Here is a 57,671-nt window from a genome sequence, read left to right as displayed (position 1 = left end):
TTTGTTATTCACTTTATCGAGAACGTGATAGTTCATCAGCAGGGCGATGATATGTTTGCGGTATCTATCCGTAACAAGCCATTGCTTTTGCAACCGTGGCAACATTTCGTTGTAGTTAATCTGTTTGGTTTTTACTACAAGGGTACGAATGAGCGCAGGTTCAAAGAAGCGCTTATCATGCTTGCTCGGAAGAATGGGAAGACCTCGTTTACTGCTGCAATCGCACTTGCTTATCAGATATTAGATACAGATAGCGGTTCCAAATGCTATATCGTTGCTAACTCAGTCAAGCAAGCGATGGAAGCTTTTGGTTTTTTAAGATTCAACGTTGAACGCTGGAACGATAAGAACATTCGTATCAAGGATAATAACCAAGAACACTCTATCACCGCCAATTTTGGTGATGAAGGTTCTTTCTTTATCCAGGCTTTAGCGAATGATGAGAGCCGTCTGGACTCTTTGAACGGAAATGTTATCATCTTGGACGAAGCTCACACAATGAGGAACAGTAAGAAACATGGTCTTATGAAAAAAACAATGTCAGCATACAGAAACAGTATGCTTTTTGTTATCTCAACGGCTGGGGATATTCCTACCGGGTTCCTTGCTAACCGTCTGAAATACTGTCAAAAGGTGCTCAAGCAATTAGTCACTGATGATTCATTTTTCATCTTCATCTGCAAGGCTAATCAATCTGCTGATGGGGACGTGGTGAACTATCTGGACGAGAATATCCTCAAGATGGCTAATCCGTCATGGGGTGTCACGGTTTCGCTCAAGGCTCTCAAGGAAGAAGCAGAGCAGGCTATGAATGATCCTCAGACAAGAAATGAGTTTTTCAATAAGACCTTGAATATCTTCACTAACTCTATGAACGCTTATTTTAATCCTGATGAGTTTATTGCGTCGGATAGTTGCTACGATTGGAGTTTAGAAGAGCTGGCACGTTTGCCTATTCGTTGGTATGGTGGTGCGGACTTGTCAAGATTGCACGACTTAACAGCTGCTGCTCTCTATGGTGTCTATCATGACGGTGAGAAAGACGTTGATATCTGTATCACACATGCTTTCTTCCCTCGGATTAATGCTCAGAAAAAAGCTAATGATGACGGGATTCCACTCTTTGGGTGGCAGTCTGACGGTTGGTTGACGATGAGCAACACTCCGACCGTCCTCTATGATGATATCGTCAAATGGTTCATCAAGATGAGGGAGAAAGGGTTCAAGATTGCTGCTGTCGGAATGGATAGGAAGTTTGGCCGTGAGTTCTTGACGAAGATGAAACAAGCTCGGTTCAAGATGATTGACCAACCTCAGCTTTTTTATCTGAAATCAGAGGGATTCAGACGGATTGAGTTTAAAGTTAAGAATAAAGAATTTTACTATCTTCATTCTGATGCTTACGAATACTGTGTGAGCAATGTTAGAGCAATTGAAAAGGTGGACGATGCTGTGCAATATGAGAAATTAGATGGAGACGGTGGGACTGCAAGGATTGACTTGTTTGATGCCAGCGTCTTTGCTTGTATACAGGCTCTTGCTAATCTTGGCAAGGGTGGTGATGTGATGAGATTCTTTGATTAGGTGAATTATGAATGAAATAGTATTATCAGAACATGAAATTAACTTGCTGATCAACAAAGGGCGAGTTAAAGTAATTTTAAACGGGGAAGTAGTAACTATTCGTCAAAGACATATGAAAAATTTGATGGCTGAAACAGTAAAATGGGAAAAACAGGTAATTGATGTCAGTCAGAATATCGTAAGAAATAAACACTTTGATTCACTTTTTCAAAATACTTTTCGTTAGAAAGGAGGTGAGGAAACATGGGTATTTTTGAAAAGTTTTGGAAACGAAACAAGCCAAGTAAGTCAATCAACATGCTGAGTCATTCAGATTTAGGGTTGTCAAACCTGATGGACTCGTATGTACCTTTGGCCAGAAATCCAGATGTGGTGACAGCGGTTAATAAGATTGCTGATTTGGTCTCTAATATGACCATCCACTTGATGGAGAATACAGATAAAGGTGATATCAGAATCCGTGATGGGCTTGCTAGAAAGATTGATATCAATCCGTGTAAACACATGACAAGGAAGTCATGGATTTTCAAGATTGTGCGCGATTTGCTTTTATATGGCGATGGGAACTCTGTCCTACATGTGGAATATGAACCTGTTACGGATTATATTTCTAATCTAAGACCATTTCCGATGAGAGAGGTTTCATTCCAAACAGATAAGGATTCCTATGTAATCTCATTTAGGGGTGAAGAATATTCCCCTGATGAAGTAGTCCACTTCGTCATCAATCCAGATCCAGATATTCCATACATTGGTACTGGTTTTAGGGTGACGTTGACAGATGTGGTTCAAAGTTTGAACATGGCTACCAAGACTAAAAAAAGCTTTATGAACGGGAAGAATATTCCTAGTCTTATCGTTAAAGTAGACTCGTCTAGTGCTGAACTAGATTCGGAGCAAGGGCGTGAGCGTATCGCTGAGAAGTATTTGAGTACTAGCAGGGTTGGCGCTCCATGGATTGTTCCAGAGGCATTGCTGGACATTCAGCAGGTAAAACCGCTTAGTCTAACGGACATCGCTTTAAACGAGTCTGTGGAATTGGATAAAAGAACAGTTGCAGGTCTATTAGGAGTACCTGCTTTTATTTTGGGTGTAGGAGAGTTCAACAAGACAGAGTATAACAACTTTGTAAATACGACTGTCATGAGTATTGCTACCACTATTACTCAAACACTAACCAGGGACTTACTTTTGTCTAGCAATCGTTACTTCAAGCTAAATCCTCGTTCACTCTTCTCTTACAACATTACGGAGTTGTCTGCTGTTGCTCAACAAATGGCAAACAGTGCTGCAATGCGTCGTAATGAGTGGAGGGATTGGCTAGGGATGGCTCCTGATCCTGAGATGGAAGAGTTGATTGTTCTTGAAAACTTTCTCCCTCAGGAGAAACTAGGAGATCAAAATAAACTGAAGGGAGGTGAGGAAGAGAATGCAAAAGCGAAATAGCTATCGTGCCACTCAATTTCAAACGAGAGAAGAAGAATCTGGTGATTTGATTTTGAGTGGCTACTTTATCAAGTTTGACGAGGAGACGGAATTGTGGCCAGGCTACTGTGAAGTTATCAAGCGTGCTGGTGTTGAGAAAGCTGTCACAGACGCTGATATCAGAGCTTTATTTAACCATGATGATAGCCTTGTTCTCGGTCGAACAGGTAACGGAACTCTGACACTGGGTGTTGATGATGTTGGTCTTTTTGGAGATATCATCATTAACAAGGATGATCCTCAAGCTGTTGGGGCCTATGCCCGTGTCAAGCGTGGAGATGTTATAGGGTGTAGCTTTGGCTTTATCCCGGTAAAAATCGAAACGGAAGAACGTGAAGATGGTTCATATTTGGACACTGTCTTAGAGCTAGAAATCTTTGAAGTGAGTCCATGTACTTTCCCAGCCTATCCACAAACGGAAATTGCTGCACGACAAAAAGACTTCGAAAGTCAGAAGCGTGCTAATCGTGAAGCGCTAGACAAGCGCAAGAAAGAAATTAAGGAGAAATTTAATCTATGAACAAATTATTGATTTTGGGCGCTCGTATGCGCAACAAAGCAGACAAAGTTGTAGAGCTTGAAGAATCAATCAAAGAATTGAACAAGCGTTCTGAACTTGAAGCTAAGAAATTGGAACAAGCTGGAACTGACGAAGAAGTTTCAGCAGTTGAAAAGAACCTTGAAGACATCCAAAAAGAATCGGATGAAAAGGAAGCAGAAAAAGAACAACTTGAAAAAGAAATCGAAGATTTGAAAAATCAAGTTGAAGAACTAAATCGTAAAGCACCGACTTACCCAAGTCAAGAAAAACGTGGAGGACAGAAATTGGAACAACGTGACGCAATCGCTAAATACATTCGTACTGGTCAAACTCGTGACATTGTAGGCTTGAAAACTACTGATTCAGGAAGCGCAGCTTTAATCCCTACTGAAGTTTTGAAACCTCATTTTGTTAATAAAACACGTAATCCACTTTTGGATCTTGTGGAACGTGTGAAAGTTAATAGTGGATCTGGTAAATATCCAGTTATCAAGAAAACGGATGGTGTAATGGTTTCAATAGATGAATTGAAATCAAATCCAGAACTCGGAAAACCAGCAATCAGCGAGATTGATTATTCAATCAAGACTTACCGTGGATATGTCCCTGTGTCACAAGAAATGATTGACGACGCAGACTATGACATCATGTCCATTGTTGAAGACGAAGTGTTCAATCAAGGTGACAACACTGAATTGTCATTAGTTACAGCTGTCCTCAAAACAGCTACCCAAGCAGATGCGGCTGGATTTGATGGTATTAAAGATATCTACAACAAGAAGCTTAAATCAATTTATAAAGCAAGCATCGTTGTAACTAAGTCAATGTTTGCTGCGCTTGACAAAGTGAAGGACAAAGATGGGCGCTACATGCTTCAAACTGATGTGGCTTCACCTACTGGCTATTCATTTGGTGGGAAAACAATCTACAAAGTAGATGACACAGTGTTTGGAAACGAAGGAGATATGAAATTCTTCATCGGAGATGTTACTGAGTTCGTCAAAGAGTTTGACCGTTCTCAAGTATCCGTTAAATGGGTGAACAATGACATTTACGGACAATTGCTTGGGCTTTTTATCCGTTTGGATATTAAGAAAGCAGATGAAGAAGCTGGATTCTTCGGAACATATACTGATGTTGTAGCTTAAGGAGGTAGCGTATGAGCTATAAAGTAATCCGTCCTTTCAAGGACTTGGCTGATCCTGAAAATCATGACTACGCTGTTGGCGATATCTTTCCTCGTGAGGGATATGAGCCAACAGATAGCTTTACCAATGGCCTTTTGACTGGCGCTAACACTGCTGGCTCTATCTTCCTTGAGGTTTTGGGAGATGATGAACCTAAGAAACCAGCGCCTGAAACAAAAGAAGTGAAGGAAGAGCCCGCAGTTGAGCAGGAAGAAACAGTTGAGGAAACTGCTGAAGAGTCTGCTGAGGAAGTTGAGGAATAGACATGGACCAAGGTCAGCTTTTAGAGTTGCTGAAGCTTAAGTTGGGTATTTCAACCGACTTGAGAGACAAGCCGTTAAAAAAAATCATTTCAAGTGTCATCACTGAATTGACCGATAATCTCGGTATCGAGCTTGTTGGTGAGCGTGCTGACCATGAAATGTTTATCGTTGACTATGCCGCTTATCGTTATGAGGGTGGGGTGGATATGCCACGTCACCTTCAGTGGCGACTGCATAATTTACAGATAGCATCAAAGAAAGAGGTCAAGAATGTGGAATCATGAAATCACACTGATCTCCAAGAAAGTAACAGGTAAGGATAAGTTACTACAACCAATCTCTGAAGATGTTGAAGTTACTCTCTTATGTCGCAAAAAGAGGGTCACTCGCTCTGAATTTTATCAGGCGAATCAGGTAGGGCTTAAACCGAGCTTGGTCGTTGAGATTCGAAATTTTGAGTATGAGAATCAAGAGCTTGCGAAGTTCGAAGGCAAGCAATATCATATCTTGAAAACCTATCCTATTGATTCTGAAATTTTAGAGTTGACTTTGTCAGAGGTGTTGAAATGAGTAATGACCTTGCTGATTTGATAGCGAAAGAGCTTGCAGCTTACTCTGATGAGGTTACTGAAGAAGTGGATAAGATTGCAGAGCAAGTGACTGATGAGACTGTGGATGAGTTGAAAGAGACAAGTCCGAAACGGTACGGAAAGTATCGTAGAAGTTGGAAAAAGAAGAAGTTGGCCAATGGCTCTTTTGTTGTGTTCAACGCAGTTGCAAGTCTTACTCACATACTTGAAAACGGGCACCTTTCAAGAAATGGTGGTCGTGTCGCTGGTATCGTCCACATCAAGCCAGCTGAAGAAAAAGCAATTCAGAACTTTGAGAAGCGAATCAAGGAGATTGGGAAATGAAGCTATCAGACTTTGCTGCTATTTTGGAACAGGCAAACTTGCCTGTCACTTATCGAGCGTTTAAAATTGGAAACGCTCCTGACCTACCTTACCTGGTCTATTATGAATCAAGTCCAGTCATCAATTCAGCTGACAACACGGTTAATCATCAGATTAAGAGCGTGACAGTTGAGCTGGCTTTTGAGAGTAAGGATGAAGATTTGGAAGAACGTCTGGAAGAGCTGTGGGCAAACCACAAGCTCTTTTTTGAAGTTCAAGAAGAAACATTTATCGAGACTGAAAGACTCTATGTCAAGTCTTACACAGTCTATCTATACTAAGGAGGAATGACATGACTCAAGAAAATAAAGTAACCTTTGGCCTAGAAAATGTACATATCGCACCTATCAAGACACTTGCAGCAGATGGAGTTATCACTTACGGCGATGTTTTTCGTTTTCCTGGAGCAATAGAGCTGATACTTGATACTAAAGGGGAAACAACCCCTATCAAAGCAGACAACAAGGATTACCATTTCATGAATTCAAACGAAGGATATGAGGGTAAACTTAAAATCCCACACATCATTGATGAATTTGCGACAAAAATTCTTGGTGAAATCAAGGACCCTCAAACTGGTGTTATGACTGAAAAAGCAGATGCGAGCTTGACAGAGTTCGCAATGATGTTCCAGTTTGAAGGCGACAAAAACAAGACTCGCTATGTGATGTACTACTGTTTTGCCAGTCGCCCATCTCTTGGCTCAAAAACTAAGAACGGGACATCAACCAACGAACGTGAACTTAGTTTCAAAGCTAGCCCGCGTCCATTGGATACAGTTGTCAAGCGTTCTATCACATCAGCTGATGACAAGGATGCGTATGACAACTGGTTCAAGAAAGTGTATGAACCTACTGCAGTTGCAGCTTAAGGAGAAGATCTATGCGTAAAATCGTTTTGGTTGGTGATCAGGAGTATGAGTTGGGGACCAACGGCTATACTCCTATTGCTTACAAGCAACAATTTGGAAAAGATTATTTTCAAGATTTGTTCTCGATGTTGAAAAATCAATCATTCATGAATGAATTGAACAAGTTGGAAACCGACAAGGAATTGACAGCGACTAATATTGATATTTCGATGTTGTCAGATTTTGACATGACCTTTTTCAACCGTCTTTTTTGGACCTTTGCTAAATCTGCAAATCCTCACATCAAGCCTTATGAACAATTCTTCATGGAAATGGAAATCTTCCCGATTCAGGAAGTTGGACCTGTGCTGATGGAAATGCTAAATGCGAGCATGACGACAAAAAAGCACCAGATGAGTCAGAATCAGCTAGCGAAGAAATCTTCACAGTAGAATCCTATCTATCTTGCTGTAAAGAAACTGGTCTTTCTATTGATGATCTAAAGCACATTTCAATCGGAATGGCTCTGGATTATCAGACGGATTATGTGAATCTACGGAGCGAGGATAAGGGTGGCGAACGGAAAGCCACGCAAGCTGATTTTGACAGTTTTTAAAGAAAAATGAGTGCTGAGAGAGCGATTCTGAGACCAAGTTCCTTGGTCTGGCTGCATTATCAGTGGTAGAAGTTCTCTCAGCGCTTTTCTATTTTTTTGAGAAAGGAGGAAATATGGCAGGAAATATCAAAGGTATCAAAATTGAAATCGATGGCGACACGCAACCCTTGCAGAAGGCGCTGAAAAATGTCAATAAGGCCGCTACTGATGCAAGTCAGGAGTTGAGACAGATTGACAAGGCCTTGAAATTTGATACAGGGAACGTAACGCTCCTGACTCAGAAACAAGAGGTCTTACAAAAGCAAGTTTCGACGACCAAGGAGAAACTGGAAACCTTGAGACAAGCTCAGTCTCAGGTGGAACAGCAGTTCAAAAATGGTGATATCGGTGCTGATCAGTACCGTGCCTTTCAACGCGAAGTCGAAGTTACTCAAAACGTCCTAAAAGGATATGAGGGTAAGCTTGCAAATGTGAATCAGGCGCTTAATGAGAATGGGAGTGCTACTCAGAACAACAAGAACCAATTAAAAGAGTTGCAAAATGAGCAGAGTCAACTTGCTTCAGAGATGAGTAAGGTGACAAGTTCATTCAAACTGCAAGAAAGCGCTTTGGGTTCAAATGCTAGTGAAGCCGAGAGAAATGCTCTTGCCCAGAAAAAGATTGGTGCCCAGTCTGAGATTGTAAGTAAACAGATTTCAAATCTAGAACAGCAATTGGAAATCACTAAAAAAGAATTTGGTGAGAACTCCACACAAGCCAACAAGATGGAATCTGAGCTAAATCAGGCTAAGACTGCTTTTAATCATCTCAATGATGAGATGAAGGGAACAAAGTCTGCTGCTGATAGCACTCAAGAAAGTTTAAGTGAAATCTCAAGAAATTTAAGAGCAGAACTACTTCAACAGTTTAGTGAGAAGTTGAGTGCTATTTCAGAAAAGCTTGTGGAAGTAGGAAAAGAAGCGTTAGAAGCAGCTGCTCAAATGCAAGCTAGTAATGCTCAATTTACTACCGTTTTCGGAGATATGGAAACCCAAGCAAGAGAAGCGTTGAATGCTATTGGTCAGGAAATGGATATTGTCCCAGAGCGTTTACAAGGGTCATTTACTCAGATGGCTTCATTTGCTAAAACTTCAGGACTAGACACTGCGCAAGCATTGGACCTGACTTCCCGTGCAACTAGGGCAGCGGCGGATGGCGCAGCTTTTTACGACAAGTCCATCGAGAGCGTATCAGAAAGCCTACAATCTTTCCTGAAAGGAAACTTTGCTAACGATGCCGCTCTTGGAATCTCTGCGACAGAAACGACCAGGAATGCAGCTGCAAATAAATTGTACGGAAAGTCATTCAAGGACTTGAGCGAAGCGCAGAAGCAATTGACCTTGCTTCAGATGGTCGAAGACGGAAATAAACTCTCAGGAGCTCTTGGACAGGCTGCAAGAGAATCAGACGGCCTAGAAAACGTGATGGGGAATCTGAAACAAGCTGGGACCAATGCATTATCTGCTATTGGTCAACCTCTTCTAGAAATGATGATTCCTGTTTTTCAAACCTTGGCAACGATTGTGAAAGGTGTGGCCGAGCTGTTCAATTCCTTGCCTGATCCAGTAAAAGATTTTGTTGTTATTTTAGGAACAGTTGTGACTGCTGTAGGGGTCATAGCCCCCATATTCTTAACCTTGCAAGCCCTTGCTGAGTTTTTAAAAATATCTATTGGAGAAATGATAATTGCCGCATTGCCAATTATTGGAACAGCTATTGCAATTGCTGCTGCAGTTGCTGCAATTATTGTTATTGTAAAATATCTCTGGGAAACTAACGAAGGTTTTCGAGATGCGGTCACGACCGTTTGGAATGCTATACTAGCCGTTATCAATACAGTTGTTTCAGAAATCTCTGATTTCATCATGAGTATATTCGGGACGGTTGTTACTTGGTGGACGGAGAACCAGGAACTTATCAGGACAAGTGCTGAGACTGTCTGGAATGCCATTTATACGGTCATCAGTACAATACTGGATATACTTGGCCCCTTGCTCCAAGCTGGCTGGGATAACATTCAACTGATCATTACAACAACTTGGGAAATCATCAAGATCGTTGTTGAGACTGCAATCAATGTTGTCCTTGGTGTTATCCAAGCAGTTATGCAGATCATTACTGGTGATTGGTCAGGAGCTTGGGAAACTATCAAGGGAGTGTTTTCTACTGTATGGCAAGCTATTCAAAGCATTGTTCAGACTATTTTCTCAGCTATCCAGAGTTATATTTCAAATATTCTCAACGGCATTTCAGGAACTGTATCAAATATCTGGAACAGCATCAAGGACACTGTCTCAAATGTGTTAAATGCTATATCTAGTACTGTATCAAGTGTTTGGGAAGGTATCAAGAGTACCATTTCAAGTGCTATCAATGGTGCAAGGGATGCTGTTTCTTCAGCTATTGAAGCCATCAAAGGATTGTTTAACTTCAACATCAGCTGGCCACATATCCCACTACCTCACTTTTACGTGAGTGGTTCGGCCAATCCATTAGATTGGTTGAGTCAAGGTGTTCCAAGTATTGGAATCGAATGGTATGCCAAAGGCGGTATCATGACGAAACCAACTATCTTTGGAATGAATGGTAATAACATAATGGTTGGTGGTGAAGCTGGGAATGAAGCAGTATTGCCACTTAACGACAAAACGCTTGGAGCCATCGGTCGAGGTATCGCTCAAACTATGGGTGGAACTTCACCAACCATCAACATTACTATTACTGGTAACACCGTCAGAGAAGAAGCTGACATCAGTCGGATTGCTGATGAGGTGGCTCAGCGTATTGCTGACGAATTACAACGTAGGAGACAATTGAGAGGAGGGTTTGCATGATAAAGCATAATGAGCTTGTGATTGACGGTGTGAGGACATCGTCTTTTCCATTTAAGATCATTGTCCATGACTCTCCTTCAATCGCTCTAGGAGAGAGCAAGACAGCTCTCTTGGAGCATGGTGGTGTCAGTGGGGCAATCGTTCAGACAAACAAGCATAGGGAACTGGTCAAGAAAACTTATACGATTTACTTGGTCAAACCTACTGAAGAACAGATGAACCAATTTATGAGTCTGTTTATCCGTGAAAAGTTCTGGCTAGAGAGTGAGCGAGTCAAAACAACTCGTCTTTGGTGCTATAAGGTCAATGTGAGCGACCTTGAAGAAGTGCAACCTGGTCTTTACATGACCAAAGCAACCTTCACTTGCCATCCTACAAAATACTTTAAAGACTCCGATACACAGAGATTGACAAGAAGTGGGACTTTGACCGTTCAAGGTTCTGCTCTTGCCTTTCCTAAAATCACAATCGTTGGTCAGAGCGCTTCTGAAACTTCATTTACAATTGCTGGTCAGGTCATTCGTCTTGAACGACTCACTGAGTCGCTTGTGATGGTTAATAATCCTGACAATCCAAGTTTTAAAACAACAACAGGGAAGCCAGTCAAATGGTCAGGGGATTTTATCACAGTTGATCCAGCGAAAGTGAAGAATATTGGGGTTGTTTTAGGCCCAGGTATTCAATCGATTGAAATCGAAACGGTTTGGGGGTGGGCATAATTGCTTTATCTACTTAATAAAGATGTAAGAACCGTTCGATGGAACGGGGAGCCACTTCATGAAGCGACTTCGGCGATTGTGAAAGAAACTATGAATGGCGATTTTACCTTGACTGTGAAATATCCTATTTCTGATTCTGGTATTTACCAGCTCATCCAAGAAGATATGCTGATAAAGGCTCCGACTCCTGTCTTAGGAGCGCAGCTATTTCGTATCAAGAAACCTGTTGAGCACAATGACCATCTGGAAATCACAGCCTATCACATTTCAGATGATGTGATGCAACGATCTATCACACAAATGAGTGTGACTAGTCAGAGTTGTGGCATGGCTCTTGCTCGCATGGTACAAAACACCAAAACGGCTCTTGGAGACTTCTCATTCAACAGTGATATCCAGGACCGTAGGACATTCAACACGACTGAGACAGAAACCCTGTACTCTGTATTGCTGGACGGCAAGCATAGTATCGCCGGAACGTGGGAAGGCGAGCTGGTGCGTGATAACTTTGCGATGACTGTAAAGAAGAGTCGTGGTGAGAATCGTGGTGTTGTTATTACAACACATAAGAATCTGAAGGACTACCAACGAACCAAAAACAGTCAAAATGTTGTTACAAGGATTCATGCTCGATCCACATTTAAGCCTGAAGGTGCTGAAAAGGAAACAACTATCAGAGTGACTGTTGATAGTCCTCTTATTAATTCTTATCCTTATATAAACGAAAAAGAGTATGAGAACAACAACGCAAAATCCGTTGAAGAGTTGCAGAAGTGGGCACAGTCTAAGTTCTCAAATGAGGGAATTGACAAGGTCTCTGATGCTATCAAAATTGAAGCTTATGAACTTGATGGGCAAGTGGTCCATATGGGCGACACGGTCAATCTCAAGAGCTGGAAACATAATGTCGATGCATTCAAGAAAGCTATTGCTTATGAGTTCGATGCCTTAAAAGAAGAATACATCTCTCTGACTTTCGATGATAAGGCAGGTATTGGTGGTTCTAGAGCTTCTGGTGGCCTATCTAGCGCAGCCGATGCAATTCTTGGAGTGACAGAATCTGCACAAGAAATCGCCCTTGAAAAGGCTCTTCAAAATGCTGACTTAGACTTTGATCATAAGGCTGGATTGCTTAGACAGGAAATTTCTGACGATATTGAACTGGCCAAAGCCAGAGCTGAAGAAGTCAAGAGAGAACTGTCTGACACTATCAATCAGCGATTTAATAGCTTTGACAACGGGCCATTGAAAGAAACTAAGCGCAAGGCTGAGGAAGCTTTGCGAAATGCTGGCGCAAGTACCCTGCTTGCACAGGAAGCTAAGCGGATTGGGCTGGATTCTGTCGCTAGACTTGAAGCGTTTAAGTCGCAGACTACGAGCGCACAAACGGCTCTGTCGGGTGACTTGGACGCTCTGAAACGGACTATCGCGAATGATATTCGACCGAAGCAAGCACAGGCTGAAGCTGAGATTGCCAAGCAAGCTGAAGCACTTAGCCGGACTAAAAATGAACTGGCTGGCGCAAGTACCCTACTTGCACAGGAAGCTAAGCGGATTGAGCTGGATTCTGTTGCTAGACTTGAAGCGTTTAAGTCGCAGACTACGAGCGCTCAGACGGCTTTGTCAGGTGACTTGGATGTTCTAAAACAAACTATCGCAAACGATATTCGACCGAAGCAAGCACAGGCTGAAGCTGAGATTGCCAAGCAAGTTGAAGCACTTAGCCGGACTAAGAATGAACTGGCTGGCGTGAAGTCAGCGCAAGCGACGTATAAGGAGACGACGACTCGTAGACTGTCAGAACTGACCAACTTGGCCAATGGTAAAGCCAGCAAGTCAGAACTTACGCAAACAGCTGAGGAGCTGGCTAGTCGGATTGCGAGTGTGCAGGCAGGTAGTTCACGGAATTACTTCAGGAATTCACGTTCAAGAACGTTCACAACAGGAGGTCAAGCGGTATACGACTATCGAACATTCATAGTTCCTGATTTCTGGAAGAACAGTGACAGGTTCAAGCGTGATTATGTTCGCATATCTTTTGATGTGACTTTCCCTGTCGCCCTAGTAAATGACATGCCTGCTATGGTGCATTTTAGTGCTCATCCATGGTATGCCTACAGAAACTTAATTTTTAAAGGTGGAACTGTCGAACGCCAACATTTTGAGTTTACGATTGACTTGTCTAGTTCTTCTGAGGACTATCAGACTAATAATGTGTTCATTCGTTTTGGTACTAATTATGGATTTCCTGCTGGTCTGCAGGTCGTCATTGAGAACGCTATGTTATCGGTTGGTAATTATTTTCCAGCCTATCAACCAGCGTATGAAGACCAAGAAGACCGTGTCTCAGTAGTCGAATCCAACTTTAAACAGCGTGCTGATTCACTCGACGCTGGTGTAAGAAGCTTGACTGAAGGCCTTAGAACCAAAGCGGATATCAGCTCACTCAATGTGACTGCTGAAAATATCCGGCAATCTGTGAAGAGCCTTGAGACAGATACGCAGAACAAGCTAAATCAGAAGTTGAGTCAGGCTGAATTTGAGGTGCGAGCCGGCTCTATCCGTCAGGAAATCCTGAACGCAACCAAGGATAAAGCCAGCAAGTCAGAACTCACGCAGACAGCTGAGGAGCTGGCTAGTCGGATTGCGAGTGTGCAGGCATCCGGTCGAAATCTATTCTTGAACTCACTATTCAAGCAGGATATTCCAAAAACAGGAATTTGGACAACGAGTACATATACGGCTACTATCGATAGCGAAAGTAAGTATCTTGGACACAAGGCTCTTAAAATTATAGGTTTGAATCCATCTGGCCGTGATGGAGGTAATCCCAAGGTTACTTATCCAGCTCTGGGTCAATTCGGGAAAGTAATTCCCGGAAGTACGACTAATCAAGATGTAACCATTAGTTTTTATGCTAAGGCAAATAAAAATGGAATAATGCTAAGATCTCGATTAGGGAATATCGGATATAAAACTGGAAATGTGACATTGTCGACAGAAATTAAGCGATATGTTGTCCATATTCCAAAAGGTTGGACAAACGAATCCAAGCAGACCACAAATGAATGGTTGTTCAATTTCAACCAGGAAGGAACCATTTGGATTTGGATGCCGAAGTTTGAAATAAGCGATGTAGATACTTCTTATTCAGAAGCTCCTGAAGATATAGAAGGTCAGATTTCAACAGTTGAATCGACCTTCAAACAACGAGCCAACTAACTCGACGCTGGTGTAAGCCGTCTGACTGAAGGCCTTAGAACCAAAGTGGATATCAGCTCACTCAACGTGACTGCTGAAAATATTAGGCAGTCGGTGAAGAGTCTTGAGACAGACACGCAGAACAAGCTAAATCAGAAGTTGAGTCAGGCTGAATTTGAGGTGCGAGCAAGCGGAATCCGTCAGGAAATCCTGAATGCAACCAAGGACAAGGCTGACAAGACCTTGGTAACAGCGGAGGCTGGGAAGTTGAGAGAGGAGCTGACAAGTCTGTCGGTTGGCGAGAATCTGTTTGTAAACTCAGATTTTAAAAATCTGAGGGATAACGGACAGCGTTATACAGCTAACGGCAAGACCTATCAAAACATGATTGCGCCTTACTGGTACAATCCGTACAATGCTGGTATTCCAAATGCTCAAAATATCCAGCATGGGTATTTTGACACGGAAACGTTTAGTGATACTGTCTTTGCCTTTAACGAGAGCGACGGCTCCCGACACTGGAAAGCATTGTCAACTGATTTTAAAATCGGAGTCATCTCAGCTGGAGAGTATTACTTTTCAGCTGATTTGTATGCGACAGATTTAGGCACTCATATCAAATTTGGATTTTACTATCACAACTCGACTGGCAAACTCAATTTTTACGCAGGTCGAACAAAAATTGAAGTTACTGAAAAAGGCCGTTGGACTAGGCTAGGAATTGACTTAAAGGTCAATGATGACATTGACCTGACAAAAAAAGTCCAATTTTACATTTACGGCTATAATTTTGCTAGCAACTCAATTTTGTACCTTAAAAAGCCTAAAGTCTCGAAAGGTCGCTTAAAAAGCGATTGGAGCCCAGCTCTGGAAGACACCGAAGGCCTCATCACTGAGGCTAAGGCAACCTTTGAGCGGACAGCTCAGGGCTTGCGAACCGACTTATCAGCTATTCAGGAATATGTAAATAAAGACGGTCAGCGACAGGAAGCCCTACAGCGCTATACTCGTGAGGAGAGCACGAGACAAGCGACAGCAGTCCGTGAGCTGGTCAATCGTGATTTCGTTGGTAAGGCTACTTATCAAGAAGATGTTAAGGGTATCAATCAGAGGATTGAAGCTGTTAAAACTAGTGCGAATAAAGACATCGCTAGTCAAATCGCTAGCTATCGTCAATCTGTAGATGGTAAGTTCACGGATATTTCAAGTCAGATAACTACTTATAAGCAAGATGTGGGCGGTCAAATCAGTGGTCTATCAAATAGACTTACAAGCAGTGAGCAAGGAACCACTACTCAGATTTCAAATATTTCAAATCGGATAAACAGTAATAAACAAGGCACAGATAATCAGATTTCAAATTTAAAGACTCAGGTCGCTACAAACAAGGATAATGCTGAACGACAAATGGGTAGAATATCTGATCAGGTTTCTGCAAACAAAGCGAATGCTGATAGTCAATTTGCGAATGTGACCAATCAACTAGCGCGAAAAGTAGAGACTACTGACTTCCAGCGTGTTAAGGAAACCAGTAAACTTTACGAGCGGATTTTGGGCAATACTGAAAATGGAATTGCGGATAAGGTTGCTCGCATGGCTCTGACCAATCAACTGTTTCAGGTTGAGGTTGGGAAATATAGTGTAAGCGGCCCTAACCTCATTAAGAATAGTGATTTTAAAAATGGTACGAATGAATGGGGCTCAACTCAAAATTTAGGAAGATTGGTTAAGCATAGCTTTTATCACAACGGGCAGAAAGACCTTATGCGTTTAAGTAATGCAACTAAAAACGAAAACTTTTTGTATAGTCACCGTTTTAATCTTGAACGAAATACTGACTATGTACTGAATTTTAGAGGATTTAACAACAGTGCTCTCGCAAGCTATGATGTTTATATTTTGGGACGAAGAGCAGGCGAGAGCGATGGATTCACAATCGTTAAGAAAGTTGTTAGCAGCAAGAAACTATCTACCTCTAGATGCGAAGATGTCTCAGTAACTTTTAATTCCGGAGAAATGGATAATGCTTACATTCGTTTTGATAACAATGGCTCATCATCAGGAACAGCTGATTTGTATATTACAGAAGTTGACTTGTACAAAGGTTATAAACCTAGAACATGGCAACCACATCCAGAAGATGCAGTCGCAGATGCGAATAAGAAGCTTGAAGCCACGCAAACAAAAATGACTCAACTAGCTGGCTCATGGGTAGTTGAAAACATCAACTCGGCTGGAGATATCATCTCTGGAATCAATCTTGGCGCCAATGGACATAACCGCTTTGTTGGGAAATTGACCCACATCACTGGAGAGACCCTGATTGACAGAGCAGTCATCAAGTCTGCCATGGTTGATAAGCTCAAAACGGCCAATTTTGAAGCTGGTTCGGTCACGACTACGATATTAGACGCTGAAGCGGTCACGGCTGATAAAGTGAGATTTGATGCTGCGTTTATTAGAAAAATGATTGCAAATGACGCTTTTATTGACCAACTGACATCTAAACGTATCTTCTCTACTAAGGTTGAGTCCGTCATTTCTAGTTCAACCTTCCTAGAAGCCTATCAAGGCCGAATCGGTGGATTTACACTTGGTCAATTTGATCAGGGTGGCGGTCGCTGGATTTCAGGTGTCAATCAGTTCTCTGTTGGTATGGGGAATGGTGCCGGGCATGGGGTCCGGACAGCCTTCTGGGCGAACTGGGGAAATAATTGGAACTATGCCGGACCTAAAGCATGGAACGTCAATACTGATGGGAAAATGTACTGTAGGAATGAAGTCGGTTTTTATGATCAAGTGGATTTTTCGAATTCATCGAGAGCAAACTTCTATGGGAATACTACTTTTTCTCGTTCTCCTGTGTTTTCAAATGGTATCGAACTTGGAAGTAAAGATGTGCTTGGTGATGGTTGGAATCCCAAAGGCGGAAGGAATGCGGTTGTTTGGTGGAATCAGGTCGGTAGCGGTAGCGTGAAGTATTGGATGGAACAAAAATCAGACAGACGCTTAAAAGAGAACATCACAGATACAGCTGTGAAAGCCTTGGACAAAATCAACAGATTAAGAATGGTTGCATTTGATTTCATCGAAAATAAGAAACACGAGGAGATTGGTCTAATAGCTCAAGAGGCTGAAACCATCGTTCCAAGAATTGTCTCACGAGATCCTGAGAATCCAGATGGCTATCTACATATCGACTATACCGCTTTAGTTCCTTACTTAATCAAGGCTATTCAAGAATTAAATCAAAAAATAGAAAAAATGGAGAAAACAATAGCATGAATAACAACATGTTGACCAATATCGCACTTAAAGCAATTCAGGAGTTTGCTCTTGAAAATAGAAAACGAACACACAGATTGGAGAACTTAGAAAATGAACACAGAACAGCTTAACCAAGCCTTACAAATGACAATTCGTGAAATGTCAACAACTTCAACAGATTCGATGATTGCAAGTAATTTCTTGAGTATTCAGTTGAATGAGCAAAGGGAAGAGAATCAAAGACTTCAAGCACGAGTGGATGAGCTGGAAGCTCTGCTTGATGAACAAACTAAACCAGCAGACAAAGGAGAATAGACATGGCAGAAACAATTCAAAACACAGATAACTTACTAGACCTTACAAAAATCACAGAACCATTTGATCTTGCGAGCGCTTTGCGCTACATGAAAGAAAATGGAGAGTTCATTCGTTGCAAGAATGTAAGCGATGACTTCTATATGTATCGTGATGTTCAAAAACGTCCTGTGATCGTAAATGGCCGTCGCCAATTCAAGGATGTTGAAACTGTTTGGGCGTTCAACCAGTGGGGGGGTACAATCACAACAATCAACGTAGCCGTTCTGTTGAATCATGAATTCTATATCATGAAATTTGATGCAGAGGGCAATCCTGACTGGACGGATCCAACGGTAAAACCTAAAGAATAGGAGGTGTGTATGCAAATTGAATTTTTCAATTTTCTAAGAAGTGTCGTACAGACTGAAGATGGTTTGGTCTTGTACGCTCTAGCACTGATTGTCTCAATGGAAATCATTGATTTTGTGACAGGGACGATTGCGGCGATTATCAATCCTGACATCGAGTACAAGAGCAAAATCGGCATTAACGGGCTCCTTCGTAAGATTTCAGGGGTTCTCTTACTGATGATCCTCATTCCGGCGTCCGTTTTGTTGCCTGAAAAGACAGGTTTTGTATTCTTGCACTCAATCTATCTCGGGTACATCGCATTTACTTTTCAATCTCTCATTGAAAATTACCGCAAATTAAAAGGAAATGTTACTCTTTTTCAGCCGATTGTAAAAGTATTTCAGCGATTACTTGAAAAAGATGATGATACGAAAAAAGGAGAATAACAAATGCAACAAATTACTGAAATCATTACTAATGGAGCAATCAGCATCCTAGTCATTTTGGCAGGGGTGGTAGTTAGGGTAGTCAAGGAATACCTCGTCAAAAAAGGTGGAGAAAAGACTATCAAGATTGTTGAAATCTTGGCCAAGAACGCAGTTAATGCCGTGGAGCAGGTAGCTGCTGAAACTGGCTACAAGGGAGATGAAAAACTGGCACAGGCTCGCGCTAAAATTCGTGCAGAGCTGACCAAATATAATATCAGTATGACGGACAAGGACTTGGACACCTTTGTGGAGTCAGCCGTGAAGCAGATGAACGACGCTTGGAAAGGACAAGAGTAATGGATATCGATAGAAACAGACTACGTACAGGCTTGCCCCAGGTTGGGGTGCAGCCTTATCGACAAGTACATGCTCACTCAACAGGCAACCGTAACTCAACCGCTCAAAATGAAGCTGATTACCACTATAGAAAGGACCCTGAACTAGGGTTCTTTTCACATGTTGTCGGAAACGGCCGCATCATGCAGGTAGGACCTGTGAACAACGGAAGTTGGGATGTTGGGGGCGGTTGGAATGCTGAGAGTTATGCAGCGGTTGAACTGATTGAAAGCCATTCAACTAAGGAAGAGTTTATGGCTGACTATCGCCTCTATATCGAATTGCTACGCAATCTAGCAGATGAAGCAGGTTTGCCGAAAACGCTTGATACAGGGAGTTTAGCTGGAATTAAAACGCACGAGTATTGCACGAATAACCAACCAAACAACCACTCAGACCACGTTGACCCTTATCCATATCTTGCAAGTTGGGGCATTAGCCGTGAGCAGTTTAAGCAAGACATCGAAAACGGCTTGAGCGCTGCGACAGGCTGGCAGAAAAATGGTACTGGCTACTGGTACGTACACTCAGACGGCTCTTATCCAAAAGACAAGTTTGAGAAAATCAACGGTACCTGGTATTATTTCGATGGCTCAGGCTATATGCTTTCAGACCGCTGGAAGAAGCACACAGACGGTAATTGGTACTACTTTGACCAATCAGGCGAAATGGCCACAGGCTGGAAGAAAATCGCTGAGAAGTGGTACTATTTTGATGTAGAAGGTGCCATGAAGACAGGCTGGGTCAAGTACAAGGACACATGGTACTACTTAGACGCTAAAGAAGGCGCCATGGTATCAAATGCCTTTATCCAGTCAGCGGACGGAACAGGTTGGTACTACCTCAAACCAGACGGAACACTGGCAGATAAGCCAGACTTCACAGTAGAGCCAGATGGCTTGATTACAGTTAAATAAATAGAAAGGAAACTTTCTAAATTGTTCTTTCACCGCAGGCTCAGGCTTGCGGTTTTTTTGTTTGTCTGAATCAAGAAAGCGTCTAACCAACCGACACCAATGTCGGTAGCAAAATAAATGGTTTGCCTAAAAAATTAGAGTTAAGTTCTATTTTTCAAAAACACGCATTTTGAACGATTAGAAACAGAAATCTAAATCCTATTGTTCAAAAAAACGTTTACATGAAAAATAGGGAGGTGTTTTGTTAAAAATAAAAACAGTGATCGAAATCACTGCTTATCAGTTGTAGCAAATTCATAAAGTTTTTCTGCTGTGAGAAGTGCCATTTTGTCCATGCTTGTTTTTCCTTTTCTGAGGTCAGAAACAGTAGTCCATGGAACTCCAGCACCTTGGGAAATAGCAGATGTAGACATCGAACTGTCTAACAATTCTTGAATAACTTCTCTCATCTTATTTGTCCTTTTTATTTTTTAGATAAATATATACATTGATTGCAATTATAAAAATAGCTATTGCACTAACCATTGCATTTCCTCTTTCCATTTGATAAAATAGAGGTGTAAGGGGCTTTCGCCCCAACCTCTTAGCGTTTACCTTTTTCTTTGACGGGATTTCGGTTTACGCTTTTTGTTTTGCCTTGCGACCGTTATTGCGGTCACTAGACTTGCGATAGCAGTTACCGTTTCAGGAATATTGTCTATTGCCTTTTCAAGTAACCTGAGCCAATCTTCTTTGTTCAACTTCATCACCCCCTTTCCTTATCTTGATTATATTATATCACGGTACACCGAGAAAGTCAAGCGTTTTGATGAAGTTTTTTTTAATTTTTTCAAAAAAAAATAGACCTTGTCCAGAGGTCGGGGAGTTGGAGGGGGCACCCTCCAAAAGCATTGATTTAATAAGGTTTTATTTTACCTTTTTCATAATAATCTCCCTATAGAGTCACCGCATTCGGTGGCTTTTTTTGTGTTGGGATTCATGATATAATAATAAAATCGATAAGTAGGAAAAGAGAAAAGAGATGTATTATACGCTTGAAGAAAAAGAAGTCTTTATGAGGGAGGCTTTGAGAGAGGCTGAGATTGCTCTTGAACACGATGAAATTCCAATTGGTTGTGTGATTGTCAAAGATGGGGAAATCATTGGTCGTGGGCATAATGCGCGTGAGGAATTACAGCGAGCGGTTATGCATGCGGAAATTATGGCTATAGAGGATGCGAACTTGAGTGAGGAGAGCTGGCGCTTGCTGGATTGCACACTTTTTGTGACCATTGAACCTTGTGTCATGTGTAGTGGAGCGATTGGGCTTGCCCGCATTCCAAATGTGGTCTATGGGGCTAAAAACCAGAAATTTGGCGCTGCTGGGAGTTTGTACAATATCTTGACAGATGAGCGTCTCAATCATCGTGTGGAGGTTGAAATAGGAATTTTGGAAGATGAATGCGCAGCTATCATGCAGGATTTTTTTAGAAATAGACGGAAAAAATAATTTTGCTTTTAAAATGAATAGGAATGTGATATAATAAATAGTGGAGCAACAGTTCTGCGTGAAGCGGGTCAGGGGAGGAATCCAGCAGCCCTAAGCGATTTGAATTGTGTGCTCTTTTTTTCGTGCTTTTTCCGAATAAATAAGATAGAATAATCTAGAATAAATGATAATAGAAAAGAGAAAATTATGAAAATTCGTGGTTTTGAATTGGTTTCGAGTTTTACAGATGAAAATTTATTGCCCAAGCGTGAGACAGCGCATGCGGCTGGTTACGACTTAAAGGTTGCTGTGCGTACAGTTGTTGCGCCAGGAGAGATTGTCTTGGTTCCGACAGGGGTTAAGGCTTATATGCAGCCGACTGAGGTTCTCTACCTCTATGATCGTTCTTCAAATCCTCGTAAGAAGGGCTTGGTTTTAATTAACTCAGTTGGGGTCATTGATGGGGATTATTATGGAAATCCTGGAAATGAAGGGCATATTTTTGCGCAGATGAAGAATATCACAGATCAAGAGGTTGTTCTTGAAGTTGGGGAACGTATTGTCCAGGCTGTTTTTGCTACTTTCTTAATTGCAGATGGAGATGCAGCTGATGGCGTTCGAACTGGTGGATTTGGATCGACAGGGCACTAGAATGAAGATTATCTTTGTACGTCATGGGGAGCCAGATTACCGTGAGTTAGAGGAGCGTTCTTATATAGGATTTGGGATAGATTTGGCACCCTTGTCTGAGATGGGACGGCAGCAAGTCCAGAAATTGAGCAAAAATCCTTTACTCTCGTCAGCTGAAATAATCGTATCTTCTGCAGTCACAAGAGCTTTAGAAACGGCTTCGTATGTGGTCTGTGCTACGGGTCTTCCTTTAAGAGTAGAGCCTTTATTACATGAATGGCAGGTCTATAAAACAGGAATAGAAAACTTTGAAACAGCTAGAAGACTGTTTTTAGAAAACAAGGGGGAGTTGCTTCCTAATAGTCCTATTCAATATGAGACAGCTACGGAAATGAAGTCTCGGTTTCTAGAATGTATGTCTAAGTATCGAGAACATCAGACTGTGGTAGTTGTTGCTCATCGAATGCTCATGCGCCAGTTTGTGCCAAATGAGAAGATTGATTTTTGCCAAGTGATTGAGTGTGAGTTAGAGATATAGAAAGAGGTTTGTCATCGCAAAGAAAAAAGCGACATTTGTATGTCAAAATTGTGGGTATAATTCCCCTAAATATCTGGGACGTTGCCCCAACTGTGGGTCTTGGTCTTCTTTTGTGGAAGAGGTTGAGGTTGCCGAGGTCAAGAATGCGCGTGTGTCCTTGACAGGTGAGAAAACCAAGCCCATGAAACTAGCTGAGGTGACTTCCATCAATGTCAATCGAACCAAGACGGAGATGGAGGAATTCAACCGTGTGCTTGGAGGCGGAGTGGTACCAGGAAGTCTCGTCCTCATCGGTGGGGATCCTGGGATTGGGAAATCAACTCTTCTCCTACAAGTCTCAACCCAGTTGTCCCAAGTGGGGACAGTTCTCTATGTCAGTGGGGAGGAGTCTGCCCAGCAGATTAAATTACGTGCAGAGCGCTTAGGTGATATTGATAGTGAGTTTTATCTCTATGCAGAGACCAATATGCAGAGTGTTCGTGCAGAAGTGGAGCGTATCCAGCCAGACTTCTTCATTATTGACTCTATCCAGACCATTATGTCTCCTGAGATTTCAGGGGTGCAGGGGTCTGTTTCTCAGGTGCGTGAAGTGACCGCTGAACTCATGCAGTTGGCCAAGACCAATAACATTGCCATCTTTATCGTAGGTCATGTGACCAAAGAAGGAACCTTGGCTGGGCCTCGTATGTTGGAGCATATGGTGGATACGGTGCTTTACTTTGAAGGGGAGCGTCACCACACCTTTCGTATTTTGAGAGCGGTCAAAAATCGTTTTGGTTCCACTAATGAGATTGGGATTTTTGAGATGCAGTCGGGCGGCTTGGTTGAGGTACTCAATCCGAGTCAAGTTTTCCTAGAAGAGCGTTTGGATGGGGCGACTGGTTCCTCCATCGTTGTAACCATGGAAGGGACGCGTCCGATTTTGGCGGAGGTTCAGGCTTTAGTAACACCGACCATGTTTGGAAATGCCAAGCGTACTACGACAGGACTTGATTTTAACCGTGCTAGCTTGATTATGGCTGTTTTGGAAAAACGGGCAGGGCTTCTCTTGCAAAATCAGGATGCCTATCTCAAATCTGCTGGTGGTGTTAAATTGGATGAACCTGCCATTGACTTGGCTGTTGCAGTTGCTATTGCTTCGAGCTACAAAGACAAACCAACTAATCCTCAGGAATGTTTTGTCGGAGAACTGGGCTTGACAGGAGAGATTCGGCGCGTGAATCGTATTGAGCAACGCATCAACGAAGCTGCTAAACTGGGCTTTACTAAGATTTATGTACCTAAGAATTCCTTGACAGGAATCACTCTGCCTAAGGAAATTCAGGTCATTGGCGTGACAACGATTCAGGAAGTTTTGAAAAAGGTCTTTGCATAATCCGTGACAAATTCTCTTAAAAATGATAAGATAGGAGAAATATTTGACTATCAAATTTTCAAGGAGGGAATCGTGTCGTATTTTGAACAGTTTATGCAAGCCAATCAGGCTTATGTTGCCCTACATGGGCAGTTAAATCTGCCACTTAAACCCAAAACAAGAGTAGCTATTGTGACCTGTATGGACTCTCGTCTGCACGTTGCGCAAGCTCTGGGCTTGGCACTTGGGGATGCTCATATCTTGCGGAATGCAGGTGGTCGAGTGACTGAAGACATGATTCGTTCGCTAGTTATTTCCCAGCAACAAATGGGGACAAGAGAGATTGTGGTATTGCACCATACAGACTGTGGTGCTCAGACCTTTGAAAATGAACCTTTTCAGGAGTATTTAAAAGAGGAATTAGGTGTAGATGTGTCAGACCAGGATTTCTTGCCCTTCCAAGATATAGAAGAGAGTGTACGCGAGGATATGCAACTGCTTATCGAGTCTCCCCTAATACCAGACGATGTCATTATCTCTGGTGCCATTTACAATGTTGATACAGGAAGTATGACAGTCGTAGAATTATAAATACTTCATTTAGAAAGAAAGTGTATGAAGAAAAGCAGTATTTTATTGCTATGTATTGGTTTACAGTATGAAACCATCTACTATACGGACGGTTCGAGGTCAGGTGCGGAATATGGACTAATGGGAATTTCTATCTTTCTAGCTCTCTTTTACATGATTCCGGCTCTTTATTTTCTCTTCCGTATTGGGAAAAATGGGAATTGCCAAAGAAGGTTTTGATTCTGTCTTTATTGGGAGGGATGTTCCTTTCAGGCTGGTTGTCTAGTTTTGCTAATACTTATATCCATGATTTACTGGGGGTTCTTTTCCCAGATAGTACATTTTTAAATGCCTTTGAAAGTGCTATTGTGGCTCCTTTGGTAGAAGAACCCTTGAAATTATTGCCACTTGTTTTTGTTTTGGCTTTGATTCCTGTGCGAAAATTAAAATCTTTGTTTTTACTTGGAATTGCTTCCGGTTTGGGATTCCAAATGATTGAGGATATTGGTTATATTCGTACGGATTTGCCAGAGGGCTTTGACTTTACTATTTCGCGAATTTTAGAGCGTATCATCTCAGGAATTGCCTCTCACTGGACTTTTTCAGGTCTAGCTGTAGTAGGTGTTTACTTGCTTTACAGAGCCTATAAAGGACAGAAGGTTGGCAAGAAACAGGGCCTTATTTTTCTAGGTTTAGCCTTGGGAACTCACTTCTTGTTTAACTCTCCTTTTGTGGAGTTGGAAACAGAGTTGCCTTTAGCGATTCCAGTGGTTACGGCTATTGCTCTCTATGGTTTTTATCATGCTTATTGCTTTGTTGAGAAACACAATGAGTTGATGACCTAGAATATTTTTCAAAAGAATGATGCAAGGGTACAAATATGGTGCCCTTCTTTTATTTTTGATTGAAAAATAGTGCAAAAAGCGCTACAATGGTAGATGGAAAATCTTGTGAAAGGCACAAGTTATACATATATACCGGAGGAAATCATGTCTTTTTCTGATTTAAAGCTGTTTGCCCTTTCTTCTAATAAAGAATTGGCAGAACGTGTGGCGCAGGAGATTGGGATAGAGTTGGGGAAATCAAGTGTTCGCCAATTTTCAGATGGAGAGATTCAGGTCAACATTGAAGAATCAATCCGTGGGAAACACGTCTTTATCTTACAATCAACTAGTTCGCCTGTAAATGACAATCTGCTTGAAATTTTGATTATGGTAGATGCTTTGAAGCGTGCGAGTGCAGAATCTGTCAATGTTGTCATGCCTTACTATGGGTATGCACGTCAGGATAGAAAGGCGAGAGCGCGTGAGCCAATCACTTCAAAACTTGTCGCAAATATGCTTGAAGTAGCTGGAGTGGATCGTTTATTGACCATCGACTTGCATGCTGCGCAAATTCAAGGATTCTTTGATATTCCTGTGGATCATTTGATGGGTGCTCCTCTGATTGCAGATTATTTTGAGCGTCGTGGTATGGTTGGTTCTGACTATGTGGTTGTCAGCCCGGACCATGGAGGGGTGACTCGTGCTCGTAAGTTGGCAGAATTTTTGAAAACATCTATCGCTATTATTGATAAACGTCGTAGCGTTGATAAGATGAATACTAGTGAAGTTATGAATATCATCGGTAAGGTTGAAGGCAAGACTTGTATCTTGATTGATGATATGATTGATACCGCTGGAACGATTTGTCATGCGGCAGATGCTCTTGCGGAAGCTGGTGCTGTTGAAGTCTATGCAAGCTGTACGCACCCAGTTCTTTCTGGTCCTGCTACGGACAATATCCAAAAATCAGCTATTAAGAAATTGGTTGTTTTGGATACCATCTATCTGCCAGAAGAGCGTTTGATTGATAAGATTGAGCAGATTTCAATCGCTCATCTCCTAGGGGATGCTATCGTACGTATTCATGAAAAACGACCACTTTCTCCACTTTTCGATATTGAGAAAAAAATTTAATGACCAAGCCTGAGATGATTCTCAGGTTTTTTCGTCTTTTTTCCGAATAAATAGATAGTAGCGGTGAATCTAGTAAAGCTAGATTTAAAACTGTGATATAATAAAAAGAGAAGAAATATGACTGTACGTCATCAGAAGTTTCAGCGACCATCATTTTTGAACAGTGATAGCACTTGAATCGACGCTTTCTAAGGAGAATTCTAGTAGGCATACCAGTCGTTTCAAGATAAGGAATTTTAGAAGGTTTTTGAAAGTCATATTTCTTCAATTGGTTTCCGCACTCAGGGCAAGATGGGGCGTCGTAGTCCAGTTTGGCGATGATTTCCTTGTGTGTATCCTTATTGATGATGTTTAAAATCTGGACATTAGGGTCTTTAATGTCTAGTAATTTTGTGATAAAATGTAATTGTTCCATATGATTCTTTCTAATGAGTTGTTTTGTCGCTTTTCATTATAGGTCATATGGGACTTTTTTTCTACACAAAATAGGCTCCATAATATCCATAGGGGATTTACCCACTATGGATATTATGGAGCCATTTTACAACAGTGCCTCAAATTCAGATACTGACATACCTAATTGCTGGCTGGCAACCTCAGAAGTCAGAAGATCTTGGCGTACTATGTCTAGGAAGGCAAAAAGTTTCCTTTCTTCCCTTCCTTCAACTTTCCCACGCTCTAAGCCTTGTTCAATACCTCCCGCCCTAGCAGTTTCCAAGGCATAGTCCTGCGCTAACAAGGCTTGTTCTTCTCGCATACGTAGTTGACTAAACATTTTCCTATCCTCCTCGGACCAGCTCTTGTAGTCCAGCAGTTGATTTGCTTGGGTAATGGCTCGTTGCGGTTGCTGGGTAAAGGGCTTGTTGCCGAAAAACTCCAACCATGGCTTGCGAACCTTGTCTTTGCTGGTTTCTCTGTATTTTTTAATTCCAAGAATGCCATCTTAACCAGATGGTTTTCCTGTCCATTGTTGGTAATCGCCAATACCTCACCTGTTGTGTCTTCGCGCATACTAAAGCTATGAAAAGCCAGGTCATCTGAGAAATAATTACTATCCACGATAGCAATGACGTAAACAGGAGCGATGTGTTTGTAGATCTAGTGAGTATCACCTTCTCGCTGACGAATTTTTTCAAGATTTTGATTAACCTGACTGCACAGGTAAGCCCACAAGTGATTGATGAAAAAATTCTGATGATGGACTTGAATCTCAATAATTACTTGAGTACCGTTATCCAACTCCGCCAAGACGTCTATACTGGTATAAAAATCCTGCACCGAGTAAGGCATGGAGAGTAATACGTGAATATCGCTTCCCTCCAAAATGGTCACATTTTTTGCTGGCAAGTCCAGCATATCGCGAATAAATTGACAAGTGATTTCTGGATTGCTGAATATTTTCTTAGCAATCAAATCATTAGTTGGGCTGATGCCCGGATGTCTGAGAATCCTCCTATTCCTCCTTCTATAGTGAGTTGAAATAAGATGTGAATAACTCTATCAGGAAAGTCAAATTAATTTATAGAAATATTTTAGCAGTCAAGGTGTACTATTATAGATTCAATATACTATATTATAGCACATTTTTAAATCTAGGTTTACTAAATTCTCTGGCTCTATCTATTTATTCGGAAAAAGTTTGAAAAATACTTGCTCTAGCTCTTCCCAATGGTATTTTTTGATTCTTTCCTTTATAATGGGTGTATGGATAAGAAAAAATTATTATTGATTGATGGGTCTTCTGTAGCTTTTCGGGCGTTTTTTGCGCTGTATCAGCAGTTGGACCGTTTTAAGAATGCGGCTGGTTTGCATACCAATGCGATTTATGGTTTTCAGTTGATGTTGAGTCATTTGTTGGAGCGGGTTGAGCCGAGTCATATTTTGGTGGCTTTTGATGCGGGAAAGACGACCTTCCGGACAGAGATGTATGCGGACTATAAGGGTGGTCGGGCCAAGACTCCTGATGAGTTTCGTGAGCAATTTCCTTTCATTCGTGAGTTGCTGGATCATATGGGGATTCGTCACTATGAGCTGGCTCAGTATGAGGCGGATGACATCATTGGGACGCTGGATAAGCTAGCAGAGCAGGATGGTTTTGATATTACCATTGTCAGTGGGGACAAGGATTTGATTCAGCTGACGGATGAGCATACGGTGGTTGAAATTTCCAAGAAAGGTGTGGCTGAGTTTGAGGCCTTTACGCCAGATTACCTCATGGAAGAAATGGGCCTCACACCAGCTCAGTTTATCGATCTCAAGGCGCTCATGGGTGATAAGTCGGATAATATCCCTGGGGTGACCAAAGTCGGTGAAAAGACGGGTATTAAGCTCTTGCTGGAGCATGGTTCGCTTGAGGGGATTTATGAAAATATTGATGGAATGAAGACTTCTAAGATGAAGGAAAATCTCATCAATGACAAGGAACAGGCCTTTTTATCTAAAACACTAGCGACCATTGATACCAAGGCACCGATTGCGATTGGTTTAGAGGACTTGGTCTATAGTGGTCCAGATGTTGAAAATCTTGGGAAATTCTACGATGAGATGGGCTTCAAACAGCTAAAGCAGGCTTTAAATGTGTCGTCAGCTGATGTGTCTGAGAGTTTGGATTTTACTATTGTTGACCAAATCAGTCAAGATATGCTGAGTGAAGAGTCTATCTTCCACTTTGAGCTTTTTGGTGAGAATTACCATACGGATAATTTGGTTGGATTTGCCTGGTCTTGTGGGGATAAGCTCTATGCCACAGACAAGCTTGAGCTGTTGCAAGACCCGATTTTCAAGGATTTCTTAGAAAAAACATCTCTGAGAGTTTATGACTTTAAGAAGGTTAAAGTTCTTTTGCAACGTTTTGGTGTGGATTTGCAGGCGCCTGCTTTTGACATCCGTTTGGCTAAATACCTCCTTTCGACTGTGGAGGACAATGAAATTGCGACCATCGCTAGTCTTTATGGTCAGACTTACTTGGTTGATGATGAAACTTTCTACGGTAAGGGTGTTAAAAAGGCCATTCCTGAACGTGAGAAATTCTTGGAACACTTAGCTTGTAAACTTGCTGTTTTGGTAGAAACAGAGCCTATTTTACTTGAAAAACTCAGCGAAAATGGGCAATTAGAGCTTCTTTATGATATGGAGCAACCTCTGGCTTTTGTCCTTGCCAAGATGGAAATTGCTGGGATTATGGTCAAGAAAGAGACCTTGCTTGAGATGCAGGCTGAAAATGAGCTTGTCATTGAAAAACTGACTCAAGAGATTTACGAGCTGGCTGGTGAGGAGTTTAATGTCAACTCGCCTAAGCAGTTGGGCGTGCTTCTCTTTGAGAAATTGGGACTTCCTCTAGAATACACTAAGAAAACCAAGACAGGTTATTCGACAGCAGTGGATGTGTTGGAGCGTCTCGCTCCTATTGCTCCGATTGTTAAGAAAATCCTGGATTACCGTCAAATTGCTAAGATTCAATCTACTTATGTAATTGGCTTGCAGGACTGGATTTTGGCTGATGGAAAGATTCATACTCGCTATATGCAGGATTTGACCCAGACCGGGCGTTTGTCTAGTGTGGATCCAAACTTGCAAAATATTCCTGCCCGATTGGAACAAGGGCGCTTGATTCGGAAGGCTTTTGTGCCAGAGTGGGAGGATAGTGTGCTACTCAGCTCTGACTATTCACAGATTGAATTGCGCGTTTTGGCGCATATTTCTAAGGATGAGCACTTGATTAAGGCCTTCCAAGAGGGGGCAGATATCCATACTTCGACAGCCATGCGGGTCTTTGGCATTGAGCGTCCTGATAATGTGACTGCAAATGATCGTCGCAATGCCAAGGCAGTTAACTTTGGAGTGGTTTATGGGATTTCAGACTTTGGCTTGTCTAATAATTTGGGAATTAGTCGTAAGGAAGCCAAAGCCTACATTGATACCTACTTTGAACGTTTTCCAGGTATTAAAAACTACATGGATGAAGTGGTGCGGGAGGCGCGTGATAAGGGCTATGTAGAGACCCTCTTTAAGCGTCGCCGTGAGTTGCCAGATATCAATTCGCGCAACTTCAATATTCGTGGTTTTGCGGAGCGAACTGCTATCAACTCACCTATCCAGGGTTCGGCAGCAGATATTCTCAAGATTGCCATGATTCAGCTGGATAAAGCCTTGGTTGCAGGTGGTTATCAGACTAAGATGCTGTTACAAGTGCACGATGAAATCGTCCTTGAAGTGCCTAAATCTGAATTGGTAGAGATGAAAAAATTGGTGAAACAAACCATGGAAGAAGCCATTCAACTCAGTGTTCCTCTTATCGCAGATGAGAATGAAGGGGCAACCTGGTACGAGGCTAAATAAAAAGGGGGCTAGTCCTCCTTTTTTGTAGTAGAATTCTGCAAACCTTTTCAAAATGTGCTATACTGATGAAAAAGGAGGTTTTCTATGAGTCAAGAATTTATCAATCCAAGTGATGGCGTGATTCGTCAGTATCTCGCAACGAGTAAAACCCTTGCTGTGGTGGGTTTGTCTGACCGTGAAGAAACAACCAGCAATCGAGTGACAAAGGAAATGCAGGCTCGGGGCTATAAAATCATCCCAGTCAATCCCAAGGCGGCAGGTGGCGAAATCTTGGGTGAAAAGGCTTATGCTAGCCTCGCTGAAATTCCTTTTCCTGTAGATATTGTCAATGTTTATCGTCGCAGTGAATTTCTGCCCGATGTGGCGCGTGATTTTCTCAAAGCTGATGCCAAGATTTTTTGGGCACAGCTAGGACTTGAAAGTTTAAAAGCGAAAGAGATTTTGCGTGATGGTGGATGTGATGATATCGTGATGAATCGCTGTATCAAGAGAGAACATACTCGCTTGATTGAGGAAGCATAAGAAAAAGGTAGCTGATGGGCTACCTTTTGTGTTATACTCAATGAAAATCAAAGAGCAAACTAGGAAACTAGCCGCGGGCTGCTCAAAACACTGTTTTGAGGTTGTAGATAGAACTGACGAAGTCAGCTCAAAACACTGTTTTGAGGTTGTAGATAGAACTGACGAAGTCAGCTCAAAACACCGTTTTGAGGTTGTAGATAGAACTGACGAAGTCAGCTCAAAACACCGTTTTGAGGTTGTAGATAGAACTGACGAAGTCAGCTCAAAACACCGTTTTGAGGTTGCAGATAGAACTGACGAAGTCAGTAACATATATACGGCAAGGCGACGTTGACGTGGTTTGAAGAGATTTTCGAAGAGTATTAGAAAATGCCGATAAGGGTCTGCATACCAAGGCTGGTGAGGATGATGGCAATCCAGCAGACGGCTCCGAGAACAATGGATTTTCCACTGGATTTGACCATAGCGACCAGATTAGTTTTGAGACCGATGGCACTCATGGCCATGATAATGAGGAATTTAGAGAGTTGTTTGAGAGGGGTAAAGAAACTACTAGACACACCGAGAGAGGTCAGAAGGGTGGTTAGGAGCGATGCAAGGATGAAGTAAAGGATAAAAAGTGGGAAGACTTTTTTCAGTTGTAAGCCTTGCTTATTTTTTTGCTCGCGACTTTGCCAGTAGGAGAGAAAGATAGTGATGGGGATGATAGCTAGGGTGCGCGTGAGTTTGACAATGGTTGCGGATTCGAGGGCATTGGTCTGGTAGAGACTGTCCCAAGCGCTAGCTGTGGCGGTTACAGAGGAAGTATCATTGACCGCAGTTCCTGCAAAGAGGGCGAAGCCGTCATTGGATAGATGAAGCCAGGTGCCGAGGGTTGGAAAGATGAGCGCAGCCAAGACATTGAAGAAAAAGATAACGGAGATGGCTTGGGCTACTTCCTTTTCCTTAGCATGGATAACAGGCGCTGTCGCTGCAATGGCAGAACCCCCACAGATAGAAGAACCTACTCCAATCAAGGTAGCCAGTTTTGTATCCAGGGCAAAGAAGCGCTGGAAGAGGTAGGCAACAATCAAGGCTATTGAAATGGTGGAAAGGATGACAGGGAGTGAAGATTGCCCAACTGCGAAGACTTGAGAGATATTGAGACCAAAACCAAGCAAGATAACGGCATACTGGAGCAATTTCTTGGAACTAAAGGTCAATCCAGCATCCAGTTGTTTATAAGACGAGAGAAAGGGATGTAGGAGCATGCCCATAAAAATCGCAAAAACGGGTGCGCCAATCACAGGGAAGAATCCTCCTAAGTACCAAGATACGATAGAAATGAGAAGGCAGACCAAGATGCCTGCTCCATTTTTTGATAGAAATGACATAAAAACCTCCAAATAGAATCTGTTACCATTATAGACCTGTAAAGAGGAAAAGTAAAATAGAAAGTGGAAAGCTATTCTCTAATGTATTTTTGCGGTCGGGAGGCTTTTGTAGTATAATAGAGATACGTTTTGAAAGTAGGAGGTATCTATGGACTTAACTAAGCGCTTTAATAAACAGTTAGATAAAATTCAAGTTTCGTTGATTCGTCAGTTTGACCAGGCTATTTCGGAGATTCCTGGGGTCTTGCGTTTGACCTTGGGGGAACCTGATTTTACAACGCCAGACCATGTCAAGGAGGCGGCCAAGCGAGCGATTGATCAGAACCAATCCTACTATACAGGGATGAGTGGTCTGCTGACTCTACGTCAGGCAGCTAGTGACTTTGTTAAGGAAAAGTACCAACTGGACTATGCTCCTGAAAATGAAATCTTGGTTACAATTGGGGCGACAGAGGCTTTATCTGCGACTTTGACGGCTATTTTGGAAGAGGGAGACAAGGTACTTTTGCCAGCTCCTGCTTATCCAGGCTATGAACCGATTGTTAACTTAGTTGGGGCAGAAATTGTTGAGATTGATACGACTGAAAATGGTTTTGTCTTGACTCCTGAGATGTTGGAGAAGGCCATTTTGGAGCAGGGTGATAAGCTCAAGGTGGTTATTCTCAACTATCCAGCCAATCCGACAGGAATTACCTACAGTCGAGAGCAGTTAGAGACCTTGGCAGCTGTTTTACGCAAGTATGAAATTTTTGTTGTCTGTGATGAGGTTTACTCAGAATTGACCTACACAGGCGAAGCCCATGTGTCTCTAGGAACGATGTTGAGAGACCAGGCTATTATTATCAATGGTTTGTCTAAATCGCATGCCATGACAGGTTGGCGTTTGGGGCTGATTTTCGCTCCTGCGACCTTCACAGCCCAGTTAATCAAGAGTCACCAGTACTTGGTCACTGCCGCAAATACCATGGCGCAACATGCTGCGGTAGAAGCCTTGACGGCTGGTAAAAACGATGCGGAGCCCATGAAGAAGGAATATATCCAACGTCGGGACTATATCATCGAAAAAATGACTGCTCTTGGTTTTGAGATTATCAAACCAGACGGTGCCTTCTATATTTTTGCTAAAATTCCAGCGGGCTACAATCAAGACTCCTTTGCTTTTCTGAAGGATTTTGCTCAGAAGAAGGCCGTTGCCTTTATCCCTGGTGCAGCCTTTGGACGTTACGGGGAAGGCTACGTCCGCCTATCTTATGCAGCCAGCATGGAGACTATCAAAGAAGCCATGAAACGACTTGAGGAGTACATGAGAGAAGCATGATTCAGTCTATCACGAGTCAAGGCTTGGTGCTTTACAATCGCAATTTTCGTGAGGATGACAAGCTCGTCAAAATTTTTACAGAGCAGGTTGGCAAACGCATGTTTTTTGTCAAACACGCTGGTCAGTCTAAGCTGGCGCCTGTTATTCAGCCCTTGGTGCTGGCACGATTTCTCTTGCGAATCAATGATGACGGACTCAGTTACATCGAAGACTATCATGAGGTCATGACTTTTCCCAAGATTAATAGTGACCTCTTTGTCATGGCCTATGCGACCTATGTGGCAGCTCTTGCAGATGCTAGTTTGCAGGACAATCAGCAGGATGCTCCCTTGTTTGCTTTTTTGCAAAAGACTTTGGAGTTGATGGAAGCAGGCTTGGATTATCAGGTTTTGACCAATATTTTTGAAATTCAAATTTTGACTCGATTTGGAATCAGCCTCAATTTTAATGAGTGTGTCTTCTGCCATCGGGTTGGTCAGGCTTTTGACTTTTCTTTCAAATATGGAGCCTGCCTCTGTCCAGAGCATTATCATGAGGATAAGAGACGTTGTCATCTCAATCCCAATATCCCCTATCTGCTCAATCAATTTCAAGCTATTGATTTTGAGACTTTGGAGACCATTTCGCTCAAGCCTGGAATCAAGCAAGAGCTACGCCAATTTATGGATCAATTATATGAAGAGTACGTTGGGATTCACCTAAAATCAAAGAAATTTATTGATTCCCTAGCAGACTGGGGACAATTACTAAAAGAGGAAAAGAAATGAAAAAAATCGCAGTAGATGCCATGGGGGGCGATTACGCACCTCAGGCCATTGTTGAGGGTGTCAATCAAGCCCTATCTGACTTTTCAGATATCGAGGTTCAACTTTACGGAGATGAAGCTAAAATCAAGCAATATCTGACAGCGACAGAGCGCGTCAGCATTATCCATACGGATGAGAAGATTGATTCGGATGATGAACCTACGAGAGCTATTAGGAATAAGAAAAATGCCAGTATGGTATTGGCAGCCAAGGCTGTCAAAGATGGTGAAGCAGACGCTGTCCTTTCGGCTGGGAATACAGGTGCCTTGTTGGCTGCTGGATTCTTCATCGTGGGTCGTATCAAGAATATCGACCGTCCTGGGCTTATGTCGACTTTGCCGACTGTAGATGGGAAGGGATTTGACATGCTAGACCTCGGTGCCAATGCGGAAAATACAGCCCAGCACCTCCATCAATACGCGGTTCTAGGATCCTTCTATGCTAAAAATGTTCGTGGCATTGCGCAACCACGTGTTGGCTTGCTCAATAACGGAACAGAGAGTAGCAAGGGCGATCCGCTTCGTAAGGAAACTTATGAATTACTAGTGGCTGATGAAAGTTTGAACTTTATCGGAAATGTGGAAGCGCGTGATTTGATGAATGGCGTTGCAGATGTTGTTGTGGCAGATGGTTTCACGGGAAACGCTGTGCTCAAATCCATCGAAGGGACAGCTATGGGAATCATGGGCTTGCTCAAGACAGCTATTACAGGTGGTGGTCTTCGAGCGAAACTAGGTGCCCTCCTTCTCAAGGACAGCCTCAGAGGTTTGAAAAAACAACTCAATTATTCAGATATTGGTGGAGCGGTCTTGTTTGGTGTTAAGGCACCTGTTGTCAAGACTCATGGCTCAAGCGATGCCAAGGCTGTTTATAGTACGATTCGTCAGATCCGTACCATGCTAGAAACAGACGTGGTTGCCCAGACTGCGCGTGAATTTTCAGGAGAATAAAAGAGATGACAGAAAAAGAAATTTTTGACCGTATTGTGACCATTATCCAAGAGCGACAGGGAGAGGACTTTGTCGTGACAGAATCCTTGAGTCTGAAAGACGATTTGGATGCGGATTCTGTTGACTTGATGGAGTTTATCTTGACTCTGGAAGATGAATTTAGTATCGAAATCAGCGATGAAGAAATTGACCAACTCCAAAACGTAGGAGATGTGGTTAAAATCATTCAAGGAAAATAGCAATCGGAGTTCCAAGTCAACGGAAGTAGATGGTTTTTAGAAATGAGAAATATCGGACAAGCTGGTAAAATCTTGGCTGACAGTGGTTATCAAGGGCTCATGAAGATATATCCTCAAGCACAAACTCCACGTAAATCCAGCAAACTCAAGCCGCTAACAGTTGAAGATAAAGCCTGTAATCATGCGCTATCTAAGGAGAGAAGCAAGGTTGAGAATATCTTTGCCAAAGTAAAAACGTTTAAAATGTTTTCAACAACCTATCGAAATCATCGTAAACGCTTCGGATTACGAATGAATTTGATTGCTGGTATTATCAATCATGAACTAGGATTCTAGTTTTGCAGGAAGTCTAATAGTAAAAAAGTGATTAGAAAACATCTTTTTTAAAAATAGAGATGATTTTGAAACAAAAAAGCTAATTCAAGACGTTTCTATGCCAATTCAAGATTTGGATGAAAAAAATTAATAGATACTGTTATACTAAACTTGTCAAGTTTGTAACAAGACAAATATTAAAAATAAAAAAGAGGTATTCGTTATGAATACAAAAAAGATGTCACAATTTGAAATTATGGATACTGAGATGCTTGCTTGCGTTGAAGGTGGCGGATGCAATTGGGGAGATTTTGCCAAAGCAGGTGTTGGAGGAGGAGCAGTACGAGGTCTTCAGCTAGGAATTAAAACAAGAACATGGCAAGGTGCAGCAACTGGTGCTGCGGGAGGAGCTATACTTGGAGGTGTGGCCTATGCAGCGACATGTTGGTGGTAATTATGGATTTTAAAAGTTTTATTATTGGTTTAGTAGTTGGTATATTTGGTCCTTATATGGATGATTTAATTAGAAAAAAATTTTTAAAGTCTTCGGAGAAGAAAACAGAAAAATCTGTTAAAAAATAATCAAAACTATAAATGATGAATCTGAATCAAAATTATTTTGCGCATGTAAATAGGAGTCTTATAGTAACGAGTCAAAAAAGGAGTAACTATGAATCGTAATTTAGAACGGTGTTATCTATTCTGACTAGGAATAGATCATACCAGAGGTAGCTTAGAAATAGCAGAGACATTAGAAATTGAAGTAATAAATAGGATGTCGTAAGTGTTACTATCAATGATTTATTTGTTTCAAGCTTGTCTAGGGTGACAGTAAAAAATCAATTTCCTTTCAATAGCATATTTTTAGTGGGCAGTACTCTTGTTCTGCCTATTTTTTTATCCAAAAAGTGCAGTTGGGAGGGAGATAGGCTCATTTGGGAAGGAAGTCCAGTTTTTGTTTAGTGATTGGGGTAAGATAGTTGTTATCAGATGAGTTTATACTCTTCGAAAATCAAATTCAAACCACGTCAACGTCGCCTTGCCGTATATATGTGACTGACTTCGTCAGTTTTATATACAACCTCAAAACAGTGTTTTGAGCAGCCTGCGGCTAGTTTCCTAGTTTGCTCTTTGATTTTCATTGAGTTTAGGAAAAGGAGATGAATATGAAATTTGGGAAACGTCACTATCGTCCGCAAGTGGATCAGATGGACTGCGGTGTAGCTTCATTAGCCATGGTTTTTGGCTACTATGGTAGTTATTATTTTTTGGCTCACTTGCGAGAATTGGCTAAGACGACCATGGATGGGACGACGGCTTTGGGCTTGGTCAAGGTGGCAGAGGAGATGGGTTTTGAGACGCGAGCCATTAAGGCGGATATGACGCTTTTTGACTTGCCGGATTTGACTTTTCCTTTTGTTGCCCATGTGCTTAAGGAAGGGAAATTGCTCCACTACTATGTGGTGACTGGGCAGGATAAGGATAGCATTCATATTGCCGACCCAGATCCTGGGGTGAAATTGACCAAACTGCCACGTGAGCGTTTTGAGGAAGAATGGACAGGAGTGACTCTTTTTATGGCACCTAGTCCAGACTATAAGCCTCATAAGGAACAAAAAAATGGTCTGCTCTCTTTCATCCCTATATTAGTGAAGCAGCGTGGCTTGATTGCCAATATCGTTTTGGCAACACTCTTGGTAACCGTGATTAACATTGTGGGTTCTTATTATCTGCAGTCTATCATTGATACCTATGTGCCAGATCAGATGCGTTCGACGTTGGGGATTATTTCTATTGGGCTGGTCATCGTCTACATCCTCCAGCAAATCTTGTCTTACGCTCAGGAGTATCTCTTGCTTGTTTTGGGGCAACGCTTGTCGATTGACGTGATTTTGTCCTATATCAAGCATGTTTTTCACCTCCCTATGTCCTTCTTTGCGACACGCAGGACAGGGGAGATCGTGTCTCGTTTTACAGATGCTAACAGTATCATCGATGCGCTGGCTTCGACAATCCTTTCGATTTTCCTAGATGTGTCAACGGTTGTCATTATTTCCCTTGTTTTATTTTCACAAAATACCAATCTCTTTTTCATGACTTTATTGGCGCTTCCTATCTACACAGTGATTATCTTTGCCTTTATGAAGCCGTTTGAAAATATGAATCGGGACACCATGGAAGCCAATGCGGTTCTGTCTTCTTCTATCATTGAGGACATCAACGGTATTGAGACTATCAAGTCCTTGACCAGTGAAAGTCAGCGTTACCAAAAAATTGACAAGGAATTTGTGGATTATCTGAAGAAATCCTTTACCTATAGTCGAGCAGAGAGTCAGCAAAAGGCTCTGAAAAAGGTTGCCCATCTCTTGCTTAATGTCGGCATTCTCTGGATGGGGGCTGTTCTGGTCATGGATGGCAAGATGAGTTTGGGGCAGTTGATTACCTATAATACCTTGCTGGTTTACTTTACCAATCCTTTGGAAAATATCATCAATCTGCAAACCAAGCTTCAGACAGCGCAGGTTGCCAATAACCGTCTAAATGAAGTGTATCTAGTAGCTTCTGAGTTTGAGGAGAAGAAAACGGTTGAGGATTTGAGCTTGATGAAGGGAGAGATGACTTTCAAGCAGGTTCATTACAAGTATGGCTATGGTCGAGACGTCTTGTCGGATATCAATTTAACCGTTCCCCAAGGGTCTAAGGTGGCTTTTGTGGGGATTTCAGGGTCAGGTAAGACGACTTTGGCCAAGATGATGGTTAATTTTTACGACCCAAGTCAAGGGGAGATTAGTCTGGGTGGTGTCAATCTCAATCAGATTGATAAAAAAGCCCTGCGCCAGTACATCAACTATCTGCCTCAACAGCCCTATGTCTTTAACGGAACGATTTTGGAGAATCTTCTTTTGGGAGCCAAGGAGGGGACGACACAGGAAGATATCTTACGGGCGGTCGAATTGGCAGAGCTTCGAGAGGATATCGAGCGCATGCCACTGAATTACCAGACAGAATTGACTTCGGATGGGGCAGGAATTTCAGGTGGTCAACGTCAGAGAATCGCTTTGGCGCGTGCTCTCTTGACAGATGCGCCGGTCTTGATTTTGGATGAGGCGACTAGCAGTTTGGATATTTTGACAGAGAAGCGGATTGTCGATAATCTCATGGCTTTGGACAAGACCTTGATTTTCATTGCTCACCGCTTGACTATTGCTGAGCGGACAGAGAAGGTGGTTGTCTTGGATCAGGGCAAGATTGTCGAAGAAGGAAAGCATGCTGATTTGCTTGCACAGGGAGGCTTTTACGCCCATTTGGTCAATAGCTAGAAAGAGGAGAGGATGAAACCAGAATTTTTAGAAAGTGCGGAGTTTTATAATCGTCGTTACCATAATTTTTCCAGTAGTGTGATTGTACCCATGGCCCTTCTGCTCGTGTTTTTACTTGGCTTTGCAACTGTTGCAGAGAAGGAGATGAGTTTGTCCACTAGAGCTACTGTCGAACCCAGTCGTATCCTTGCAAATATCCAGTCAACTAGCAACAATCGTATTCTTGTCAATCATTTGGAAGAAAATAAGCTGGTTAAGAAGGGGGATCTTTTGGTTCAATACCAAGAAGGGGCAGAGGGTGTCCAAGCGGAGTCCTATGCCAGTCAGTTGGACATGCTAAAGGATCAAAAAAAGCAATTGGAGTATCTGCAAAAGAGCCTGCAAGAAGGGGAGAACCACTTTCCAGAGGAGGATAAGTTTGGCCACCAAGCCACCTTTCGCGACTACATCAGTCAAGCAGGCAGTATTAGGGCTAGTACATCGCAACAAAATGAGACCATCGCGTCCCAGAATGCAGCAGCTAGCCAAACCCAATCCGAAATCGGCAACCTCATCAGTCAAACAGAGGCTAAAATTCGCGATTACCAGACAGCTAAGTCAGCTATTGAAACAGGTGCTTCCTTGGCCGGTCAGAATCTAGCCTACTCTCTTTACCAGTCCTACAAGTCTCAGGGCGAGGAAAATCCCCAAACTAAGGTTCAGGCAGTTGCACAGGTTGAAGCACAGATTTCTCAGTTAGAATCTAGTCTTGCTACTTACCGTGTCCAGTATGCAGGTTCAGGTACCCAGCAAGCCTATGCGTCAGGGTTAAGCAGTCAATTGGAATCCCTTAAATCCCAACACTTGGCAAAGGTTGGTCAGGAATTGACCCTTCTAGCCCAGAAAATCTTGGAGGCAGAGTCAGGTAAGAAGGTACAGGGAAATCTTTTAGACAAGGGGAAAATTACGGCGAGTGAGGATGGGGTGCTTCATCTTAATCCTGAGACCAGTGATTCTAGCATGGTTGCAGAAGGTGCCCTACTAGCCCAACTTTATCCATCTTTGGAAAGAGAAGGGAAAGCCAAACTCACAGCTTATCTAAGTTCAAAAGATGTAGCAAGAATCAAGGTCGGTGATTCTGTTCGCTATACTACGACTCATGATGCCGGGAATCAACTTTTCCTAGATTCTACTATTACAAGTATTGATGCGACAGCTACTAAGACTGAGAAAGGGAATTTCTTTAAAATTGAGGCGGAGACTAATCTAACTTCGGAGCAGGCTGAAAAACTTAGGTATGGGGTGGAAGGCCGTTTACAGATGATTACGGGCAAGAAAAGTTATCTACGTTATTATTTGGATCAATTTTTGAACAAAGAGTAATGTTCGTGTTTTTAGAGTTAAATAATTTTTAAACTGTGAGAAAGATTCTTCTTGCAGTTTTTTCTTTACAATTTTTGAAAAATATCTACTATTTATTCGGTTAAATTCTTGTGTTTTTTGGTTTTTTGTGGTAAAATGTGCTCAAGTAATACGAAAGGCGAACTTTAAAATGTCAAAACAATTGATCTATTCGGGAAAAGCTAAAGATATCTATACAACTGAGGATGAAAATCTTATTATTTCAACTTACAAGGACCAGGCGACTGCTTTCAATGGTGTCAAGAAGGAGCAGATTGCAGGTAAGGGAGTCTTGAATAATCAGATCTCATCTTTTATTTTTGAGAAATTAAATGCGGCTGGTGTGGCGACTCACTTTGTGGAGAAACTTTCAGACACGGAACAACTCAATAAAAAGGTTAAGATTATTCCTTTGGAAGTCGTGCTCCGCAACTATACTGCTGGTTCCTTTTCAAAACGTTTTGGTGTGGATGAAGGAATCGCCTTGGAGACTCCGATTGTCGAATTTTACTACAAAAATGATGATTTGGATGATCCATTTATCAATGATGAGCATGTGAAATTCCTACAGATTGCGGATGACCAGCAGATTGCCTACTTGAAGGAAGAAACGCGTCGTATCAATGAACTATTGAAAGTCTGGTTTGCTGAGATTGGGCTTAAATTGATTGACTTTAAGCTAGAGTTCGGTTTTGACAAGGATGGCAAGATTATCTTGGCAGACGAATTTTCACCAGATAACTGCCGCTTGTGGGATGCTGATGGCAACCACATGGATAAGGATGTTTTCCGTAGAGGATTGGGAGAACTAACCGACGTTTATGAGATTGTTTGGGAAAAGTTGCAGGAATTGAAATAATCTGTTTGCAATGGAAAACCTTCGTCTCTCAACTAAAAGGACTCAGGCTGAAAAGGTCCCCCAGACCTTTTCACTCTGTAGAGAACTAGGTGAACTAACCGATGTTTACGAAATTGTCTAGGAAAAGTTGCAGGGTTTAAAATAACAACCTCAAGGCTGTTTGGGAATATTGCAAGAGCTGAAATAAAGGAATAAGAATTGATGGATAAACGTATTTTTGTTGAAAAAAAGGCTGATTTTCAGGTCAAGTCAGAGAGTTTGGTTAGAGAGCTCCAGCACAACTTGGGACTGTCAAGCTTGAAAAGTATTCGTATTGTGCAAGTATATGATGTATTTGACTTGGCTGAGGACTTGTTTGCACCTGCAGAGAAGCACATTTTCTCTGAGCAGGTAACCGACCATGTTTTAGATGAAGTATCTGTGCAGGCGGATCTTGCTAACTATGCTTTCTTTGCCATTGAAAGTCTACCAGGGCAGTTTGACCAGCGTGCAGCTTCGTCACAGGAAGCCTTGCTTTTGTTGGGAAGTTCGAGTGACGTGACAGTCAACACAGCCCAACTTTACTTGGTGAATAAAGATATTGATGTGACTGAGTTGGAAGCTGTCAAAAACTACCTGCTCAATCCAGTTGATTCTCGTTTCAAGGATATCACGACAGGGATTGCCAAGCAGGAGTTTTCAGAGTCAGACAAGACCATTCCAAAATTGACTTTCTTTGAAAGCTATACAGCAGAAGACTTTGCTCGCTACAAGGCCGAACAAGGGATGGCCATGGAAGTGGATGATTTGCTCTTTATCCAAGACTACTTTAAGTCAATCGGGCGCGTGCCAACTGAGACTGAACTCAAGGTTTTGGACACTTACTGGTCTGACCACTGCCGTCATACGACTTTTGAGACAGAGTTGAAACACATCGACTTTTCAGCTTCTAAATTTCAAAAGCAATTGCAGTCAACCTATGACAAGTATATTGCCATGCGCGAGGAATTAGGTCGGTCTGAAAAACCACAAACCTTGATGGATATGGCGACTATTTTCGGTCGTTATGAGCGTGCTAATGGACGATTGGATGATATGGAAGTCTCTGACGAAATCAATGCCTGCTCAGTTGAAATTGAAGTGGACGTTGATGGTGTCAAGGAACCTTGGCTCCTCATGTTTAAAAATGAAACCCACAACCATCCAACAGAAATTGAGCCATTTGGTGGAGCGGCTACCTGTATCGGTGGAGCTATTCGTGATCCGTTGTCAGGCCGTTCCTATGTTTACCAAGCCATGCGTATTTCAGGTGCTGGTGATATTACAGCACCGATTTCGGAAACTCGTGCTGGGAAATTGCCACAACAAGTCATTTCTAAAACAGCAGCTCATGGTTATTCTTCATATGGTAACCAGATTGGGCTTGCCACAACCTACGTTCGTGAATACTTCCACCCAGGCTTTGTAGCTAAACGTATGGAACTTGGTGCCGTTGTTGGTGCGGCTCCCAAGGGCAATGTTGTCCGTGAAAAACCTGAAGCAGGTGATGTGATCATCCTTCTCGGAGGCAAAACAGGTCGTGATGGTGTCGGTGGTGCGACGGGCTCTTCTAAGGTTCAAACAGTTGAGTCTGTAGAGACTGCTGGTGCTGAGGTTCAAAAAGGAAATGCCATCGAAGAACGCAAGATTCAGCGCCTCTTCCGTAATGGCAATGTCACTCGTCTGATCAAGAAGTCCAATGACTTTGGGGCAGGCGGCGTCTGTGTGGCTATCGGTGAATTGGCAGACGGTCTTGAAATCGACCTCAACAAGGTGCCTCTTAAATACCAGGGCTTGAATGGTACAGAAATTGCCATCTCTGAATCACAAGAACGGATGGCGGTCGTGGTTCGTCCTGAAGATGTGGATGCCTTCGTTGCCGAATGTAACAAAGAAAATATTGATGCTGTTGTGGTGGCGACAGTAACTGAAAAACCAAATCTTGTCATGAACTGGAATGGTGAGACAATCGTTGACTTGGAGCGTCGTTTCCTTGACACCAATGGTGTGCGCGTGGTTGTCGATGCCAAAGTTGTGGACAAGGATGTCAAACTCCCAGAAGAGCGTCAAACATCTGCTGAAACACTGGAATCAGATACCCTTACGGTTCTATCTGACCTCAACCATGCAAGTCAAAAAGGATTACAGACTGTCTTTGACTGCTCTGTTGGACGCTCAACGGTTAATCACCCACTTGGTGGTCGTTACCAACTCACACCAACTGAGGCATCTGTGCAGAAATTGCCAGTTCAACACGGTGTGACTCATACTGCGTCGGTCATTGCTCAAGGTTTCAACTCATATGTAGCTGAATGGTCTCCATACCACGGTGCTGCTTATGCGGTTATCGAAGCAACTGCTCGTTTGGTGGCTGCTGGTGCCAACTGGTCTAAGGCTCGTTTCTCTTACCAAGAATATTTCGAGCGGATGGACAAGCAAGCAGAGCGTTTTGGTCAGCCAGTAGCCGCCCTTCTAGGCTCTATTGAAGCTCAGATTCAACTTGGCTTGCCATCTATCGGTGGTAAGGACTCCATGTCTGGTACCTTTGAAGAATTGACCGTTCCGCCAACCTTGGTTGCCTTTGGGGTGACGACGGCAGATAGCCGTAAGGTGCTCTCTCCAGAATTTAAAGCTGTTGGGGAAAATATCTACTACATCCCAGGTCAAGCCCTCTCTGCAGAGATTGATTTTGACTTGATTAAGAAAAATTTTGCTCAGTTTGAAGCAAGCCAAGCTGACCATAAAGTGACATCTGCATCAGCTGTCAAATACGGTGGTGTAGTTGAAAGTTTGGCTCTTGCTACCTTTGGAAACTATATTGGTGCAGAGGTGACCTTGCCTGAACTTAAAACAGCTTTGACAGCTCAATTAGGCGGCTTTGTCTTCACATCTCCTGAAGAAATTGCTGGAGTAGAGAAGATTGGACAAACGAAAGCAGACTTTACACTGACTGTCAACGGTGTGAAGCTAGATGGACACAAGCTTGACAGTGCATTTCAAGGGACATTGGAAGAAGTTTACCCAACAGAATTTACCCAAGCGAAAGAACTAGAAGAAGTACCAGCTGTGGCATCAGATGTTGTGATTAAAGCCAAAGAAAAGGTTGAAAAACCTGTGGTTTACATCCCAGTCTTTCCAGGAACCAACTCAGAATATGATTCAGCTAAGGCCTTCGAAAAAGAAGGTGCAGAGGTCAATTTGGTGCCATTCGTGACCTTGAATGAAGAAGCTATTGTCAAGTCAGTTGAAACTATGGTTGACAATATCGACAAGACTAATATTCTCTTCTTTGCCGGTGGATTCTCGGCTGCGGATGAACCAGATGGTTCAGCTAAGTTTATCGTCAATATCCTGCTTAATGAAAAAGTGCGTGTGGCTATTGATAGCTTTATCGCCCGTGGTGGCTTGATTATCGGTATTTGTAATGGATTCCAAGCCTTAGTCAAATCGGGTCTCCTACCATACGGAAACTTTGAAGATGCTAACAGTACTAGTCCAACCCTCTTCTACAATGATGCCAACCAACACGTGGCCAAGATGGTGGAAACTCGCATTGCCAATACCAACTCACCATGGTTGGCTGGTGTGCAAGTGGGCGATATCCACGCTATTCCTGTTTCGCACGGTGAAGGGAAGTTTGTCGTGACGGCTGAGGAATTTGCAGAGCTCCGTGACAATGGACAAATTTTCAGCCAATACGTTGACTTTAACGGTAAACCAAGTATGGATTCTAAGTACAATCCGAATGGTTCTGTCCATGCCATCGAAGGAATTACCAGCAAGAATGGTCAAATCATCGGTAAGATGGGCCACTCAGAACGTTATGAGGATGGTCTTTTCCAAAATATCCCAGGCAATAAAGACCAACACCTGTTCGCATCAGCGGTTAAACATTTCACTGGAAAATAAGACTTACAGATTTTCTAATAGATAGTATCAGTAATGTAAAAGTCATGTAAATCTAGCTCTTGATGATTACAAATGAAAATTAGGTATAAAAAATGACATACGAAGTAAAATCTCTTAATGAAGAATGTGGTGTTTTCGGTATTTGGGGACATCCAGATGCTGCTAAGTTGACCTACTTTGGACTCCACAGTCTTCAACACCGTGGTCAGGAGGGGGCAGGAATCCTCTCCAACGATCAAGGACAACTGAAGCGCCATCGTGACATGGGGCTTTTATCAGAAGTTTTCAGAAATCCATCTAATTTGGATAAATTGACAGGAGCTGGTGCGATTGGGCATGTGCGTTATGCGACTGCTGGCGAAGCTTCTGTTGATAACATCCAACCCTTCCTCTTCCGTTTTCACGATATGCAGTTTGGTTTGGCTCATAATGGAAATCTGACCAATGCAGCCTCTCTCAAGAAAGAACTGGAACAAAGAGGAGCAATTTTCAGCGCGACTTCGGACTCTGAAATCTTGGCTCACCTCATTCGTCGCAGTCATAATCCTAGCCTGATGGGCAAAATCAAGGAAGCGCTCAGCCTTGTCAAAGGTGGTTTTGCCTATATCTTGCTGTTTGAGGACAAGTTGATTGCGGCTCTTGACCCTAATGGCTTTCGTCCGCTTTCTATCGGGAAAATGGCCAACGGAGCGGTGGTTGTTTCCTCTGAAACCTGTGCTTTTGAGGTCATTGGTGCCGAGTGGATTTGTGATTTGAAGCCAGGTGAGATTGTGATCATTGATGACGAGGGCATTCAGTATGACAGCTATACAGATGATACCCAGTTGGCGATTTGTTCTATGGAGTATATCTACTTTGCCCGCCCTGATTCTAATATCCACGGTGTCAATGTCCATACGGCACGTAAGAGAATGGGAGCGCAATTGGCGCGAGAATTTAAGCATGAGGCAGATATTGTAGTTGGTGTGCCCAATTCTTCCCTAAGCGCGGCTATGGGATTTGCGGAAGAATCAGGCTTACCAAATGAAATGGGTCTGATCAAAAACCAATACACCCAGCGAACTTTTATCCAACCGACTCAAGAATTGCGGGAGCAAGGAGTGCGGATGAAACTGTCTGCTGTTTCGGGTGTTGTCAAAGGCAAACGTGTGGTCATGGTGGATGATTCCATTGTACGTGGAACAACCTCTCGTCGTATCGTTCAGCTCTTGAAAGAAGCGGGTGCGACTGAGGTTCACGTTGCCATTGGAAGTCCTGCACTAGCGTATCCATGTTTCTACGGGATTGATATCCAGACCCGTCAGGAGCTGATTGCAGCCAATCATACGGTCGAAGAAACTCGCCAAATCATTGGTGCGGACAGTCTGACTTATCTTTCAATTGATGGCTTGATTGAGTCGATTGGTATCGAAACAGATGCGCCGAACGGTGGTCTCTGTGTCGCTTACTTTGACGGTGACTACCCAACGCCTCTCTATGACTACGAAGAAGACTATCGTAGAAGTTTGGAAGAAAAGACCAGTTTTTACAAGTAGGCGACAGATTCTCCATTAAAGAAAAGGAAAAAATAAATGACAAATAAAAATGCATATGCCCAGTCGGGTGTGGATGTTGAAGCGGGTTATGAAGTTGTTGAACGGATTAAAAAGCACGTGGCCCGTACGGAGAGTGCAGGTGTCATGGGAGCTCTTGGTGGCTTTGGTGGTATGTTTGATCTTTCCAAGACTGGGGTTAAAGAACCCGTCTTGATTTCAGGGACTGACGGTGTCGGAACCAAGCTCATGTTGGCTATCAAGTACGACAAGCACGATACCATCGGGCAGGACTGTGTGGCCATGTGTGTCAACGACATCATTGCTGCAGGTGCGGAACCCCTCTATTTTCTCGACTACGTAGCGACAGGGAAGAATGAACCAGCTAAGCTAGAACAAGTGGTTGCTGGTGTGGCAGAAGGTTGTGTGCAGGCTGGTGCTGCCCTCATCGGTGGGGAAACGGCTGAAATGCCGGGCATGTACGGCGAAGACGACTATGACTTGGCTGGTTTTGCGGTCGGTGTGGCTGAAAAATCTCAAATCATTGACGGTTCAAAGGTGGTAGAGGGAGATGTTCTTCTCGGACTTGCTTCAAGTGGGATTCACTCAAATGGTTACTCTTTGGTTCGTCGTGTCTTTGCGGATTACACAGGTGAGGAAGTCCTACCAGAATTGGAAGGCAAGAAACTTAAGGAAGTTCTACTTGAGCCGACTCGTATCTATGTCAAGGCTGTCTTGCCGCTCATCAAAGAAGAGTTGGTCAACGGCATTGCCCACATCACAGGTGGTGGCTTTATCGAAAATGTCCCTCGTATGTTTGCAGATGACCTAGCTGCTGAAATTGATGAAAGCAAAGTTCCAGTGCTTCCAATTTTCAAAGCCCTTGAAAAATATGGTCAGATTAAACACGAAGAAATGTTTGAAATCTTCAATATGGGTGTGGGACTTATGTTGGCGGTCAGCCCTGAAAATGTAGAGCGTGTAAAAGAATTGTTGGATGAAGCAGTCTATGAAATTGGTCGCATCGTCAAGAAAGAAAACGAAAGTGTCATTATCAAATGAAAAAAATAGCGGTTTTTGCCTCTGGTAATGGCTCAAATTTTCAGGTGATTGCCGAAGAATTTCCAGTGGAGTTTGTCTTTTCAGACCATCGTGATGCCTATGTGCTTGAGCGTGCAAAGCAGCTCGGCGTTCTGTCCTATGCTTTTGAACTCAAGGAGTTTGAGAGCAAGGCAGACTACGAAGCAGCCCTTGTCGAACTCTTGGAAGAACACCAGATTGACTTGGTTTGCCTAGCAGGCTACATAAAAATCGTTGGACCAACCTTATTGTCGGCTTATGAAGGTCGGATTGTCAATATTCATCCAGCCTACTTGCCAGAATTTCCAGGAGCTCATGGGATTGAGGATGCTTGGAATGCTGGCGTGGGTCAGTCTGGTGTGACCATTCACTGGGTGGATTCGGGTGTGGATACAGGCCAGGTCATCAAACAGGTTCGTGTGCCACGACTAGCTGATGATACCATTGACAGATTTGAAGCTCGCATCCATGAAGCAGAGTACAGGTTGTATCTGGAAGTAGTGAAGGCTCTATTTACAGATTGACTTTTTGATGATTCATATGATATCTTTGATTTTAAATTGGAGTCAGTGTTTGTTGAAGACGGCTTCAAACGGAGGTATTTGTAATGTTAGAATCTAAAAAAACAACTCGATATGTATTTTATGTCTATCTGATGTTATTAACTTGGGGAATCTTATTTAAGTTTGAAACAAATCCTGAATTTATAGCATTTTTCTTAGCTCCAAGGTATATCAATTGGATTCCATTTTCAGAACCACTAATAGTCGATGGAAAAATTGTTTTTGCTGAAATGTTATTTAATCTGATTTCCTTTATTCCATTAGGTGTTTGTTTCCCTTTGATAAAAACTAATTTATCTAGTTTAAGAATAGTCGGGACAGGTTTCTTGATTAGTTTATTGTTTGAGTGCTTACAGTATATTTTAGCAATAGGTATAACAGATATAACGGATTTGACTTTAAATACGCTAGGTGTCTGTGTAGGCTTACTGATTTATCAAATTTTTATAAGAGTGTTCAAATCACAGACTAGAAAATGGATCAATATCTTAGGTATGCTTAGCCTTGGTTTTGCTTATCTTGTTTTACTGTTACTGCATTTAATTGGTGTTTAACTAATGATTAAAAAGGAGAATATAATGACTAAACGCGTCTTAATCAGCGTCTCAGACAAAGCGGGCATTGTTGAATTTGCCCAAGAACTCAAAAAACTTGGTTGGGAGATTATCTCAACAGGTGGAACTAAGGTTGCCCTTGATAATGCTGGGGTGGATACCATTGCTATCGATGATGTGACTGGTTTCCCAGAAATGATGGACGGTCGTGTGAAGACCCTCCACCCAAATATCCACGGAGGGCTTCTCGCTCGTCGTGACTTGGATAGCCACTTGGAAGCGGCTAAGGACAACAAGATTGAGCTCATTGACCTTGTGGTGGTCAACCTTTACCCATTTAAGGAAACTATCCTTAAACCAGATGTGACTTATGCTGATGCAGTTGAAAATATCGATATTGGTGGGCCATCTATGCTTCGTTCAGCAGCGAAAAATCATGCCAGTGTTACAGTTGTGGTAGATCCTGCTGACTACGCTGTGGTTTTGGACGAATTGGCAGCAAACGGCGAAACCTCTTATGAAACTCGCCAACGTTTAGCAGCCAAAGTATTTCGTCACACAGCGGCTTATGACGCCTTGATTGCAGAATACTTCACAGCTCAAGTGGGTGAAAGCAAGCCTGAAAAACTCACTTTGACTTATGACCTCAAGCAACCAATGCGTTACGGTGAGAATCCTCAACAAGACGCGGACTTTTACCAGAAAGCTTTGCCTACAGATTACTCCATTGCTTCAGCCAAACAGCTCAACGGGAAAGAATTGTCATTTAATAATATCCGTGATGCAGATGCTGCTATCCGTATCATCCGTGACTTCAAAGATAGTCCAACCGTTGTGGCTCTCAAACACATGAATCCATGTGGAATTGGTCAAGCTGATGACATCGAGACTGCTTGGGAATACGCTTATGAGTCTGACCCAGTGTCTATCTTTGGTGGAATTGTCGTCCTCAACCGTGAGGTGGATGCTGCGACAGCTGAGAAGATGCACGGCGTTTTCCTCGAAATCATCATTGCACCAAGCTATACGGATGAAGCGCTAGCCATTTTGATCAATAAAAAGAAAAACTTGCGTATCCTTGCCTTGCCATTTAATGCTCAAGAGGCTAGCGAAGTGGAAGCAGAATACACAGGTGTAGTCGGTGGACTTCTCGTGCAAAATCAAGACGTGGTCAAGGAAAGCCCAGCTGACTGGCAAGTGGTGACCAAACGTCAGCCAACCGAGACAGAAGCGACTGCTCTTGAGTTCGCTTGGAAGGCTATCAAGTACGTCAAATCAAATGGCATTATCGTGACCAACGACCACATGACACTTGGTGTTGGTCCAGGTCAAACCAACCGTGTGGCTTCTGTTCGCCTTGCCATTGACCAAGCCAAAGATCGTCTGGACGGGGCGGTCCTTGCTTCAGATGCCTTCTTCCCATTTGCGGATAACGTGGAAGAAATCGCCAAAGCAGGAATTAAGGCCATCATCCAGCCCGGTGGCTCAGTCCGTGACCAAGAATCTATCGAAGCCGCTGACAAGTATGGCTTGACCATGGTCTTCACAGGAGTGAGACATTTTAGACATTAAGAAGATAAAAGGGAAGAAAACAGTTTCTTTCCTTTTTTGGCTTAAAATGCTAACTGAAACAAGATTAAAACGAACTTTTTTGATATAATGTTGGTAAATAATTCGCAAAAGAGGTTGAGGAATGAAACTGCTTGTTGTCGGTTCTGGTGGTCGTGAGCATGCGATTGCTAAAAAGTTACTTGAATCAAAAGACGTGGAAAAAGTCTTTGTAGCTCCTGGGAATGATGGGATGACTCTGGATGGTTTGGAATTGGTAAATATCTCTATTTCCGAACATTCTAAATTGATTGACTTCGCAAAGACCAATGATGTTGCTTGGACCTTTATCGGCCCAGATGATGCCCTTGCTGCTGGTATCGTGGATGATTTTAACCAAGCTGGGCTTAAGGCCTTTGGTCCGACTAGGGCTGCAGCGGAGCTGGAGTGGTCCAAGGATTTTGCCAAGGAAATCATGGTCAAATATGGTGTTTCGACAGCAGCCTATGGCACATTTTCAGATTTTGAGGAAGCAAAGGCCTATATCGAAAAGCATGGTGCGCCTATCGTAGTCAAGGCGGATGGCTTGGCGCTTGGGAAGGGTGTCGTCGTTGCTGAGACGGTTGAGCAAGCGGTCGAAGCCGCTCATGAGATGCTTTTGGACAATAAATTTGGTGACTCAGGTGCGCGCGTGGTTATTGAGGAATTCCTTGAAGGAGAGGAATTTTCACTCTTTGCCTTTGTCAATGGTGATAAGTTCTACATCATGCCAACGGCTCAGGACCACAAACGTGCCTACGATGGCGACAAAGGGCCTAACACGGGTGGTATGGGTGCCTATGCGCCAGTTCCACACTTACCACAGAGTGTAGTTGATACAGCGGTTGACACCATTGTCAAGCCAGTTCTAGAAGGGATGATTAAAGAAGGTCGCCCTTATCTGGGAGTTCTTTACGCAGGGCTTATCCTGACAGCTGATGGACCGAAAGTCATCGAGTTCAACGCTCGGTTCGGAGATCCAGAAACTCAGATTATCTTGCCTCGCTTGACCTCTGACTTTGCTCAAAATATCACAGATATCCTGGATAGCAAGGAGCCAAATATCACGTGGACGGACAAGGGTGTGACTCTGGGTGTGGTTGTCGCATCCAAGGGCTACCCGCTAGATTATTCAAAGGGTGTTGAGTTGCCAGTCAAAACCGATGGTGACATCATTACCTACTATGCAGGGGCTAAGTTTGCGGAAAATAGCAGAGCGCTGCTCTCAAACGGCGGACGAGTTTATATGCTCGTTACCACAGCAGATACCGTCAAAGAAGCCCAAGCCAGCATCTACCAAGAACTATCCCAACAAAAAATAGAAGGACTCTTCTACCGAACAGATATCGGAAGCAAGGCAATTAAGTAAAGATATAAGAATAACGCGACGCAGTCGCCAAACACGATAATGGTCGTCGTGGTGAAAAGACCAGAACAGTGAATGTTCTGGTCAGGGGGAAACTTTGAGACCTTAGGCTCAAAGTTTAGGAATGAAACCGAAGGTTTGCTTCCGCCTCCATCACCTAAGACCATTATCAAAAAGAAAAATAAAAATTCACAAAATACGTTAATGGTCGTATGGTTTGCGAGCGTTAGCGAGCTAATATGGAGCAATTACCGCCGTTGTGAAAGAACGATTGGATGATAATCCAATCGTTCAGGGAAATTGGAAGACCTTGGGTTTCCAATTTAGGCATGAGACACCTTTGGTGGCTGCTGCCGTCCCTCACAAGCTAAGGTGATTGTTGAAAAAGAGGAAAAAGGAGAAGAAATGAAACCAGTAATTTCCATCATCATGGGCTCAAAATCCGACTGGGCAACCATGCAAAAAACAGCAGAAGTCCTAGACCGCTTCGGTGTAGCCTACGAAAAGAAAGTTGTTTCCGCACACCGTACACCAGACCTCATGTTCAAACATGCAGAAGAAGCCCGTAGCCGTGGCATCAAGATCATCATCGCAGGTGCTGGTGGCGCAGCCCATTTGCCAGGTATGGTCGCTGCTAAAACAATCCTTCCAGTCATTGGTGTGCCAGTCAACTCTCGTGCTCTTAGTGGAGTGGATTCACTCTATTCTATCGTTCAGATGCCGGGTGGGGTGCCTGTTGCGACCATGGCTATCGGTGAAGCAGGTGCGACAAATGCGGCCCTCTTCGCTCTCCGTCTCCTCTCAGTAGAGGATCAGTCTATCGCGACAGCATTGGCAGATTTCGCAGAAGAACAAGGAAAAATCGCAGAGGAGTCGTCAAATGAGCTCATCTAAAACAATCGGAATTATCGGTGGCGGTCAACTGGGTCAGATGATGGCCATTTCTGCTATCTACATGGGGCACAAGGTTATCGCGCTGGATCCTGCGGCGGATTGCCCGGCCTCTCGCGTGGCGGAAATCATTGTGGCACCTTATAACGATGTGGACGCCCTCCGTCAGTTGGCAGACCGTTGCGATGTCCTCACTTACGAGTTTGAAAATGTCGACGCTGACGGTTTGGATGTCGTTATCAAGGATGGACAACTCCCTCAAGGAACAGATCTGCTCCGCATTTCGCAAAATCGTATTTTTGAAAAGGACTTTTTGTCAAACAAGGCTCAAGTCACTGTGGCACCCTACAAGGTCGTGACTTCTAGCCTAGACTTGGCAGATATCGACTTGTCGAAAAACTATGTCCTTAAGATCGCAACAGGTGGTTATGATGGACACGGGCAAAATGTCATTCGTTCAGCAGACGATTTGGAAGAAGCCTATGCATTAGCCGACTCAGCAGCTTGTGTCTTGGAAGAATTTGTCAATTTTGACCTTGAGATTTCTGTCATCGTGTCAGGAAATGGGAAGGAGGTGACGTTTTTCCCAGTTCAGGAAAATATCCACCGCAACAATATCCTGTCTAAGACCATCGTACCAGCCCGTATTTCTGAAAGTCTAGCAGACAAGGCTAAAGCTATGGCAGTGCGAATCGCAGAACAACTCAACTTGTCTGGAACTCTCTGTGTGGAAATGTTTGCGACAGCTGATGACATCATTGTCAATGAGATTGCTCCACGACCACACAACTCAGGCCACTACTCTATTGAAGCCTGTGACTTTTCACAATTTGACACGCATATATTAGGTGTTCTGGGAGCACCATTGCCAGCCATCAAACTACATGCGCCTGCCGTCATGCTTAACGTTCTCGGCCAGCATGTTGAGGCCGCTGAAAAATATGTCACAGAAAATCCAAGCACCCACCTCCACATGTATGGTAAAATAGAAGCAAAGCATAATCGTAAGATGGGACATGTGACTTTGTTTAGTGATGTACCGGATAGTGTGGAAGAGTTTGGGGAAGGGATTGATTTTTAGGACAAGTCTATGATACAAATTATCGTTAATGCATTTATTGAAAAGGATAAGACTGGAGCAGTTGTTGAAGTGTTGTATGCTAGTGCTGACCAAGATAAGGTACAAGCTAAATATGAAGAACTAGCTGCACAATACCCCGAAAATTATTTAGCTATCTATGATGTACCGCTGGATACGGATTTGAATACACTAGATCATTACCCGTCTGTGTTTATTGGAAAAGAGGAGTTTGAGTAGAAATCTTGGTTTACCTAGATAGCTTATTCCCAACAGCTTAAGAAGAAAGGAAAGATTAACACATGATCAACCGTTACTCTCGCCCTGAGATGGCGAATATTTGGAGTGAAGAAAATAAATACCGTGCTTGGCTTGAGGTGGAAATCCTCTCTGACGAGGCATGGGCTGAGTTGGGGGAAATCCCTAAGGAAGATGTGGCTTTGATTCGCAAGAAGGCGGACTTTGACATCGACCGTATTTTGGAAATTGAGCAGGAGACGCGCCACGATGTGGTGGCTTTCACGCGTGCGGTTTCTGAGACTCTTGGTGAAGAGCGCAAGTGGGTTCACTATGGGTTAACTTCTACCGACGTGGTGGATACTGCCTATGGTTACCTCTACAAGCAGGCCAACGACATCATCCGTCGTGACCTTGAAAACTTCACTAATATCATCGCTGACAAGGCCAAGGAGCACAAGTTCACCATCATGATGGGGCGTACTCATGGTGTGCACGCTGAGCCGACAACTTTTGGTCTTAAATTGGCAACTTGGTATAGCGAAATGAAACGCAATATCGAGCGCTTCGAGCATGCGGCTGCTGGTGTAGAAGCTGGTAAGATTTCTGGTGCGGTTGGGAACTTTGCCAATATCCCACCATTTGTAGAGGAGTATGTCTGCGATAAACTTGGCATCCGTGCCCAAGAAATCTCTACACAAGTCCTTCCTCGTGACCTTCACGCTGAGTACTTTGCGGTTCTTGCCAGCATTGCGACTTCAATCGAACGTATGGCGACTGAGATTCGTGGTCTACAAAAATCTGAGCAACGCGAAGTAGAAGAGTTCTTTGCTAAAGGGCAAAAAGGGTCTTCAGCAATGCCTCACAAACGCAACCCAATCGGTTCTGAAAATATGACTGGTCTGGCGCGTGTCATTCGTGGTCACATGATTACGGCTTATGAAAACGTCGCTCTCTGGCACGAACGCGATATTTCTCACTCATCAGCTGAGCGTATCATCACACCAGATACGACCATTTTGATTGACTACATGCTCAACCGTTTTGGAAATATCGTCAAGAACTTGACAGTCTTCCCAGAAAATATGATCCGAAACATGAACTCGACTTTTGGTCTTATCTTTAGCCAACGGGCTATGTTGACATTGATTGAAAAAGGCATGACCCGTGAGCAAGCCTATGACTTGGTGCAACCAAAAACAGCCTACTCTTGGGACAACCAAGTAGACTTTAAACCACTTCTTGAGGCAGATTCAGAAGTAACATCACGTCTCACTCAAGAAGAAATCGATGAAATCTTCAACCCAGTTTATTACACCAAACGAGTGGATGATATCTTTGAACGTCTTGGACTAGGTGATTAATTAAAAAATAAACAGCGAGCTTCAATCTCGCTGTTTATTTTTTATCGAAAAGACTTAGTCTTCTTTTCTTTTAGTGAGTCCATAGGCTGCTAGTGTGGACATGAGTCCTGCGACTACTAGTCCTGCAGAATCGTGAGTTCCTGTTTCAGGAAGTTTTTTCTCTGTTACCACAGGAGCTGGATCTTGAGGAAGAGCTTTGCTTTCCTCAGCAGGAGCAGTTGATGGAGCTGGTTGGCTTGGGATTTCTAGTTTTGGTTTTTCTTCAGCAATAGCGGCTTGTCCGTTTTCATCGCCTACATGTGTTACCATAGTTCCGACTTCGACTATTTGAGTAACGGCTTCCTGTGCTACGACACTATTTACAAGTGTTTTCACTTCCTTACCATCGGCAGAAGTGCTCACAGAGTAGAAGTTGCTACGATGTCCATTGACGCCCTTAGTAATGACTTGTGTTTTTCCTTTGAGTAAGAGTGGATTTTCACGAGTCACTGTGGTAAATGGAATTTCTTCTTTTTGGATATCCAGTCTAGGTTTTACCTCAGTAGTTGGTGCAAGACCACTTTCATCACCCTTGTGAGTTACAGGAGCGCCAACTTCAACCACTTGGTTTATAACTTCTTTGGTTACCTGGCTATCAAGGACTGTTTCTGTTGTTTTTCCATTTTCAGTGAGTACAGAGATGTAATGAGTTCGTTCACCTTTGACTCCTGCTGTGATAATATTTTCCTGACCAGCTGGGAGGTTAGGATTTTCTTTCTTGATAACTTCAAATGGAATTTCTTCAGTTCTTGTGATGAGTTCTGGTCTGGTTTCAACATTGGCAGCCACTTCATTTTCATCTAGGCTTCCTGAATGAGTTGCAGCTGGTTTGAGGCCTTGAAGAGCGGCTTTTAGGTTGGCTACAAGTGTGTCAAGCTCAGCTTGTTTATTACGGTTGAGGTTGTAATTTAGAGCTGTTTTAGCTGCGTCAAGGGCCTCAAGACTTTCTTTACTATATCCTTCTAAGTTTGTAGGAATTTTAGCTAATTCTTCGCGGAGAGCATTATAATTAGCACGGAAGTAGTCTTTGTTGTGGTCTGCAAAGGCAGTCATGAGTTCAAAGATTTCCTCTTCCTTGTACTCAGCGCTTGGTCTATCTGCCCAGATTGAAAGCATACTTCCGACTGTTGGAAGATCTACTTCAGGATATTTGGTAGAAGCTAGTTGATTGAATGGTGTTTTTCCAGTATTCTCAATAGCTTTCTTGAGGAAACCACCACCATCTTCTGGTTTTTGACCAAGAATGTAGTACCAGTCACCGTTGGTATTCAAGAATTTATAGCCTTTGCTTGCTAGGTATTGAGGTGATGCGAGGTTATATCCCCACCAGCCTTTAGACCAGTAAGAAATCAAGACATCTTTGTCAAACTGAACATCGTCCTTGTCTTCATAGTAGAAGCCATCGTTGAAGGCCATTGGTTGAAGCCCTCTTTCTTTGGCCATAGCTGCGAGGGTGTTGGCATATTCGGCAAATTTGCCATAGAGTTGATACCACTTGAGGTAGTACCAGCCTTGGGCACTAGTCGCATCGTTGGCGTATTCGTCAGTACCAAAGTTGAAAATCTTTGTTTTACCTGCAAAGAAGTC

The 57,671-nt window shown here is 42.9% G+C and carries 57 protein-coding genes, 1 other RNA gene and 4 pseudogenes (2 of these 62 running past the window's edge); 56 read left to right on the top strand and 6 right to left on the bottom strand.

Annotated features, from left to right (window positions below; all coding sequences use genetic code 11):
• The 22 genes from AT689_RS02385 to AT689_RS02280 form a co-directional block, all read left to right on the top strand.
• A protein-coding gene (locus AT689_RS02385; protein WP_000527303.1) for a terminase large subunit crosses the window boundary here: on the top strand, positions 1-1,584 show its 3' portion. It extends 147 nt beyond the left edge of the window; the window shows 1,584 of its 1,731 coding nt (coding positions 148-1,731); its start codon lies beyond the left edge, outside the window; it ends in the stop codon at positions 1,582-1,584.
• Positions 1,585-1,591: 7 nt separating this feature from the next.
• Positions 1,592-1,810: a hypothetical protein gene (locus tag AT689_RS02380; RefSeq protein ID WP_001002923.1), complete on the top strand. Its 219-nt coding sequence runs from the start codon at positions 1,592-1,594 to the stop codon at positions 1,808-1,810.
• Positions 1,811-1,827: 17 nt separating this feature from the next.
• The gene (locus AT689_RS02375; protein ID WP_000510807.1) at positions 1,828-3,030 is read left to right on the top strand and encodes a phage portal protein; all 1,203 of its coding nucleotides are present in this window, start codon (positions 1,828-1,830) and stop codon (positions 3,028-3,030) included.
• Entirely contained in the window at positions 3,014-3,589 is a 576-nt protein-coding gene (locus AT689_RS02370) for an HK97 family phage prohead protease (protein WP_001172113.1), read from the top strand. The genes AT689_RS02375 and AT689_RS02370 overlap by 17 nt, the downstream gene beginning before the upstream one ends.
• Complete coding sequence (locus AT689_RS02365; protein ID WP_001037661.1) at positions 3,586-4,758, top strand: phage major capsid protein; 1,173 nt, start codon at positions 3,586-3,588, stop codon at positions 4,756-4,758. The genes AT689_RS02370 and AT689_RS02365 overlap by 4 nt, the downstream gene beginning before the upstream one ends.
• Before the next feature lie 11 nt (positions 4,759-4,769).
• Positions 4,770-5,060, top strand: coding sequence for a hypothetical protein (locus AT689_RS02360; RefSeq protein ID WP_000120767.1), 291 nt, complete (start codon positions 4,770-4,772; stop codon positions 5,058-5,060).
• 2 nt (positions 5,061-5,062) lie between these two features.
• The gene (locus tag AT689_RS02355; RefSeq protein WP_000371962.1) at positions 5,063-5,344 is read left to right on the top strand and encodes a phage head-tail connector protein; all 282 of its coding nucleotides are present in this window, start codon (positions 5,063-5,065) and stop codon (positions 5,342-5,344) included.
• Positions 5,331-5,630, top strand: a complete 300-nt coding sequence (locus AT689_RS02350; protein ID WP_000267061.1) for a phage head closure protein — start codon at positions 5,331-5,333, stop codon at positions 5,628-5,630. The genes AT689_RS02355 and AT689_RS02350 overlap by 14 nt, the downstream gene beginning before the upstream one ends.
• Positions 5,627-5,974 carry an HK97 gp10 family phage protein gene (locus tag AT689_RS02345; protein ID WP_000063886.1) on the top strand — a complete coding sequence of 116 codons (348 nt, stop codon included), beginning with the start codon at positions 5,627-5,629 and terminating at the stop codon, positions 5,972-5,974. The genes AT689_RS02350 and AT689_RS02345 overlap by 4 nt, the downstream gene beginning before the upstream one ends.
• A complete protein-coding gene (locus tag AT689_RS02340) occupies positions 5,971-6,294 on the top strand; it encodes a hypothetical protein (RefSeq protein WP_000777003.1) in 324 nt (107 codons plus the stop codon). Before AT689_RS02345 ends, AT689_RS02340 begins: the two co-directional genes overlap by 4 nt.
• 11 nt (positions 6,295-6,305) lie before the next feature.
• A complete protein-coding gene (locus tag AT689_RS02335; protein ID WP_000191278.1) occupies positions 6,306-6,884 on the top strand; it encodes a major tail protein in 579 nt (192 codons plus the stop codon).
• Between the two features lie 11 nt (positions 6,885-6,895).
• Positions 6,896-7,315, top strand: coding sequence for a hypothetical protein (locus tag AT689_RS02330; protein WP_001227145.1), 420 nt, complete (start codon positions 6,896-6,898; stop codon positions 7,313-7,315).
• Positions 7,316-7,592: 277 nt separating this feature from the next.
• The gene (locus AT689_RS02325) at positions 7,593-10,352 is read left to right on the top strand and encodes a hypothetical protein (RefSeq protein ID WP_000918322.1); all 2,760 of its coding nucleotides are present in this window, start codon (positions 7,593-7,595) and stop codon (positions 10,350-10,352) included.
• A complete protein-coding gene (locus AT689_RS02320; protein WP_000589852.1) occupies positions 10,349-11,071 on the top strand; it encodes a hypothetical protein in 723 nt (240 codons plus the stop codon). Before AT689_RS02325 ends, AT689_RS02320 begins: the two co-directional genes overlap by 4 nt.
• Complete coding sequence (locus AT689_RS13835; protein WP_001844648.1) at positions 11,072-14,293, top strand: phage tail spike protein; 3,222 nt, start codon at positions 11,072-11,074, stop codon at positions 14,291-14,293.
• Between the two features lie 45 nt (positions 14,294-14,338).
• On the top strand, positions 14,339-17,557 hold the full coding sequence (locus tag AT689_RS13830) for a tail fiber domain-containing protein (protein WP_000355393.1): 3,219 nt from the start codon (positions 14,339-14,341) through the stop codon (positions 17,555-17,557).
• On the top strand, positions 17,554-17,670 hold the full coding sequence (locus tag AT689_RS13645) for a hypothetical protein (RefSeq protein WP_001063632.1): 117 nt from the start codon (positions 17,554-17,556) through the stop codon (positions 17,668-17,670). The genes AT689_RS13830 and AT689_RS13645 overlap by 4 nt, the downstream gene beginning before the upstream one ends.
• A complete protein-coding gene (locus AT689_RS02300) occupies positions 17,651-17,854 on the top strand; it encodes a hypothetical protein (RefSeq protein ID WP_001091109.1) in 204 nt (67 codons plus the stop codon). Before AT689_RS13645 ends, AT689_RS02300 begins: the two co-directional genes overlap by 20 nt.
• A 2-nt stretch (positions 17,855-17,856) precedes the next feature.
• Positions 17,857-18,207, top strand: a complete 351-nt coding sequence (locus AT689_RS02295) for a hypothetical protein (protein WP_000852247.1) — start codon at positions 17,857-17,859, stop codon at positions 18,205-18,207.
• 9 nt (positions 18,208-18,216) lie between these two features.
• Complete coding sequence (locus AT689_RS02290) at positions 18,217-18,633, top strand: phage holin family protein (protein WP_001165344.1); 417 nt, start codon at positions 18,217-18,219, stop codon at positions 18,631-18,633.
• A gap of 3 nt (positions 18,634-18,636) precedes the next feature.
• Entirely contained in the window at positions 18,637-18,972 is a 336-nt protein-coding gene (locus AT689_RS02285; RefSeq protein WP_001186237.1) for a phage holin, read from the top strand.
• Positions 18,972-19,928, top strand: a complete 957-nt coding sequence (locus AT689_RS02280; protein ID WP_000350458.1) for an N-acetylmuramoyl-L-alanine amidase family protein — start codon at positions 18,972-18,974, stop codon at positions 19,926-19,928. The genes AT689_RS02285 and AT689_RS02280 overlap by 1 nt, the downstream gene beginning before the upstream one ends.
• Before the next feature lie 269 nt (positions 19,929-20,197).
• Here AT689_RS02280 and AT689_RS02275 read toward each other — a convergent pair whose 3' ends face one another.
• Together AT689_RS02275 and AT689_RS12785 are read right to left on the bottom strand one after the other, a co-directional pair.
• Positions 20,198-20,377, bottom strand: coding sequence for a hypothetical protein (locus tag AT689_RS02275; protein WP_001209433.1), 180 nt, complete (start codon positions 20,375-20,377; stop codon positions 20,198-20,200).
• Between the two features lie 141 nt (positions 20,378-20,518).
• Positions 20,519-20,668 (bottom strand): hypothetical protein, encoded by a 150-nt coding sequence (locus AT689_RS12785; protein WP_001030863.1) that lies wholly within the window; start codon positions 20,666-20,668, stop codon positions 20,519-20,521.
• Positions 20,669-20,949: 281 nt separating this feature from the next.
• Here AT689_RS12785 and tadA point away from each other — a divergent pair, with 281 nt between their 5' ends.
• From tadA to AT689_RS02235, 8 genes and pseudogenes are all read left to right on the top strand, one after another.
• The gene (gene tadA / locus AT689_RS02270; RefSeq protein ID WP_000291875.1) at positions 20,950-21,417 is read left to right on the top strand and encodes a tRNA adenosine(34) deaminase TadA; all 468 of its coding nucleotides are present in this window, start codon (positions 20,950-20,952) and stop codon (positions 21,415-21,417) included.
• A 32-nt stretch (positions 21,418-21,449) separates the two neighbouring features.
• Positions 21,450-21,547: signal recognition particle sRNA small type (ffs, locus tag AT689_RS02265), an RNA gene on the top strand.
• Positions 21,548-21,603: 56 nt separating this feature from the next.
• On the top strand, positions 21,604-22,047 hold the full coding sequence (locus tag AT689_RS02260) for a dUTP diphosphatase (protein ID WP_000701992.1): 444 nt from the start codon (positions 21,604-21,606) through the stop codon (positions 22,045-22,047).
• 1 nt (position 22,048) lies between these two features.
• A complete protein-coding gene (locus AT689_RS02255; protein WP_000691236.1) occupies positions 22,049-22,564 on the top strand; it encodes a histidine phosphatase family protein in 516 nt (171 codons plus the stop codon).
• 13 nt (positions 22,565-22,577) lie between these two features.
• Complete coding sequence (radA, locus tag AT689_RS02250; protein WP_078065389.1) at positions 22,578-23,939, top strand: DNA repair protein RadA; 1,362 nt, start codon at positions 22,578-22,580, stop codon at positions 23,937-23,939.
• Between the two features lie 72 nt (positions 23,940-24,011).
• Positions 24,012-24,509 (top strand): beta-class carbonic anhydrase, encoded by a 498-nt coding sequence (locus AT689_RS02245; RefSeq protein WP_001809263.1) that lies wholly within the window; start codon positions 24,012-24,014, stop codon positions 24,507-24,509.
• 24 nt (positions 24,510-24,533) lie between these two features.
• A pseudogene (locus tag AT689_RS02240) lies at positions 24,534-25,333 on the top strand (PrsW family intramembrane metalloprotease).
• Positions 25,334-25,477: 144 nt separating this feature from the next.
• A complete protein-coding gene (locus AT689_RS02235) occupies positions 25,478-26,446 on the top strand; it encodes a ribose-phosphate diphosphokinase (protein WP_000010163.1) in 969 nt (322 codons plus the stop codon).
• 133 nt (positions 26,447-26,579) lie between these two features.
• Here the strand turns inward: AT689_RS02235 and AT689_RS11390 are convergent.
• Positions 26,580-26,861 (bottom strand): annotated as a pseudogene (locus AT689_RS11390) (transposase family protein); the annotation flags it as partial.
• Positions 26,862-26,987: 126 nt separating this feature from the next.
• Positions 26,988-27,895, bottom strand: a pseudogene (locus AT689_RS13075) (Rpn family recombination-promoting nuclease/putative transposase).
• 255 nt (positions 27,896-28,150) lie between these two features.
• On the opposite strand from AT689_RS13075, the gene polA reads away from it, so the two are divergent.
• From polA to AT689_RS13300, 3 genes are all read left to right on the top strand, one after another.
• On the top strand, positions 28,151-30,784 hold the full coding sequence (gene polA, locus AT689_RS02215) for a DNA polymerase I (RefSeq protein WP_001844860.1): 2,634 nt from the start codon (positions 28,151-28,153) through the stop codon (positions 30,782-30,784).
• Between the two features lie 84 nt (positions 30,785-30,868).
• The gene (locus tag AT689_RS02210) at positions 30,869-31,306 is read left to right on the top strand and encodes a CoA-binding protein (RefSeq protein WP_000076480.1); all 438 of its coding nucleotides are present in this window, start codon (positions 30,869-30,871) and stop codon (positions 31,304-31,306) included.
• 40 nt (positions 31,307-31,346) lie between these two features.
• Positions 31,347-31,640, top strand: coding sequence for a hypothetical protein (locus AT689_RS13300; protein ID WP_025172549.1), 294 nt, complete (start codon positions 31,347-31,349; stop codon positions 31,638-31,640).
• 28 nt (positions 31,641-31,668) lie between these two features.
• On the opposite strand, the gene AT689_RS02200 is transcribed toward AT689_RS13300, so the two are convergent.
• The gene (locus AT689_RS02200) at positions 31,669-32,679 is read right to left on the bottom strand and encodes a YeiH family protein (protein ID WP_000009173.1); all 1,011 of its coding nucleotides are present in this window, start codon (positions 32,677-32,679) and stop codon (positions 31,669-31,671) included.
• A gap of 148 nt (positions 32,680-32,827) precedes the next feature.
• Here AT689_RS02200 and AT689_RS02195 point away from each other — a divergent pair, with 148 nt between their 5' ends.
• From AT689_RS02195 to purB, 23 genes and pseudogenes are all read left to right on the top strand, one after another.
• A complete protein-coding gene (locus AT689_RS02195) occupies positions 32,828-33,997 on the top strand; it encodes a pyridoxal phosphate-dependent aminotransferase (protein ID WP_000366351.1) in 1,170 nt (389 codons plus the stop codon).
• Positions 33,994-34,764 carry a DNA repair protein RecO gene (gene recO, locus AT689_RS02190; RefSeq protein WP_000616164.1) on the top strand — a complete coding sequence of 257 codons (771 nt, stop codon included), beginning with the start codon at positions 33,994-33,996 and terminating at the stop codon, positions 34,762-34,764. The genes AT689_RS02195 and recO overlap by 4 nt, the downstream gene beginning before the upstream one ends.
• Entirely contained in the window at positions 34,761-35,753 is a 993-nt protein-coding gene (gene plsX, locus AT689_RS02185; protein WP_000717461.1) for a phosphate acyltransferase PlsX, read from the top strand. The genes recO and plsX overlap by 4 nt, the downstream gene beginning before the upstream one ends.
• A gap of 5 nt (positions 35,754-35,758) precedes the next feature.
• Positions 35,759-35,992 carry an acyl carrier protein gene (locus AT689_RS02180; protein WP_000136447.1) on the top strand — a complete coding sequence of 78 codons (234 nt, stop codon included), beginning with the start codon at positions 35,759-35,761 and terminating at the stop codon, positions 35,990-35,992.
• Positions 35,993-36,028: 36 nt separating this feature from the next.
• Positions 36,029-36,328 (top strand): annotated as a pseudogene (locus AT689_RS02175) (transposase family protein); the annotation flags it as partial.
• Between the two features lie 202 nt (positions 36,329-36,530).
• Positions 36,531-36,761, top strand: a complete 231-nt coding sequence (blpU, locus tag AT689_RS02170; RefSeq protein WP_001093075.1) for a bacteriocin-like peptide BlpU — start codon at positions 36,531-36,533, stop codon at positions 36,759-36,761.
• 2 nt (positions 36,762-36,763) lie between these two features.
• A complete protein-coding gene (locus tag AT689_RS13295; RefSeq protein WP_000346297.1) occupies positions 36,764-36,889 on the top strand; it encodes a PncF family bacteriocin immunity protein in 126 nt (41 codons plus the stop codon).
• A gap of 584 nt (positions 36,890-37,473) precedes the next feature.
• On the top strand, positions 37,474-39,627 hold the full coding sequence (gene comA, locus AT689_RS02160; protein WP_000668306.1) for a peptide cleavage/export ABC transporter ComA: 2,154 nt from the start codon (positions 37,474-37,476) through the stop codon (positions 39,625-39,627).
• Positions 39,628-39,639: 12 nt separating this feature from the next.
• On the top strand, positions 39,640-40,989 hold the full coding sequence (gene comB / locus AT689_RS02155; RefSeq protein WP_000801605.1) for a competence pheromone export protein ComB: 1,350 nt from the start codon (positions 39,640-39,642) through the stop codon (positions 40,987-40,989).
• A gap of 169 nt (positions 40,990-41,158) precedes the next feature.
• The gene (purC, locus tag AT689_RS02150; RefSeq protein ID WP_000043300.1) at positions 41,159-41,866 is read left to right on the top strand and encodes a phosphoribosylaminoimidazolesuccinocarboxamide synthase; all 708 of its coding nucleotides are present in this window, start codon (positions 41,159-41,161) and stop codon (positions 41,864-41,866) included.
• A gap of 10 nt (positions 41,867-41,876) precedes the next feature.
• Positions 41,877-41,987, top strand: coding sequence for a phosphoribosylaminoimidazolesuccinocarboxamide synthase (locus AT689_RS13640; RefSeq protein ID WP_078065395.1), 111 nt, complete (start codon positions 41,877-41,879; stop codon positions 41,985-41,987).
• A gap of 80 nt (positions 41,988-42,067) precedes the next feature.
• A complete protein-coding gene (locus tag AT689_RS02145) occupies positions 42,068-45,793 on the top strand; it encodes a phosphoribosylformylglycinamidine synthase (protein WP_000361197.1) in 3,726 nt (1,241 codons plus the stop codon).
• Between the two features lie 92 nt (positions 45,794-45,885).
• Positions 45,886-47,328, top strand: a complete 1,443-nt coding sequence (gene purF / locus AT689_RS02140; RefSeq protein WP_000220665.1) for an amidophosphoribosyltransferase — start codon at positions 45,886-45,888, stop codon at positions 47,326-47,328.
• 36 nt (positions 47,329-47,364) lie between these two features.
• On the top strand, positions 47,365-48,387 hold the full coding sequence (gene purM, locus AT689_RS02135) for a phosphoribosylformylglycinamidine cyclo-ligase (protein WP_000182586.1): 1,023 nt from the start codon (positions 47,365-47,367) through the stop codon (positions 48,385-48,387).
• Positions 48,384-48,929: a phosphoribosylglycinamide formyltransferase gene (gene purN / locus AT689_RS02130; protein WP_000717500.1), complete on the top strand. Its 546-nt coding sequence runs from the start codon at positions 48,384-48,386 to the stop codon at positions 48,927-48,929. Before purM ends, purN begins: the two co-directional genes overlap by 4 nt.
• 83 nt (positions 48,930-49,012) lie before the next feature.
• Entirely contained in the window at positions 49,013-49,522 is a 510-nt protein-coding gene (locus AT689_RS02125; RefSeq protein ID WP_000894018.1) for a VanZ family protein, read from the top strand.
• 24 nt (positions 49,523-49,546) lie between these two features.
• Positions 49,547-51,094 (top strand): bifunctional phosphoribosylaminoimidazolecarboxamide formyltransferase/IMP cyclohydrolase, encoded by a 1,548-nt coding sequence (gene purH / locus AT689_RS02120; protein ID WP_000167089.1) that lies wholly within the window; start codon positions 49,547-49,549, stop codon positions 51,092-51,094.
• 121 nt (positions 51,095-51,215) lie between these two features.
• Positions 51,216-52,478: a phosphoribosylamine--glycine ligase gene (gene purD / locus AT689_RS02115; RefSeq protein ID WP_000772197.1), complete on the top strand. Its 1,263-nt coding sequence runs from the start codon at positions 51,216-51,218 to the stop codon at positions 52,476-52,478.
• Between the two features lie 256 nt (positions 52,479-52,734).
• Positions 52,735-52,851: a hypothetical protein gene (locus AT689_RS13290; RefSeq protein ID WP_001809271.1), complete on the top strand. Its 117-nt coding sequence runs from the start codon at positions 52,735-52,737 to the stop codon at positions 52,849-52,851.
• Positions 52,852-52,880: 29 nt separating this feature from the next.
• The gene (purE, locus tag AT689_RS02110) at positions 52,881-53,369 is read left to right on the top strand and encodes a 5-(carboxyamino)imidazole ribonucleotide mutase (RefSeq protein ID WP_000805597.1); all 489 of its coding nucleotides are present in this window, start codon (positions 52,881-52,883) and stop codon (positions 53,367-53,369) included.
• Complete coding sequence (gene purK / locus AT689_RS02105; RefSeq protein ID WP_000099033.1) at positions 53,356-54,447, top strand: 5-(carboxyamino)imidazole ribonucleotide synthase; 1,092 nt, start codon at positions 53,356-53,358, stop codon at positions 54,445-54,447. The genes purE and purK overlap by 14 nt, the downstream gene beginning before the upstream one ends.
• A 9-nt stretch (positions 54,448-54,456) precedes the next feature.
• Positions 54,457-54,684: a hypothetical protein gene (locus AT689_RS02100; RefSeq protein ID WP_000614685.1), complete on the top strand. Its 228-nt coding sequence runs from the start codon at positions 54,457-54,459 to the stop codon at positions 54,682-54,684.
• A gap of 62 nt (positions 54,685-54,746) precedes the next feature.
• Complete coding sequence (purB, locus tag AT689_RS02095; RefSeq protein WP_000610745.1) at positions 54,747-56,045, top strand: adenylosuccinate lyase; 1,299 nt, start codon at positions 54,747-54,749, stop codon at positions 56,043-56,045.
• Positions 56,046-56,099: 54 nt separating this feature from the next.
• On the opposite strand, the gene strH is transcribed toward purB, so the two are convergent.
• On the bottom strand, positions 56,100-57,671 hold the 3' end of the coding sequence (gene strH, locus AT689_RS02090) for an LPXTG-anchored beta-N-acetylhexosaminidase StrH (protein ID WP_000679960.1). It continues 2,364 nt past the right edge of the window; 1,572 of the gene's 3,936 nt are visible here — the last part of the coding sequence; its start codon lies off the right edge, out of view — the gene reads right to left on this strand; it ends in the stop codon at positions 56,100-56,102.

The sequence above is a fragment of the Streptococcus pneumoniae genome (genome assembly GCF_001457635.1).
In the GTDB taxonomy this organism is placed as follows: Bacteria; Bacillota; Bacilli; order Lactobacillales; family Streptococcaceae; genus Streptococcus; species Streptococcus pneumoniae.
The sequence above is the reverse complement of the archived record's forward strand: the minus strand, read 5'-3'. Positions and strand labels throughout refer to the sequence as shown.

Bases quoted from the DNA above. Each gene is read 5' to 3' on its own strand.
- AT689_RS02380 (WP_001002923.1), top strand. From the start codon at position 1,592: ATGAATGAAATAGTATTATCAGAACATGAAATTAACTTGCTGATCAAC.
- AT689_RS02375 (WP_000510807.1), top strand. From the start codon at position 1,828: ATGGGTATTTTTGAAAAGTTTTGGAAACGAAACAAGCCAAGTAAGTCA.
- AT689_RS02370 (WP_001172113.1), top strand. From the start codon at position 3,014: ATGCAAAAGCGAAATAGCTATCGTGCCACTCAATTTCAAACGAGAGAA.
- AT689_RS02365 (WP_001037661.1), top strand. From the start codon at position 3,586: ATGAACAAATTATTGATTTTGGGCGCTCGTATGCGCAACAAAGCAGAC.
- AT689_RS02360 (WP_000120767.1), top strand. From the start codon at position 4,770: ATGAGCTATAAAGTAATCCGTCCTTTCAAGGACTTGGCTGATCCTGAA.
- AT689_RS02355 (WP_000371962.1), top strand. From the start codon at position 5,063: ATGGACCAAGGTCAGCTTTTAGAGTTGCTGAAGCTTAAGTTGGGTATT.
- AT689_RS02350 (WP_000267061.1), top strand. From the start codon at position 5,331: ATGTGGAATCATGAAATCACACTGATCTCCAAGAAAGTAACAGGTAAG.
- AT689_RS02345 (WP_000063886.1), top strand. From the start codon at position 5,627: ATGAGTAATGACCTTGCTGATTTGATAGCGAAAGAGCTTGCAGCTTAC.
- AT689_RS02340 (WP_000777003.1), top strand. From the start codon at position 5,971: ATGAAGCTATCAGACTTTGCTGCTATTTTGGAACAGGCAAACTTGCCT.
- AT689_RS02335 (WP_000191278.1), top strand. From the start codon at position 6,306: ATGACTCAAGAAAATAAAGTAACCTTTGGCCTAGAAAATGTACATATC.
- AT689_RS02330 (WP_001227145.1), top strand. From the start codon at position 6,896: ATGCGTAAAATCGTTTTGGTTGGTGATCAGGAGTATGAGTTGGGGACC.
- AT689_RS02325 (WP_000918322.1), top strand. From the start codon at position 7,593: ATGGCAGGAAATATCAAAGGTATCAAAATTGAAATCGATGGCGACACG.
- AT689_RS02320 (WP_000589852.1), top strand. From the start codon at position 10,349: ATGATAAAGCATAATGAGCTTGTGATTGACGGTGTGAGGACATCGTCT.
- AT689_RS13645 (WP_001063632.1), top strand. From the start codon at position 17,554: ATGAATAACAACATGTTGACCAATATCGCACTTAAAGCAATTCAGGAG.
- AT689_RS02300 (WP_001091109.1), top strand. From the start codon at position 17,651: ATGAACACAGAACAGCTTAACCAAGCCTTACAAATGACAATTCGTGAA.
- AT689_RS02295 (WP_000852247.1), top strand. From the start codon at position 17,857: ATGGCAGAAACAATTCAAAACACAGATAACTTACTAGACCTTACAAAA.
- AT689_RS02290 (WP_001165344.1), top strand. From the start codon at position 18,217: ATGCAAATTGAATTTTTCAATTTTCTAAGAAGTGTCGTACAGACTGAA.
- AT689_RS02285 (WP_001186237.1), top strand. From the start codon at position 18,637: ATGCAACAAATTACTGAAATCATTACTAATGGAGCAATCAGCATCCTA.
- AT689_RS02280 (WP_000350458.1), top strand. From the start codon at position 18,972: ATGGATATCGATAGAAACAGACTACGTACAGGCTTGCCCCAGGTTGGG.
- AT689_RS02275 (WP_001209433.1), bottom strand. From the start codon at position 20,377: ATGAGAGAAGTTATTCAAGAATTGTTAGACAGTTCGATGTCTACATCT.
- tadA (WP_000291875.1), top strand. From the start codon at position 20,950: ATGTATTATACGCTTGAAGAAAAAGAAGTCTTTATGAGGGAGGCTTTG.
- AT689_RS02260 (WP_000701992.1), top strand. From the start codon at position 21,604: ATGAAAATTCGTGGTTTTGAATTGGTTTCGAGTTTTACAGATGAAAAT.
- AT689_RS02255 (WP_000691236.1), top strand. From the start codon at position 22,049: ATGAAGATTATCTTTGTACGTCATGGGGAGCCAGATTACCGTGAGTTA.
- AT689_RS02235 (WP_000010163.1), top strand. From the start codon at position 25,478: ATGTCTTTTTCTGATTTAAAGCTGTTTGCCCTTTCTTCTAATAAAGAA.
- polA (WP_001844860.1), top strand. From the start codon at position 28,151: ATGGATAAGAAAAAATTATTATTGATTGATGGGTCTTCTGTAGCTTTT.
- AT689_RS02210 (WP_000076480.1), top strand. From the start codon at position 30,869: ATGAGTCAAGAATTTATCAATCCAAGTGATGGCGTGATTCGTCAGTAT.
- AT689_RS13300 (WP_025172549.1), top strand. From the start codon at position 31,347: ATGAAAATCAAAGAGCAAACTAGGAAACTAGCCGCGGGCTGCTCAAAA.
- AT689_RS02200 (WP_000009173.1), bottom strand. From the start codon at position 32,679: ATGTCATTTCTATCAAAAAATGGAGCAGGCATCTTGGTCTGCCTTCTC.
- AT689_RS02195 (WP_000366351.1), top strand. From the start codon at position 32,828: ATGGACTTAACTAAGCGCTTTAATAAACAGTTAGATAAAATTCAAGTT.
- recO (WP_000616164.1), top strand. From the start codon at position 33,994: ATGATTCAGTCTATCACGAGTCAAGGCTTGGTGCTTTACAATCGCAAT.
- plsX (WP_000717461.1), top strand. From the start codon at position 34,761: ATGAAAAAAATCGCAGTAGATGCCATGGGGGGCGATTACGCACCTCAG.
- AT689_RS02180 (WP_000136447.1), top strand. From the start codon at position 35,759: ATGACAGAAAAAGAAATTTTTGACCGTATTGTGACCATTATCCAAGAG.
- blpU (WP_001093075.1), top strand. From the start codon at position 36,531: ATGAATACAAAAAAGATGTCACAATTTGAAATTATGGATACTGAGATG.
- AT689_RS13295 (WP_000346297.1), top strand. From the start codon at position 36,764: ATGGATTTTAAAAGTTTTATTATTGGTTTAGTAGTTGGTATATTTGGT.
- comA (WP_000668306.1), top strand. From the start codon at position 37,474: ATGAAATTTGGGAAACGTCACTATCGTCCGCAAGTGGATCAGATGGAC.
- comB (WP_000801605.1), top strand. From the start codon at position 39,640: ATGAAACCAGAATTTTTAGAAAGTGCGGAGTTTTATAATCGTCGTTAC.
- purC (WP_000043300.1), top strand. From the start codon at position 41,159: ATGTCAAAACAATTGATCTATTCGGGAAAAGCTAAAGATATCTATACA.
- AT689_RS13640 (WP_078065395.1), top strand. From the start codon at position 41,877: ATGGAAAACCTTCGTCTCTCAACTAAAAGGACTCAGGCTGAAAAGGTC.
- AT689_RS02145 (WP_000361197.1), top strand. From the start codon at position 42,068: ATGGATAAACGTATTTTTGTTGAAAAAAAGGCTGATTTTCAGGTCAAG.
- purF (WP_000220665.1), top strand. From the start codon at position 45,886: ATGACATACGAAGTAAAATCTCTTAATGAAGAATGTGGTGTTTTCGGT.
- purM (WP_000182586.1), top strand. From the start codon at position 47,365: ATGACAAATAAAAATGCATATGCCCAGTCGGGTGTGGATGTTGAAGCG.
- purN (WP_000717500.1), top strand. From the start codon at position 48,384: ATGAAAAAAATAGCGGTTTTTGCCTCTGGTAATGGCTCAAATTTTCAG.
- AT689_RS02125 (WP_000894018.1), top strand. From the start codon at position 49,013: ATGTTAGAATCTAAAAAAACAACTCGATATGTATTTTATGTCTATCTG.
- purH (WP_000167089.1), top strand. From the start codon at position 49,547: ATGACTAAACGCGTCTTAATCAGCGTCTCAGACAAAGCGGGCATTGTT.
- purD (WP_000772197.1), top strand. From the start codon at position 51,216: ATGAAACTGCTTGTTGTCGGTTCTGGTGGTCGTGAGCATGCGATTGCT.
- purE (WP_000805597.1), top strand. From the start codon at position 52,881: ATGAAACCAGTAATTTCCATCATCATGGGCTCAAAATCCGACTGGGCA.
- purK (WP_000099033.1), top strand. From the start codon at position 53,356: ATGAGCTCATCTAAAACAATCGGAATTATCGGTGGCGGTCAACTGGGT.
- AT689_RS02100 (WP_000614685.1), top strand. From the start codon at position 54,457: ATGATACAAATTATCGTTAATGCATTTATTGAAAAGGATAAGACTGGA.
- purB (WP_000610745.1), top strand. From the start codon at position 54,747: ATGATCAACCGTTACTCTCGCCCTGAGATGGCGAATATTTGGAGTGAA.